The following is a 57,671-nucleotide window of genomic DNA, read 5'->3' as shown; positions in this document are numbered from 1 at the left end:
AGAAAAGAATAATCTTAAAAAATACCCTAAACGCTGTCTTTTCTGTATAATAGATAAATAGAAAAACAGAAAAAGTATAAAAATGCTTGAAAACTACATACTCAATCATTAGTCTTCAAACATAATAAGGGGAAATAAAGCATGACCATTCTTCTAGTAGATGACAATCAAGTCAATCTATTTGTGATTGAAAAAATTTTAAAAGGCGCTGGCTACGATAACTGTGTGTCTCTTACGTCTGCCCATGCCCTTTTCGACTATCTTAACCTGGACGATGAAAACTCAAAAACGAATTCGGTCGATTTGATCTTACTTGATATTATGATGCCCGAAATTGATGGAATCGAAGCCTGCAGGCGAATTCAACAGGTAGAACGCTTGAAACATATTCCAATTATCTTTGTCACAGCTCTAGAAGACAGCAGCAAATTAGTAGAAGCTCTAGACGCCGGCGGAACAGATTATGTCACAAAGCCGATCAATAAAGTGGAACTGCTGGCTCGTATGCGGGTAGCTTTACGCCTTAAAGCAGAAATTGACTGGCACACGGAACATGAAAAGAAAATTCAAACGGAGTTAGATTTAGCTACGCACGTACAGCAAAACTTACTCAGTCCCCCTTTACGAGAGAAAGATATTCAAATGGAAGTTTCATATTATCCTTCTTTTAAATTAGCGGGTGATATGTACTATTGGCACAAAATTGACGAGCATCGGTACGGAATTATTCTTTTTGATATGATGGGGCACGGCATCTCTGCCTCGCTTGTTTGTATGTTTATTTCGTCTGTGCTCAGAGAAGCTATCAAGTCTCTCATAGACCCTGAGCAAGTTATTACAGAGTTGAATCGCTACATGGAATTATTGCACAGCGAAAAAGATGAAATTCCTTACTATTTCACTGCTATTTATTTAGTGATTGATACGGAAGCTAAGACAGTAGAATACGTGAATGCCGGGCACCCAGAAGGTTATATGTTAGTGGATGAACATACGCTCGTTCCTCTTCAACGAGGAAGCTGCCCTGTAGGGTTTTTTGAAGAAATGGACGTTCAGAAATCAGTTGTCAGCTTTGAGAACGATGTGCAAATTTTGCTATTTACAGACGGAGCTCTTGAATCAATGGGCCCTTGCGAAAATGAATCTGCTCTTCGTCTTCAAAAGCTTACTGAACAAAAATGGACAAATCCGCAGGCATTTATGAATGAAATTTTTTCAGAAGAACAAAAATTAAATCAGCCTGATGACATGTGCGTGCTTATGATTCAAGCACAAGCACAATAAAAAGAGACCTCACAAATGAGGTCTTTTTTTATTGCTTTTGATAAATGCGCTCGTTCCCTGCAAACTCGATATAAGAAGCTGCTCCTTCAGCAAAGCGAAGCGTTTCTTTATCACCAAGCCCAAGAAATCCTTTTGCACACAGGCTTTCTGAAAATAAATTATACACTTGATTTTGCAGCTGAGCTGTAAAATAAATAAGGACGTTTCGGCAAATGATGACGTGAAATTCATTAAATGACTGATCCGTGACTAAATTATGCTGAGCAAAGATAATATTTTTTAACAGCGACGGATGAAAATATGCATAGTGATGGTCCGTCTGATAATATTCCGAGAAGGCGTTCTTTCCACCGGCTTGAATATAATTTTTTGTATATGACTTCATTTTACGTAAAGAAAAGGCACCTTGTTTTGCTTTTTCTAATACATCTTCGTTCATATCGGTTGCGTAAATGACCGTTTTATCCATTAACCCTTCTTCTTCTAAAAGAATCGCCATAGAAAATACCTCTTCGCCCGTTGCACAGCCAGCGTGCCAAATGCGAATTTCCGGATAATTTTTTAATACCGGAATCACTTTTGTGCGAAATGCTTTAAAAAAGCTTGGATCGCGAAACATCTCTGTTACATTTATCGAAAAATCATTTAATAGCTGATTCATAAATTCTTCTTCGTGAATCGCTTTTTCTAACAATCGAGACACGGTTGAAATACGTTCAATTTTCATTCGATTATACACTCGGCGACAGATAGAAGATTTAGCGTACTGTCTGAAATCGAATCCTGTTAATCGATAAATAGCCGTCAGCAGTAAATCAATCTCTAAATCTGTTTTTTTATTCATAACTAAGTCTTCACTTAAATCTAGGTGCTTCATATCCATTTATGTTTCATACCCCGCTTAATTTACTAGCCATACACGCATAACGGAGAACAGCTGATTTAAATCTAAAGGTTTGCTGATATAATCTGATGCTCCAGCTTCCAAGCATTTTTCACGATCATTTTTCATCGCTTTAGCGGTTAGTGCAATAATAGGCAAATCAACAAGCTTTAGCTCTCCTCTAATTTTCTGCATCGCTTCATATCCGTCCATTTGCGGCATCATAATATCCATTAAAATGAGATCAAATGGTTCAGTTGTCTCCATCATTTCAAGACACTCTATTCCATTATGAGCTGTCATAATGGTCATACCTTGTTTAGCTAGCGCAGTTTTTAAGGCAAAGATATTGCGCTGGTCATCATCTACGATGAGCACTCGCTTACCTTGAAACACATTTTCATCATCTTGCAATGAAGGTTCAACTGGCTGTACAGGATGATCAATTTCAGTTATTTCTGCTTCAGGTTCAGCTTCTTCTACAGATACTGCTACTTCTTCATATGCAAAATTCACTTTTTCATAGTCAACAAGACCGTTAGAGAGACTAGGAAGATAGAGTGTAAACGTACTTCCTTTTCCTACTCCACTGCTTAGGGAAATCCAGCCGCCCAATAATTTTGCAAACTCACTGCAAATAGATAAGCCAAGTCCCGTTCCTCCGTACTTACGAACCGTAGCTCCATCGGCCTGCTGAAACGCTTCAAAGATAAGCTGATGTTTTTCTTTTGGTATCCCAATCCCCGTATCAGCTACAGCTATTTCTAGCCAGCAATCCGTATCGACTGTACGCATAGCTGTTGTAAGACGATGGTCAGCTACTCGTTGAATGGATACTGTGACAGATCCAGATTCCGTAAATTTAAATGCATTTGATAAAAGATTTTTCACAATTTGCTGGAATCTCTTTTCATCTGTGTGAATGATGTCCGGTACATCTTGTGCTTTATTAATTTTCAATTGTATTTTTTTCTGTTCAGCAACGTGGCTGAAATTACGTTCAATTTGATCTGGGAGCTCACTCATATTCATCTCAGCAAGCAAGACATCTAGTTTTCCAGACTCTACTTTTGATAAATCCAAGATGTCGTTGATTAATGCCAACAAGTCTTTTCCTGAAGAATGGATAATACGAGCATATTCTTCTTCATCTTCAGATAGCGTTTTAGCCGCGTTTTCCTCAAGCATTTCAGACAGAATAAGAATGCTGTTAAGCGGTGTTCGAAGCTCGTGCGACATATTAGCAAGGAATTCAGATTTGTATTGAGAATTCAATTCCAGCTGATGCGCTTTTTCTTCTAAATCTTCTTTTGCAGCCTCTAATTCAAACGATTTTTCTTCTGCATCTTTTGTTCTTTCTTCTAGCTGTTCATTAATCATACGCAGCTCTTCAGACTGCATTTGCAGTTCTTCTGATTGTGTTTGAAGTTCTTCAGACTGAGCCTGGAGCTCTTCTGTCATCGCCTGAGATTCTTTTAATAGACGGGCAATTTCCATACGTCTTATTACACCATTGATAGTGAGACCAAACGTTTCAATCACTTGACTAATAAGTTCTTGCTCTAAAACTGTAAATTCGTGCAGCGATGCCAGCTCGATAACAGCAATTACTTCATCTTCAAACAAGACGGGTACAATAAAAATACTCTTAGGTTTTACGTCTCCTAATCCTGAAGCAATGAGCTGGTACGTGTCAGGTACATCGTTTATGACAAGGGTTCTTTTTTCTAAAGCAGCTTGTCCAATAAGCCCTTCGCCTATCAAAAAGCTTTCTCTTCCCGCGTCGCCTTTTCTATCTGCAAAAGCAGCTTGTTTGACGAATAGGTTTCCTTTATCATTTTCCTCTCGAACATAAAATGCTCCGAAAGAAGCTCCTGTCATTTCTGAAACCGTAAAGAGAAATTTTTCCGCAAGCTTGTCTACAGATGCTATGCCTTGGTACATCGTTACAGCATGAGCAATGTTCGTTTGAAGCCAGTTTCGCTCTTCAATATTTTCTAACAACGCGTTCGTGGCTAGCCCTAAATCTTTAATTTCATCCTTAGATCGAACTTTAATTCTTCCTTTTAACTCGCCTTTTGAAGCCGTAATTCGTTTGATCGTTTGCGTAACTTCTTTAATCGTATTCACAATGGAATTGGACAAAACAATAGCGATAGCAAGTGAAATAAGCGTAACAAATAACAGCAAACCGTAAAGTCCAATTTTAATTTTTTGATTTTTCTCGTCTAACTCTGTTGCTCTTGTTTCAGTCGATTTTTTCTCTACATTTCTAAAAGAAGTAAACTGGCTGCGTATATCGTCCATATACTGGCGCCCAGGATCTTTCTCAAAAAATTGCTGAAGCTCTTTTGTATTATTTTCTTTTTTTAATGCAATGGTCGGTTCACCAGCAGCTTCAATCCAGTCTTGAATACTTCCTTTAATCTTCTCCAGTTTCTCCTGCTGATTTGGATTATTATTTAGAAGCTGATACAGTGCATTATAATCTTTTTCCCAACTTGATGCTGCGCTGTTATAAGGTTCTAAGTAACTCGCTTCTCCTGTAATAATATAGCCTCTTTGTCCGGTTTCCATATCGAGCAGGTGTTTTTCAATTCGATTGGTCAGATCATGCACTTCAATATCATGATCAATGATAAAATTTCGTTCTTTTTGCAAAGATGAAATTTGACTGTTTAAAACAATAAATGCAATAAATAAACAGACAATAACAATTAAATATCCACTAATAATTTTGGATTTGATGCCAAACCTCATTTTCTTTTCCATAATGTTCCTACTTTCATTCTAGATATTCTTCTAGAAGCATTCGAAAAACATGTTTATTTTTGCCGCTGGACAATTTTACTTTCAGTACACACTCTCCACTCCATCTTCCTTTACTTGATAGGGCTTCTCTCTTTTTCCTATCAATTCAACATTCCTATTATACACTCTATTTTTGTACAGAAGAATATTTATTGTACAAGAGGGAAAGATTAATTTTCCAATTTGCAAATATCTATTTTCAAGCTGTTTATAAAAATAGGCCCATGCTGTTAACAGCATGAGCCTATCTTACAATATTTTTGTACACAATAAGGTAATGAAAAGTAATTTATGCTTTGGGGAATCACATAAATCATGACAACATAGGTATAAATAAATACTTACATATGAAACGTAAAGCATTCATTAATCAAATTGTACTTGGATAGTAGAAAACGGTGCCACTTTTTTTAATTTAAATATATTTTTTAAACTTACATATCTACTTGCTGTACTTTTTATCTCGAGCTCTTTAACATTGCGAAAATCTCTGAGAGACTCGCAACATTTTTATTTTGAAGCGTTTCAGCAAAATGCGATATTTTATAAAGTGCTTCTATACTTTCGATCGGATATTTTCCAGCAGCAGTTTCAGCAGAAAGCATCACTGCATTCGTGCCATCAAGTACTGCCTGAAACACATCTGTCACCTCAGCCCTTGTAGGAATTGCGCTGCTCACCATTGATTGAAGCATTTGTGTCGCTGTGATCACATACTTGTTTTGCATCCTGCATTCATGGATTAATGTTTTTTGGAGCAAAGGAATCCATTCATAAGGCAGCTCTACTCCTAAATCTCCTCGTGCAATCATAATTCCATCGCCTTCTTCACATATTTTCTTGAAATTTTCTATAGCTTCCATTGTTTCCACTTTCGCAATCAGCTTTGGTGTATTTAGATGTTTTAAATGGATAAAATCTTTAATGTCTTTTAAATGTTCAGGGGTTCTTACGAACGAACAAGCAAGAAAATCTACTTTTTCTTTCAATAAGAATACGATGTCTTTTTTATCTTTGTCAGTAATGGCTGTTAAACGGACGCGCGCACCTGGCAAATTTACTCGTTTATGAGACGAAATAGATCCGCCCTTTTTTACCTTTGTGACAAGTGTATCTTCTTCTACTCTTTCAACAACCAGTTCTACTTGACCGTCATTCACTAAGATTTTGCTTCCTGTTTGAACATCCTTCACGATATCCTTATAGTCAACGCTGGCTCCTTTTTCATTTCCTGACATCTGCTCTGTATATAAAATAAACGATGCGCCTTCTTTTAACACTACTTCTTTTGACTTTGTCACTCCAAGTCTAATTTTAGGACCTTGTAAATCTCCTAAAATTTGAATAGAGGAATTTAAAGACCTTAACGTATCTATAATTGTTTTATGACTTTCATGCGACCCATGAGATAAATTCAGCCGAGCAATTGTCATTCCTTTTTCCAACAGTCTCTCTAGTACATCTTTTTTATTACTAGCAGGTCCAATTGTACAGATTCTATCGATTGCCACTGCCTTTCACCATCCTTTTAATGTAGGATGCCCATTTCCATAAAAGAGATAAGCTTTATACAAAAATAGGTATATCACCACAAAAAAATGTCTCTTAGTCAATAACTTGCCTAAGAGACAGCCCTTTTATTACTTTACCCAGCTTTCCGTCACTTTTTTATTTTTAGAAATCCAGTTTTTCACACCTTTTGTTTCGTCTTTTGCACTGTTAATTTCTGATTCTAAAGATGCTAGTTGATCGGCACTAATAGAAAAATCTTTCAGCCACTTTGCTGCTTCTGGATAATCTTCTTTAAATGTCTTTTTGCTAATCGACTGTATTTTTTCAGGTCCAGTTGGATTCATCGTATTTTTGGGATCTTTTAAGTATCTGAGATTATACTTTTCAAAAGCCCAGTGCGGGCGCCATAACGTAACAACAATGGGTTCTTTATTAACAATGGCTTTATCTAATTCCGATAACATGGCGGCTGTGCTGCTTTCTACTAAATTCCAGTCTGTTAACCCATAGCTTGGCATCGCATGATCTTTAGTAAGACCGTTTATTCCAGATCCTGCTTCAATACTAATAATCTTTCCGTTAAACTCATCTTTCTTATTTTTTAAATCAGCTAGTGACTGCGCGTCTACGTAGTCGGGAACGGCCAGTCCGCTATCTGCTTGATCATACCAAGTACCGAGCACGTCAACTTGTTTTCCAAATCTTTTCATGTAAGAACTATGGGTGGTCGGCATCCATACATCCAAAAATAAATCAATGTTTCCTTGAGCAACTCCTGAGAAAAGCGGAGCTACGTCGCTTTGAACTGCTTTAACTTTATAACCTTTTTCCTCTAATAATTCCTTCCATAGAAACGTAACAGCTACGGCTTCGTCCCATGGTATGTATCCAATTGTAATTTCTTTTTTAGTCGTCGTGCTGCTTGCCGTATTGCTATTGCCACATGCGGAGACAAGCAGCATAATGACGATTGTTAGCATAATAAAAGAAATTTTTTTTGATTGTTTCATATACTCCCACCTTTATTCATTTTATTTACTTGATTGAATACCTTCTCTTTTTTGAGTAGAAAGGTGCGTCAGACGATCTAAAATAACGGCAATAATGACAACTGCAATCCCACCGATAAATCCTAAGCCTACATCCAACATACTGATGCTTCTTAATACCTCAGCACCCAAGCCCCCTGCACCGACCATTGAAGAAATAACAACCATCGAAAGAGATAGCATAATAACCTGGTTTACACCCGACATAATCATAGGCAAAGCGAGCGGCAGCTGGACTTTAATTAATTTTTGCCATTCCGTCGCTCCAAAAGCTTCTGCCGCTTCTAAAGTGGTTTGGGGAACTTGCTGAAGTCCAAGCAGCGTCAGACGAACGGCAGGCGGCATTGCGAAAATAAAAGTAGCAATAAGAGCTGTAACATTCCCTAATCCAAATAAAAGTACGGACGGAATTAAGTAAACAAAAGCAGGCATTGTTTGCATAATATCAAGAATGGGCTTTATCACTGCTCCAACTTTGTTAAAACGGTGTGATAATATGCCTAAAGGAACGCCAAATAGAAGTGAGATAATAGTAGAAGCTAAAACGAGAGATAAGGTCAGCATCGATGCTTCCCATAAATTCAAGCTAATAATAAGAAGTAAACCAAAACACGTAAATACAGCTATCTTCCAATCTGTTAACCATAGCGCTAATAGAGCAAAAACAACGACCGTTACTAGCGGAGGAGAAGCGGTCAATACCCATTCGAGACTGCTTATTAAGCTGGTCATTATCTGGTTGATTCCAGTAAATACACCTGAAAAACTATCAATCATGTAATCAACAAATGAGTTTGCCCATTTATCTAAAGGGATACGAGGAATCGTGGCGGAATTTACCATCATATTTATCGAACCTCCATTTGATATGACTTAACTTCTTGTTGCTCGGTCACTGCAGTACGTTCAGTGAGATTTGCAATAAGAGTGTTTGGAGAAATCATACCTTGTAGGCGATGATGATTATCAACAATGACTACAGGCGAATGACTGTCTGTAAATAAAGGAATCATTTCTTGTAAAGACATATTCGGATTAACACAATGCGGCTGTATCATTTTTTCTCCTTTTAAATCATGCTTATAAGCTTCTATCAGCTCCATCACCGTATAAATGCTCATTAAGCCCAATAAGCGGTCAGCACTATCAAGAACAAAAATAGTAGATAAATGATTGGTTCTCATTCTTCTTAATACGACTTGCGGTGATTCATACTCATAGGCAGCCGTTTCTACTGGAACCACCGCGTCTTTAGCAAGGCGAATTTTGCCGTAATTAACGTCTTGAACAAGCAGCTTTACATAATCAGTTGCCGGCTGTCTTAAAATATCTTCAGCGGTTCCAAGCTGTACAATTTCCCCGTCTTTCATCACGGCAGCCCGGTGGCCTAAAGTTAATGCTTCATCCAAATCATGCGTCACAAAAATAACTGTTTTTTGTACTTCTCCCTGAATATCAAGAAATAGCTTTTGCATATCTCTTCGAATAAGAGGATCTAAAGCTGAAAAAGGCTCATCCATCAGCAAAATCTCCTGTTCAGAAGCAAGAGCTCTCGCTAGTCCAACCCGCTGCTGCATACCTCCTGATAATTCATAAATTCTTTTATATGCTTGTCCATTTAAGCCCACCATTTCGAGCGCCTTTTTCCCTCGCTTTTCTCTTTCGTTTGCTGATACACCTTGTATCTCTAGACCGAATGTAATGTTGTCAATCACAGTGCGGTTTGGAAGGAGGCCCACATTTTGAAAGACCATCCCAATTTTATTTCTTCGGACTTCCTGAAGCTGTCTTTTTGGCATATGAGAAATATCTGTGTTTTCTAGATATACCGTCCCTTCTGTCGGTTCTATAAGCCCGTTCAAGCATCGAAGTAAAGTAGATTTCCCGCTTCCTGATAATCCAATTAACACAAAGGTTTCTCCCTTTTTCACTTCGAAATGAGCATTGTAAATAGCAACGGTTGTCTTAGTAGCTTGTTCGACTTCATATTTACTTTCTCCAGCTTCTCGTAGCTTAAGAGCCTGTTCTTTTTGGCGACCAAATACTTTTGAAACATCGGTAACGCGGATAATGGGTTCTGTTAGTTTAGAGCTTGTACTCAATTTATTTCCCCCTTATTTTAAAGTAGATTGTTAGAGGTGGTCTGACACCTCAAGGTAACGTGTCAGACCACTTCTACTTACTATTCGACCTTCATACCGATTGCTTCCAATACATAATTGTAAAAATGAGAAACGTGCTGTTCGATAGGTACTAAAATACCTCCTTCTTTATAAGATTTTGAGCTCATATTTTCTTGACACCACTCACACGCTTCAAAGTCTTGTAAATTTACGCGGTGAAACAGTTCCACCGCATCTTTTGGGTCAAAATCAGGCTTAGCCATTTCTTCTGGGTCGAATAACCATTCACAAATCACTTTAGACTTTTTCGCACTAATTGGAATAATACGATGAATAATAACGTGATCCGGTGTTAAATTGATAAATACAAGCGGCAGAACGGTAATGCCAAAATACGTGCGGTCATCTTCAGGAAGCAGCCCTTTTAACATAGGACGGCTTCCTTTCCCGCTGATTGAAAAAGCTTCTAATTCCTTGCCAAACTTAGCTCCGCCTCCCACTGAACTTTGAGTGCCGACTCCCGAACGAAACTCAGGCAGCGTTGCCGTAAGTTCAGGGTGAATAGAGGAACAGTGATAGCATTCTTGAAAATTTTCTACAATAAGCTTCCAGTTTGCCTCGACTTCATATTCTTCACGATGAGCGGATTTCAAGTTTTGAATTTCATATCTAGCAAACGTATAAAGTTCTCCAAAACGATCAAAAATTTGTGTGTCTAGCTGATATTCAACAGACATAGGATTGTCTGATAAATTAACCCAAACCATGCCGTGCCACACTTCAATGTGAACGGATGTTAGCCCGTAATTTTCGTTATGCACGAGTTCTTCTCGACAGTGGCTTGTGTTAGGAACACCTACCAAATCACCATCTAAGCTATAGCTCCACGAATGATATGGACAGCGAATGACACCTGCTTTACCGGATGCTTGGCTGCACAGCTTAGCTCCTCGATGCCGACATACGTTCAAGAATCCACGCAGCACGTGATCTTTTCCTCTAGTAATTAAAATATTTTCGCCTTCAACTCTCGTCGTAATATATTGTCCTGGTTCTGCTATTTCGTATTCAAAAGCAACTAAACTCCATGATTTAGAAAATATATGATCTTTTTCTAACTTAAAAATGTCCGAAGATGTATACAGCTCTCCTTTCAACGTGGGCTCAAGTCTCCCATTATCATTCTCTAAACCATGTTCCATAACCATCTACTATTCCTCCTTCGCTTCTTTAGAAACATTTAAATAGAACCATTCGTAAGAGCTGACGACGATTTATACTATTTTATTCGCCGCAAATCGCTGCGGAGTAAACAAATCAATTGGGTGGTTGGTTTTTCCCTCTATCACTAAATCTGCTAAAATCTCTCCTACTACACTTGCAAACTTAAAACCATGTCCAGAAAATCCCGCTGCAATCGCTACTTGAGGATATTCAGGATGCAGTGAAATGACAAAATGTTCGTCTGGTGTATTGGTATACATGCACGTTTTCCCTTGTAAAAATCGACCGTTAAGCTGCGGAATACCTTGAGCTAGATAGTGCCGCATCATGTTCACTTCGTCTTCATATATATTTCGATCAATCGTTTCCGGCGTACACGCTGTTCCTTTTCGGAAAAACGCCACTTTTGCTCCTTCAGCCTTTAATCCAAAAGAAGGGAAACCATACAACTGTACATAATCATCTGCTTCCCAAATATAAATCGGCTGTTTTCCCACTGAAAAAACATCTATTCCTTGTGTTGGTTCAAAAAACATTTGCACATGACGCTCTACTTGTAAACTAACACCTAAATCCCGTAATAAATCGGGTGCCCAAGCGCCTGCAGAAATAATGATTTTTCCAGCTTCATATATTCCATTAGCTGTTACAACGCGCACGCCTTCACCAGAAGGATGAGCTTCCCACGACACCACTTCCTCAAAAAAATGAAGCTCAGCTCCGTACTTTTCTGCTTGAAGAAGGTGAGTATATACGCTCGCTTCCGGCCTAACGAATCCAGCTCTTTCTTCATATAGAGCAACCGTAGCAGGTGAAGGTGTAAACGCCGGAAACCGTTTGTAAATATCCTTTGCTTCTAGAATCTCATACGCAAGATTCCACTGTTTAGAGCTTTCGATGCTTCCAGAAACCGTCAAGCTATCAGGAGGTCCCATCATAAGTCCACCGGTAACCGTAAGAATTTCTTGACCGCTTTCTCTTTCAATTTCATTCCATAATTCGTAAGCGCGAAGCAATAATGGAACGTAAGCAGGGTCTTCAAAATACGACTGTCGAATGATTCTAGAACCGCCGTGACTCGATCCTAGGTCATGAGCGGGACCGTATTGTTCTAACCCCAATACCCGCTGACCTTTTTTGGCGAGCTGATAAGCAGCCGTACTCCCCATAGCTCCTAATCCGATAATAATGACATCATAATGTGTTGACATCTGCATTCCTCCTGTCTTTCGATTGATCAATTAAACTACCGCTGGGGAGTGTGTCATCATTGTTGCTTTATAACGCTGACCAAAGTATTCAACTTCTAAAACCATTTCTTCATTTACAGCTTGAGATAATAAAGTGTGTACAATTCCTTTTCCTAAGCTGTATGAATATCCGGCACTTGTCACAAATCCGAGGACTGTTTCTCCGTAAAAGACCGGTTCATATCCCATTACTATCGCTGAAGGATCATCTAATATGAGCGTCGCTAATACTGTTTCAGAATCTTTTCGCTGACGATCAAGCAATGCTTCTTTTCCAATAAAAACTGGTTTTGTTAAATCAACCATTTCATGAAGGTTAACTTCATATGGATGATGCTCGCTCCAAAAGTCTTTCCCGCTTTTTAACGAAAAAGATTCAATTCGAAGGTTTTCAAGAGCTCGGTCTCCCGCAGCAATCAGCTGATAAGGCTGTCCTTGTTCAATTAATAAATCCCATAAATTCAGGCCTTGATCAGAAGTCGTAATCAACTCCCAGCTCTCCATCCCCCCGTAGGAATCACGCAGAGCAAGAACTGAACTATTTTCAATAAACAGGGTTTTCGCTTGCCCTTCAATCCAAGTGCTGCTAAGGTCTGAGCGTTGGACCACGGACTTCATTACTCCTGTAGCTTTAGGACCAATTAATGCTATACTGCATGTCCCTGACGTTACATCTTGAAAAACAACTTGACCGTTTTGAGGCACGTGTTTTTGAATCCAGCTTGCTTCTACAGCTCCCGTACAAACAATCAAGAAAGTGGATATATTTTTGCGAATAACCGTTATTTGATCTTTTATGCCGCCTCGCTCATGCAATATACACGTACGTATGCTTTGACCTACTGTAATGTCTATATTTCCTGTCGTTAGCTTCTGTAAAAACTCGAGAGCTCCTTTCCCTTTAATTTCCAACCTTTTCTTTGCTGCCGTTGTATCGTAAATCGCTGCGTACTGACGAGTATGCAACTGTTCAGCCTCGATAATCGGTGACCAATATTCAGCAGACCACCCCTTTCTTATTACCATTCTCTTTTCATATGTGGATATAAGCGGATAGTTAGCTTCATACCACTGCGGCTGCTCCCACCCTGCTTTTTCGTTAAAATACGCTTTTAGTTCTTGCTGACGCATATAAAATGGACTTACGCGCATGTTTCGCGATACTTTTCGCTGCATAAATGGATGGTGAATGCTATAAACCTCTTCATACTCTTCAATAGACCGCTGTTTGTAATAAACAGGGCTGCATGCATACGTATCGAAACGATTAATATCGCATAGCTCCAAATCCACAGTCGGTGCACCATTCATCATCCATTCAGCCATTTGCCTAGCGACACCTGCAGAGTGCGTTACCCATATGGCTTCGGCTACCCAAAATCCCCCTACTGCTTGTGATTCGCCAAGCAGCGGCATCCCATCAGGTGTGAAGGAAAAAATGCCGTTCATTCCTTTTTTTATTCCTGCTTGTTTTAATGCCGGAATTAATTCCAATGCATCTTCCCACGGTTTTTCAAAATCTTTTGGTGTAAAAGGTTTAACAGAAGGCATTTCTTTTGTTTCTCCGTATTTTGTAATGTCACTGAGTTCGACTGGAAACGGCTCATGCTGATATGATCCAATCCCAAGCCCTTTCTCTACCTGACGAAAATAAATTGCATTATCCTGATCTCGAATAAGAGGAGTCGCGGCTTCTTCCGTTTCTCCGTTTAATTCAAGTAAATCATTTGTAAACACATATTGATGAGCCATTGGCTGAAGAGGAATCGTTACACCGACCATTTCTCCTATGCGAGGTCCCCAAAACCCGGCACAGCACACGATTACATCTGCTTCAAATTTTCCAGCGCTCGTGTACACTGCTTTTACTTGACCATTTGTCACTTCGATATTCGTCACTTCTGTATGACCGTAAAATTCTACTCCGCACTCTTTAGAAAAACGAGTCATTTTATCAACGGCATGCAAAGGTTTGGCAATACCGTCTGACGGAACATAGAGACCTCCGCAAATACGATCAGGACAAATCAGCGAATTTTTTTCCGCGCATTCCTGCGGTGAAAGAAGAAAAGCTTCGATTCCCCATGAGCTGGCAACACCAGCCTTTCTCTTTAGGTCTTCTAATCGCTCGGATGTTCGGGCAACTTCTAAACTGCCGACCGGGTAAAAAGAGCGCTGTTCATCTGTACTCAACTCTTTAAAGATCTCAACTGTTTGAGAAGCTAGTGTTGTCAGGATTTTTGAAAAGCTAAGCTGAAATACAAGCCCCGGAGCGTGAGAAGTAGATCCTCCCGTTTCAAACAAAGGGCCTTGCTCAATCACTGTTATGTTTCTTCGCCCCATTTTACTTAAATAGTAGGCAATGCTGCACCCGACAATTCCAGCTCCTATCACTACTATCCTCTTATGTTCCATCACTTCATATCTCCCTCCTTTTTTGGTTTAAAGATGTTAAATATTGTCGATAGTTAATTATATTTTTAATATTAATAATTTTAAAAGTATTTTGTTAAAAAGTGTGACATAGATTTTTTTTGCACTTTCTTCCTCTAATGTTCGGGTAACGCTTTCTTAACTTTAAAATCCCAGAAAAACCGCCGTCTTTTTCTTTCAAATAACGAATTTTAAAGAAACTATCTATCTGTCAAAATGACTCTTATCAATGAATGGTTATACTAAAAATGACGGAAAGAAGATAGCTAAAATAACTTAGCTATCTTCTTTTTAAACCATTTACCGATTAATTGATTTTGAAGGCTTAAATACTTTTGCTTATTTTTAGACCAAAGTTGCTTGTTTGACTACTTTTTTCATTTCTTCTGCAACGTTTCTTTTGTCTTTTTCACTTGTAATGCCCCCGCCTACAATCACAAGATCAGGCTGTGACTGCACAACTTCAGGAAGTGTATTCAGTTTAATGCCTCCTGCCACCGCTGTTTTGGCATTTTTCACAACTCGTTTAATCGTTTGAAGCTGCTCGAACGGGGTTTCTCCTTCAGCTTGAAGATCATACCCTGTGTGTACACAAATATAGTCAACACCGAGTGCATCGACTTCTTTTGCACGTTGTTCAAGGTTTTTTACATTAATCATATCAACAAGAATTTGTGTTCCTTGTTTTTTGGCCTCTTCTACAGCGCCTTTTATAGTCGAATCATCAGTAGCGCCAAGAATGGTAATAATACTAGCCCCCGCTTCAGAAGCTTTCATTACTTCATAAGCACCTGCATCCATAATTTTCAAATCAGCTAATACCTTTAAAGACGGAAAGGCTTCCTTGATTTCTTTGACTGCTTTTAGCCCTTCGTTAATCACAACTGGAGTTCCAATTTCTACAATATCGATATACTCTTGAACCTCCTGCACTACTTCTTTTGCCTCTGAAATATTTACAAGATCCAATGCTAATTGAAGTTCCATACCTACTTCACTCCTTCATTAAATGGGGTTGTCTAGCATGAATTCATTGTAAAACCGTTACTTTCAAAAAAAAAGTAGGCACTTTTAAAACATATAGTCACTAAAAATATACTATGGACGCTTCAATGCAGCGTATCATTCGTATTTATTTTAGAAAATTCTGAATAATAAGGGTGGTTTTATCCTTTTCAACAAAAGATTTTAACCCATATGGCTGGAATTATTCATTTCAGGCTCTATAACGGTTTCCATATAATTTTTTCCCCACTCATCCATGCTCTCAAGGATGGGCATCAAGCTTCTCCCGTGTTCAGTCAAGGAATATTCAACTTTTGGAGGGACAACCGGATAGACTTTTCGGTGAACGATTTGATCTTCTTCTAATTCTCGCAGCTGACTTACTAACATTCGCTGAGTAATTCCCGGCATCATGGACTTTAACTCCCCAAATCGTTTCGTCCCTTCTTTTCCTAGGTGCCACATAATCAACATTTTCCACTTGCCTCCAATAATCGTTAACGTTAATTCCTTTTCACAGTTAAACGTTTTGCTAAAAAGTCTGCTCAATCCTTTTTCCTCCCTTTTTATGCGTAATAGTATAGTTTTAGACACTATATGAAAATAAAGTGTCTACTTATAAAGGAAAATTGTACCTGCTATACTGTAATCTGTAAAGGTGGTAAAAGACTATATTCACTGCAATAGACCGTTAAAATAAAGGAGGAGATTAATTGGGCAGTGTAGCTCGTTCACGTGATAATTGTCTCAAGTATCATTCACCACAAGCGTTAGAAGTGGATTCCATGACCTTTATCTTATTTGGAGCAACAGGAGATTTAGCTAAAAGAAAAATTTTTCCTGCGTTATATAATTTATTTTTAGATAAAAAGCTGCCTTCTTCCTTTTCTATTGTTGGTACGGGTAGAAGCAACTGGTCTGATGATGCCTTTCAAATATATGTAGAAGAATCAGTAAAGACTTTTTCAAGGCGCTTTAGCCAAGGTGAATCCAAGATAAAAGAATTTCTTAAGACAGTTCGCTATCATAAAATGGATGTTACCAATAGTAATGGATATGACCAGTTGCTGCATGCTATTCAAGAAGGCGAAGCAGAATTAAATATTCCTGAAAATCGTCTTTTCTATTTATCAGTGGCTCCTGAATTTGTAGACGTTATTGCTTCAAATATAAATAGCGGCGGATTGGGATCTACAAAAGGCTGGAAACGTCTTATTATCGAAAAGCCTTTCGGACACGATTTACAATCTGCTCAACTGTTAAATCAAAAGCTTACTGAAACGTTCAATGAAGAAGAGATTTATCGTATCGACCACTATCTGGGAAAACCAATGATTCAAAATTTGGGGGCTCTAGCATCTGCAAACCCTATTTTACAAGCACTATGGAATCATCACTACGTTGCAAATGTCCAAATTACAGCTAGTGAAACAGTTGGTGTAGAAGAAAGAGCGCATTACTATGATCAGTCCGGTGCAATTAGGGATATGTTCCAAAACCATATGCTTCAAATGCTTATGATGACTGCCATGCAACTCCCAAAGACACTTAACATCGCAAAAACTCGCCAACAAAAGATAAAAATTATGAAAAGCCTTCGCCCTCTACAAAAAGATTTTATCCATTCCAACGTCATAAGAGGTCAATACGAAGCGGGAAAAATCCAAAATCGTTCCGTTATAGGATATAAAGATGAGCCCGGCATCAATGCTGCTTCCGTTAATGACACATTTATAGCAGTCCGGGTATGGATTGATCATGAGCTTTGGAAAGGAGTGCCCTTCTATCTTCGCACAGGAAAAAGAATGAGTAAAAAATGCACGCGTATCGTCATTGAATTTAAACATCCTTTAAAGGATGTTTATACAGATGAAGAAGTTATTCCTAACCTTTTGGTTGTCGAAATCAGCCCAAATGAAGGTATCTCACTGCAATTAAACAGCAAAAACCCTTTGAATGACAATAAAATCGAACCTATTTTTATCAATTTCTCAACAAATCAAAAAGAAGTACCCGAAGCTTATGAACTGCTGTTATTTGATGCTTTACAGGGAGACTCCACATTTTTTGCTCATTGGGAAGAAGTTGAATTATCTTGGAAATGGGTGCAACCTATTTTAGAAGTTTTTAATGATGAACGCTTTCCTCTTCATTTTTATCCTGCGGGTACAATGGGACCAGCGGCTTCAAATCAATTGTTAGAAGACGACGGGTTTAAGTGGTGGTGATTACTTTTAATCTCGTTAAAAAGAGGCTGGAGTAAAAGCATTTTATTTGAAGTAAGATCCGAACGAAGAATGGAGATTCTTGATGGAGAATCCAACTCGTTCGGATTTTTTCATTGTGGTCGTAAACGTAGGTTTACTGTATGTAGTTGCTTCTAGTTGTTCGTCTCTTCTTTATTTAATATCAGCCATTTGATTTTTCGATCTCGCTCTTTTCTTTCTTGTTCACCAACCAAATCATATTTCTTCAGCAAATGAAACATCTCGTTTAATGTTGTTTGCGAAGGATTTCGTACGAGAAACTCATGAAATAACGAGCGAATATCTTCTGGCAGCCATTGTGACTGCGAGTTAAACTTCTGTTGTACATCTTCTACCGAGTGGTCTAAATTACATTTACCCATACCTTTTCCTCCCTTTTTATGTAACTGTTTTGCATTTTTTAGTCTTCTTTTCGTTTAAACGTACTTGGCATAACAACTGCCACAACTTCTCCGGTCGCAACAATGATGTCACTCGCGTATACTTCTGTTTTAACTCTCCATTTCTTCGGGTGAATTTCTTCAACCGTTCCTATCGCTTTTAGTACTTCACCCTGTGGCGTTGGTTTTTTAAAATCTACGTGGAGAGAACCGGTAACAAACCGCGGCGGCTCTGCTGAATCTCCTATTTCGTAGCCATTTTTACGGTATAGAGCAAGAGATGCAGAGCCTGTTCCATGGCAATCAATCAGTGATGCAAGAAGTCCGCCATAAACAAATCCTGGTATAGCTGTATGTTCAGGCTTAGGTGTATAAAGGGTAATGGTTTTTTCTCCTAGCCACCCTGTCCTAAAATGATAGCCTTCTTGATTTAATCGGCCGCAGCCGTAACACCATGCAAAATCATCCAGATACTCGTCTTGAATCGCTTTAATTACTTTTCCCATGATTCTCCACTCCTTTTTTCGGAATATTTTAACACATTTCCTTCTACAATCGTTAGAACTAAACGGACTATTTTCAGTCTTAAATAATGAAAAACCATAGAATAAAAGCCTCACTTAAAAAATAAGTGAGGCTTTATAATTAAAATTCTTCATAAGCAGCGGGGTCTTGATTATTAAGTCTTCCATCCTCGCGATTTAATTCTGAAATCATATTCATCTCAGTTTCATCTAAAGAAAACGAAAAAATGGATATGTTTTCAAGCTGCGCTTGCGAGATGACGATTTTGGAATTGAAATCGCCCCTAGCTGATAATGCCATCGCAAAATTACTTGTGAAACTGTTTTATTATGACGGTCGGCAATTTGTTTAATTGTTTCATTTTCTAAAACAGCACTTGCTCGCCCTAGTGGACTCCAGGATTCAATTTGAATGTTTTTCTCTTGATACCAATTTCGATATTGATGTTGATTAAAAAAAGGATGCAGTTCTATTTGATTGATACTTGGTAAAATGCCGGTCTCTTTTTCCAAGCGCTCAATATGCTGGGGAAGAAAATTACAAACACCAATTGAACGAATCAAGCCCCAGCGCTTCGCATCAATCAATGCTTGCCAAGCTTCTACATAATGATCTTGTTTAGGATTAGGCCAATGAATAAGATACAAATCGTAATAGTCTAAATTCGCGCGATATAAAGATTCTTGGATAGTAGGAAGTGCTTTGTCATACGTATGGTATCGCCCTGGGAGTTTAGACGTAACGAATAGTTCTTGTCTAGAAACCGGTGTTCTTCGAAGAGCTTGGCCCACGGTGCCTTCATTTTCGTAATTATAAGCCGTATCAATTAGACGATACCCTACATCAATCGCACTCGTTATAGCGTTGACTCCTTCATTTCCATTAAGTTTGTATGTACCAAAACCTATAGCAGGCAAGGTTACCCCGTCATGAAGGGTTATTTCAGGAATTACTTTACTCATTATTATCCACTCCTTTCGATCATGCCCTAAGGTTAGCATATATTATCCAATACTTGAATAAATTTGCACCACTCTTTTCTTAAAAAGAGTGGTGTTTTCAAACAATCAAAAAAGTGATTACGGAGAAACCTCCGTTTTTAATTCGTTAACGTCGCACTTTTCTATTTCCTTCTTATTTTTAGTTAGCGTAAAGAAAGCTACAAAACCTAAAAGCGCCGTACTAAATAAAATGGCAGCCATCGGAATCGCTGTGGTTTCGTTAATACCTACTAAAGGAGAAACAATTGACCCTAAAGTTAATGGAAGCATCCCTAATACGGCACTCGCACTTCCCGCTCTATGTCCTTGATTTTTCATTGCCAATGTCACCGAGCCTGTGATCGTCATTCCTATAGAGATCATGTAAATAAAAATGGGAATAACAATCGTAGCCAGCGGCCCTTTAAGCATGGTCATGATAAGAAGTACGCCAGTAGCACTTACAGCCGTAATCACGGCAATGCGAAGCAGACTTCTTTCATGAAGAATTCCGCTAAAGCGCCCAATAATAAAGCTTCCAGTCACAATGGCCAAGCCATTAATGCCAAACAAAATGCTAAAAACTTGCGGAGAAACATGGTATATCCCTTGATAGACAAATGGAGTGCCTGATACATAAGCAAAGCTTCCCCCGTGGACAAGCCCGACAATCAGGGCATACCCCATAAAAGAACGATCTTGTAATAAACTGCCCATCGTACGAACGGAATGAGCAATTGAGCTTGGCGTTCTATTTTCAATTGGCAAAGTTTCTTTTAAACGCATTGAGATTGTTAAGACAATTAAAAGACCTATTAAACTTAAAAACAAGAAAATAGTATGCCAGCTTGCAAAAGGAAGAAGTAAAATAGCACCTCCGGCCATTGGTGCTATCATTGGTGCAAAGGCATTTATAACCATTAACAAAGCAAAAAACTTTGTAAGCTCTCTTCCACTAAAAACATCTCTGACAATGGCGCGAGAAAGAACAACTCCTGCTGAAGCGGTAAAACCTTGTAAAAAGCGTGCGATGACTAAAGCTGTAATAGTAGGAGCCAAAGCACAGAGCAATGACGATATCATAAATAAAAAGATAGAAATGAGTAAAGGTCGTTTTCGTCCCTTGGCATCACTGATTGGACCGATCACGATTTGACCAATGGCAAGTCCTAGTAAACATGATGTTAAGCTAAGCTGTACAAGTGAAGCTCGCGCATCTAAATGATCAGCAATAGCAGGAAAACTTGGCAAATACATATCGATATTAAGCGGACCTAATATCGCAAGCATGCTGAGAAGAAACGCCAATCCTAGACGTTTTTTTCCAGTTGGATTATGAAGCATAATAGCAGAGCACCTTCCTTACCTAAATATTGTATTTTCACAGATAACCTTTAGTCTATTGAAAGGCATCTCTTATGTCTAGGACATTTGTCTAAAGATGCAGATAAAGTTCCCCGTGTAAAAGATGGATGTATGAGCGATGACATACGGCTGATATTCAAAAAAACAGCGCTTGAAATATCTTTAAGATATTTCAAGCGCTGTTTGAACATTTTTTATATACTGTCCAATGCCTGCTGTAAATCTCTCATAATATCTTCCCAAGCTTCCAGTCCAACTGATAAACGAAGGAGTTCGTTTGAAATTCCCATTTCTTTCCGAGCTTCTTCCGGCACAACTGCATGCGTCATAGAGGCAGGATGCTGAATAAGTGTTTCAGCGTCTCCAAGACTTACTGCAATGGAAATGAGCTTAAGCTGATTGACCACTTTTACGGTTTCTTCATAACCGCCTTCCACTTCAAAAGAGAGAAGCCCTCCTCCTTTTTTCATTTGCTTTTGCATGAGAGAATAAGCAGTGCTCTTCTTATCACCTGGATAATAAACGGCTTTCACCTTGGGATGGAGACTTAGTTGTTTTGCGATATGTTCAGCATTTTTACAGTGACGATCCATTCGAACGGCCAGCGTTTTTAAGCCTCGGAGTAACAGCCAAGCATCAAACGGTGAAAGAATGCCTCCGATATCTTTTTGCGTCGTTTTGCGCAGTACGGAAATAACCTCTTCGTTCCCTACTACAATTCCCGCGACAACATCTCCGTGTCCGCCAATAAATTTTGTTGCGCTATGAATGACTAAGTCGCATCCAAGCTTCAGCGGCTGTTGCAAATAAGGAGTTGAAAAGGTATTGTCCACTACCACGGGAATTCCTTTTTGTTTGGCGATAGAAGTAACTAACTCTAAATCTACTAAAGTCATAGTCGGGTTAATCGGTGTTTCAATATAAATACATGCTGTATCTTCTCTGATAGCAACAAGAATTTCTTCCTCAGTTTCCAAGTTGGAGAAAGAATGATGGATTTGATATTTTTCCTCAAGCATTTCTAAGAGACCAAACGTGCATCCATACACTCCTTTGGAACATAAAACATGATCGCCTGCTTTTGTAAGTCCAATCAATACAGCCGATACTGCAGCCATTCCCGATCCAAATGCCAAAGCGGCTTCTCCTTCTTCAAGCTGTGCCATACGCTCTTCTAAAATGGTGATCGTTGGATTAGATAACCGGGAATATACATAACCACCTTCTGCTCCGCTAAACCGGTTTGCACCTTGTTCTAGAGATGAAAATGTAAATGTAGACGTTTGATAAATCGGCGGAGCTAAACTATCAAAATGATGTTTTGATTCATACCCTGCGTGAATGGCTTTTGTTTCAAACTGATATTTCTCTTTTTCGTTCATACGGCTTCCCCCTTATGCAAACAAGCACTGTGTCATTTTAAAAAATGTAAGCGTTTTCTTTTATTATATTTCTCTTTTCTTTTTTCGTTCCCTGCCTCTCCATTTAGAAAATTCCACCGTAGAGAAAGAAGCGACATGCACACTGCACCTCGCTTTACTTCATCATATGTTTAATTAATGCTGAATTACGCTTCTTGAATACTTCATTATGAGAAGAAACCATGGCCGCCTTAGCAGCAGAGGGCTGAACGAATTGTTTTGCTTTATTTACGGCATTAGCAGCATCTTGAAAAGCACCTGTAATCAAATGGACTTTTCCTTCGTGCATGAGAATGTCTCCCGCTGCATATACGCCTTCTACAGATGTTTCGCTTGCTGCGTTACCTGCAATATAGCAGTCCTCAATGGTTTTAATATGTAATTCACTGTTTTTTAACAGCTCTGTGTCTCTTTCATAACCGTGATTAATAATAACTTCGTCAATCGGTAAATAAGAAATTTCACCGGTTTGATGATTAGTCAGCTCAACTTTTTCAATAAATTCATGCTTCGCATCAGCCACTAATTTTGTAATAGATGTGTTAAGCAGACACCGAGCTGAACTGTTTATTAATTGTCTCACTTGTGCTTCATGACCGTTTAGTTCACTGTTTCGGTACGTAATATATACTTTTTTAGCAACGGACTCTAGCTCATTTGCCCAATCAATGGCTGAATTGCCTCCTCCGGAAACAATCACCGTTTTATTTTTAAAATGCTGCAGAGATTTAACCGTATAGTTTAAGTTTGATATTTCAAATCGTTCTGCCCCTTCAATTTTGAGCTTTTGCGGATTTAAAATACCTCCTCCGACAGCAAGGATAATGGTTTTAGAGTAATGATGTTCACCTGAAGAACTCGTCAGCTGGAAAATACCATCTTCTAAGCGAGAAATCGATTCAATCTTCTCATTTAAAACAACAGTTGGATCAAACGTCAGCCCTTGTTCAACAAGCTGTTCAATAAGCTTCGCACCAGAAATAGGCGTTTGCCCTCCTATATCCCAAATCATTTTTTCAGGATAAACGTGAAGTTTTCCGCCTAATTTTGGCTGATATTCAATCAGCTTTGTTTTCATTTCTCTTAGTCCACTATAAAAGGCAGAATAAAGGCCAGCCGGTCCCCCGCCTATAATTGTCACGTCAAACAGTTCGTTATATGTCATGAACACCCACTCCTTGCAATTAATTGTTATTGATTATCATTCTCATTTGAATATACATCTTCTTCACCGTTTTGACAATAAAAATAACTATTGACATCCGGAAACGTTCGAATTATAGTATGTAAAGTAAACGATATTGATAATCATTATCAAGTATTTGTTGTATTAAACGTAAACGGAGGGTCAGATATGGTTCGCCTATATACAGAGAAATTACATATTAGTTATGGTGAACGTCTAATAGTAAAGAATTTAAGCGTTAACATTCCGGACAAAAAGATTACCACGATTATTGGTTCAAATGGATGCGGCAAATCAACGCTTTTAAAAGCCATCACCCGCATTATTTCTCATCAATCCGGTTCCGTCATTTTAGATGGCGAAAATATTTCAACAGAACATACAAAAGCACTCGCTAAAAAAATGGCCATTCTCCCTCAAACCCCTGAAAGTGCCAGCGGCTTAACTGTTGGAGAACTTGTATCTTATGGGCGATTTCCCTATCAAAAAGGGTTTGGGCGTCTGTCGAAACAAGACTATCAAACGATTGACTGGGCGCTTGAAGTAACCGGAACAAAAGATTACAAATTTCGTCTCGTTGACTCTCTTTCAGGCGGTCAGCGTCAGCGAGTGTGGATTGCAATGGCTTTAGCTCAAGAAACAGATATTATATTCCTCGATGAGCCGACTACCTACTTAGATATGGCTCATCAGTTAGAAGTGCTTGAGCTGCTTCAAAAGCTAAACAAAGAGCAAGAACGTACCGTCGTAATGGTGCTTCACGATTTAAATCAAGCCGCTCGCTTTGCAGATTATATTATCGCTTTAAAAGATGGAGGAATTGTTAAAGCCGGAACGTGTGACGAAGTCATTACGCATGACGTTCTAAAAAAAGTGTTTCATATCGACGCTGAAATCGGACGAGACCCGAGAACCAATAAACCAATGTGCATCACGTATAACTTATTAAGAGGAGATAACTAAATGAAAAAATTACTGATTCCATTCATGCTCATATTCGTACTACTTATTAGTGCCTGCAGCAGCGGTTCAACTGAAAGCAAAAGCGAAGGAAACAGCGGATCCAAGACAATCACATATCAATCTGAAGACGGCCCTGTAAAAGTTCCAGCTAATCCGAAACGTGTTGTAGTTTTAGGCTCCTACGCAGGTAACGTCATGTCATTAGGTGTCAATATTGTCGGAGTTGATTCATGGTCTAAAATGAATCCCCGCTTTGAAAAAGAAATTAAAAGGCGTTGAAGAAGTATCAGATGAAAATTTAGAAAAGATCATTAAATTAAAGCCTGACCTAATTATTGGCTTATCTACTACAAAAAACGTTGATAAATTGAAAAAAATTGCTCCTACCGTCACGTATACATACGATAAAGTAGACTACCTTACTCAGCATGTAGAAATCGGAAAACTATTAAATAAAGAAAAAGAAGCACAGTCATGGGTAAACGATTTTAAAAAGCGTGCGGCAAAAGCTGGTTCTGACATCAAAGCTAAAATTGGCGAAGATACCACGGTTTCAGTTATTGAGAACTTTGACAAGCAGCTTTATGTATTTGGCGATAACTGGGGACGCGGAACGGAGATTCTTTATCAAGAAATGAAATTAAAAATGCCAGAGAAAGTAAAAGACATGGCTTTGAAAGATGGTTACTATGCAATTTCACCAGAAGTTCTTCCTGAATATGCCGGAGATTATTTAATCTTCAGCAAAAACCAAGATGGAGATACATCATTTGAGAAAACAGATACGTACAAAAATATTCCTGCTGTAAAGAATAATCACGTATTTGAAGCAAATGCAAAAGAATTTTATTTTAATGATCCAATCACATTAGATTATCAACTAGATTTCTTTACTCAAAAATTTCTTGGCAAGTAATTCATTCAAGAGGAATTCTTTTTAGAATTCCTCTTGCTTTGTTTTACTAAATTTATTCTTACATGAAAAGATGGGTGTTTTATGAAAATAGACAATCAGCGTTTCATTCCTTTTTTATATAAATTAATAGGTGCCCTGCTCGTATTCATCATAATGTTTGTTTCTTCAATGGTTTTTGGCGCTGCTGATATATCGATAAAAGATGTGTGGCTAGCACTTTCATCAAGCAGTGTAAACGAACAGATTTCGATTATCCGGGATATTCGTTTACCTCGTGAAATCGCCGCTGTTTTTGTTGGCGCTGCTTTATCAGTATCAGGGGCGATTATGCAAGGTATGACAAGAAATCCTCTTGCAGATCCAGGACTTTTAGGCTTAACTTCTGGCGCAAATGCAGCTTTAGCTGTAACCATTGCCTTTATCCCTTCTGTAAATTATTTAGGTATTATGATTGCTTGCTTTATCGGAGCTGCGGTTGGCGCAATTTTGGTATTTGGAATTGCTGCTATAAAAAGAGGCGGTTTTTCTCCGCTTCGAATTGTACTAGCCGGGGCTGCTGTTTCAGCGTTTCTTTATGCGATGGGAGAAGGCGTCGGTATTTATTTTAAAATTTCAAAAGATGTATCGATGTGGACTGCTGGCGGAATTGTAGGCACTTCTTGGGAACAGCTTCAAATCATTGTTCCTTTTATTGTTGGAGGTATATTCATTGCCCTTCTGCTTTCTCGGCAGCTTACTATTTTGAGCTTAAATGAACAAGTCGCTGTAGGTTTAGGGCAGCAAACAACAAAAGTCAAAACCATTTTATTTATCGTCATGATTCTTCTTGCCGGCGCTTCTGTGGCGCTAGTCGGAAACATGGTGTTTATCGGCTTGATGATTCCTCATATTGTACGAGGAATCGTAGGCACGGACTATCGTTATATTATCCCTATGTCCGCTGTCACTGGCGGAGCGTTTATGCTGCTCGCTGATACGTTGGCCCGAACCGTAAGTGCACCTTATGAAACACCGATAGCAGCAGTTGTATCGATGATTGGTTTACCTTTCTTTTTAGTCATTGTTCGTAAAGGAGGAAAAGCATTCTCATGATTCACCCAGCGCTTATTAGAAAACAACGAATAATTATGATGCTGCTCACTGTTTTGATTCTTGGAACGATTGTGATAGGAATGGGGCTCGGTGATGCTTCCCCTCCTTATAATAAAGTGTTTCCTACTCTTTTTGGCCAAGGGAATTTTGCAGATGAGTTCGTTCTTTTTTCAATTCGACTTCCGCGAATTATCATTACTCTTTTAGCAGGAATGGCTCTAGCTTTATCAGGCGCTATCTTACAAGGTGTTACGCGCAACGATTTAGCGGAACCTGGAATTATAGGAATTAATTCGGGAGCAGGCGTCGCAATTGCCGTATTCTTTTTATTTTTTCCAATTGAAGCTGGCTCTTTCGTGTATGCTCTTCCGTTAGTAGGGTTCATCGGCGCCTTGTTTACAGCTGGTCTTATCTACCTTTGTGCATATAGTAAAAGCCAAGGGCTGCAGCCTGTGAAGCTTATTTTAACAGGCGTAGGTTTTTCGATGGCTCTTTCTGGAATGATGGTGGTGATTATGTCATCAGCTGATCGTGCCAAAGTTGATTTTATTGCTAAATGGATCGCAGGAAACATTTGGGGGTCAGACTGGCCTTTTATATTGGCACTTCTACCTTGGCTTCTTGTCTTGATTCCTTTTATATTGTACAAAGCAAATTCATTAAACATTTTTAATTTAAATGAAGCTGCAGCTATTGGAGTCGGTATCGCTATGGAGAAAGAGCGTATAACATTGCTTCTAGCCGCGGTTGCATTAGCGGCAGCCGCAGTTTCAGTTACAGGCGGCGTAGCCTTTATTGGGCTTCTTGCTCCTCATATTGCCAAAGGCTTAGTGGGACCGCGAAACCAGCTTTTTATTCCTGTTGCCATTTTACTTGGCGGCTGGCTCTTGCTGATTGCAGATACAATAGGACATAACATTGCCGATCCTAACGGCATACCAGCAGGAATTATTGCCGCCGTAATCGGTGCTCCTTACTTTGTTTATTTACTTTTGAAAAAATAATAAACGAGGCTGAGAAATAACAACATCAATCCAATCTAAAGACAAATCAATTGAATACATGAGCTAAACCGCTCGTTACACCATAACAAAAATAACGAACCGCTAATCAAACATTTTGATTAGTGGTTCGTTTTTCACTTGGGCTAAAATACTTTTATCTTAGCTTCAGTTTTGCTTTTTTTGTCTTTCATCTGCAGCGTTCGCTCTAGCCTGTGCTTCTAAGTCGTCTTGATCTGCTAATTCACGAGAAAACTCTTCATCTACTCCATCTGCTTTAGATGCAGGATAATCCGCTACCTTTTTTAATTGTTTTTTCAACTCTTTTTCATTCATTATGAACACTCCTTTATTCTAGACTGTTACTAGTATGCGTTTGTCGTTTCTGCACTATGTGGAGAAAGAAGGAATTTTACCAATAAGACCGAAAGCATACGTAATAAGAAAAAGAAAGGACGTTTTATAGGATCATCATTATTACGCTCTCTATTATCATTGTATTTGTTATTTTACTGCTGTGCGTAGTTACCACTTCGAAAGCTTATGATTACAAACATACAGTAGATCCGCTTACAAAAAAACAAGACGAAAAAAAGTAGGTGCGCTCGTTTCACACCTACTTTTTGTATTACCCTTGCAGTGTTTTTAAATCATGATCGTTCAATTGAAATGCTTGCTTAATTTTGTCTTCCAAATTTTTTGTTACTCTTCGCTTACCCACTTCAACCAGTGCAATTAAAGAAAAACTGCAGTTCACTGCTTGAGCGAAGTTTCGCTGATTCATATTGTAGTTTTTCCGAATGTTCTTTACCGTTTCTTTATTCATTTACACTCACTCCGCTTAACTCAATATACTTTTTTCTACTCAAGTTCAAGTCACATGTTCATCTAGCTGTCGACAGAGCGTGAGAAATTGCTGCTGTTCTTCTTCTTTATAGCAAGCAAAAAGTTTTTCAACCCCTTGCTGCATATCTTTCTCAGCAGCTTGAATCACTTGTTTCCCTTTGTTTGTAAGCTCGACCATAACTTTACGCCGATCTCTTTTTGAATGGTAGCGCTCCACAAGATTCAGTTCATACAAACGTGTAATCGATGCTGTAATAACGCTTGGGCTCGCCTTTATCTCGTCTGCCACTTTGGTGACAGGCATTGTACGTGCACGTTCAACAATCAGTAAAATATGATATTGAAAAGGGGTAATTCCGTAATGCTGTAAAAGGCTTTTTACATTTGTCATTACTTTTTTGTTTAACGATATTGAAATTCTTTGAATTTCTTTACCAAATATCAATGAATCCATCCACCTCACTGCCCCTTTCTCTCCAACATGTTTTATGATGAACTTTAGATTTCTATAGCTCCTTATGAATTTATACTTTTGGGAGCTGGAAGCATACGAATATCTTCCTCTTGAGCTTTTGATTTCTTTTCTTCGACTACTTTATCTTTACGTACGTCACGAAGGAAGAAACTTAAAATTAAACCAATAACAGAAATTGCTGTTGCCCAGTAAAAGGCATCGTTAATACCTTGGATCGTACCTTGCTGCGTCATTTTTCCAGATAAAATCGTCAGCGCCTGCTGCTGAGCCTGATCTTGTGATAAATGCAAAGTAGCAGCTACTTTTTGTACAAATAAATGAAAGCTATTCATAAAGAATGGGTCAGACGTATTCATGGAACTGCTGATTTCATTTACATGATACGTTGTACGGTTCGTAAAAATGGTGGTCATTAAACTAATACCAATTGAACCACTTACTTGACGAAGCGTATTAGACATTGACGTTCCGTGACTGCTTAGTCGCTGCGGAAGCTGATTCAAACCGGCTGTCATAATTGGCATCATTAAAAGTGACATACCAAACGAGCGGATAATATAAATCGCTAAAATATGATTAAACGGTGTATCCATTGTCAGCTTCGTAAATTCAAACGTTGAAATAGATGTAATGAGCATACCAACGATTGCTAGCGGACGAGGTCCCACTTTATCAAACAATGTACCTGAAATCGGCGACATAACCAGCATAACAAGTGCGCCAGGAAGCAACAGCAGTCCTGAATCAAAAGCAGAATATCCGCGGATATTTTGCAAGTAAATTGGAAGCAAAAACATACCTGCGTACATACTGATTGTAATCGCAATACTAATAATATTTGATAGTGAAAAAATATTATATTTAAACACACGCATATCCAATAGCGGCTTTTCAGATTTAATTTGTTGAAGAACAAATATAATTAAAAGAACTGCCCCGCCGATGATTGTAGAAAGAACAACTGAATCCGTCCAGCCGTCATTTCCAGCTTCACTGAATCCGTAAAGCAATAATCCCATACCTGCAAGTGATGTTACAACAGAAGGCATGTGAACTTTTACATCCTTTGGAGGCTGAATGTCTTTTAATTGAAAGAAAGCAATAATTAATACAATGGCACCTAATGGCACCATGCCGTTAAAAAGGGTGTGCCAATCATAGTTTTGAATAACCCATCCAGATAACGTTGGTCCAATAGCCGGTGCGAACATCATGGCTAAACCAAAAATCCCCATCCCTTTTCCTCGCATGTGAGGAGGGAAAATAAACACAATAATGGTCATAACAAGAGGCGATAAGACACCTCCGCCAATAGCTTGAATTAAACGGCCGGTAAGCATAATCGAAAACGTAGGTGCAATTCCGCAAATCAATGACCCTACTGTAAAACAAAACATTGCAAATAAGAACAAGCGACGCACACCAAATCGTTCAATTAAAAAAGCTGAAAGCGGAATTAACGCCCCGTTAACAAGCATATATCCAGTTAACAACCACTGAGCTGTATTTGCCGTTACGCCAAACTCAGTAATCAAATGCGGGATGGCTACGTTTAGTAACGTTTGGTTTAATATCGCAAGAAACAAACCAAGCATTAAAACAATCAATAGCGGAATATGCTTTTTGATGGATTCATCACTTGTGTTTTCTATACTGGCTGTCATCATATTTCCTCCCTTCTTGAACTGTTGTAGTAAGAATTAGTCTTTCGAAATTTTCACTTCAGCGTTCATACCTGGCAGTACATGCTCTGAATAATTAGAAATAGAAATTTTCACAGAAACCGTTTGAGACACTTTTGTGTAGTTTCCATCTGAGCTTGAGTTCGATGTTAAAGATGAAAGTGAATTGGTTGCATATCCAATTTCTTCGACTTTGCCGTCGATTTTTGCACTGCTGTCTCCGTCTACCGTTACATCTACATCGTCGCCTTCTTTAATATCCTTAAGCTGATCTTCTTTAATATTTGCTACGATAAATAGGTCTTTCATATCTACTTCCGTTGCAATTTGCTGTCCAGCTTGAACCATTTGATTTTCTTTTACATTTGTTTGAATAATTTTCCCATCTGCTGGTACTGTAGCAGCTACAGACCCTTTTTCAGCTTGAATTTTAGCAATTTCAGCATCTTTTGATACATCATTTCCTTCTTCTACTGTCCAGCTTGCTACTTTACCTGCTGCAGGTGCAACTACATTGTATACATCTCCGGATACTTTAGCGTTATCCGTTGTAATATAGTTCGATTTTTGAACGTAATAATATCCTCCTCCAATTAATAAAGCTAAAATAACGATGATTCCAATAAAATTTGTTACCATTAAGCGACTTCTAGACATTCATTACTCCTCCTTAATACTTCAACAATAAAATTACTTTCCGATATAGCTTTTTCATAAAGATACTATCTCCATCTATTATGAGATATGTTTCTTTATAATCATCTATTTGGTTAACCACCTAAATAACTTTATCATAAAGATATTTTTTCGTAAAGATATTAATTTAAAAATAATAATGGGGGTTAAAGATAATCATTGCCATCCTTTACAATTGTTTCATTTTATTTTAGAGTTAGTTTATATATGTCCGTAGTGTACAAGGAGATGGAAGCTAGCATGGATAACAATTTAGAGTCAAAAATTGAACACCTTTATCAAATTAACACATCTTTTTTTCAATATATGCGACATTTAGTCGAAGAAACATTAAAAACACAGCCTTATCACTTAACACCCACTAAATTTTATATCTTAAACTACATTGCCAGCGGCACAAAGTACATGGTAGCAGATATTTCAAATAAACTTCACTTAACATCGGGCGCTACAACGAGCTTATTAAATCAATTGGAAGAAGAATTTCTCATTAAGCGCGTGCGAGACGAAAAAGACCGGAGAGTCGTGTGGGTTTCATTGACCGATGAATCAAAGAAACTTGTTTCAATGATTACAGAGAAGCGAAATGGATTTTTAAAAGATATGCTGTCAGCTCTAACTGTAGAAGAACAGGAAGAATATTTTCGCTTATTAAATAAAATGGACGCCCTTTTAAGTGATAAATATGGATTTTCATATTAGATTATCCAAAAGAGCTCCGCTTCAATTCGAAGCGGAGCTCTTCGCTATTTTAAAAAGCAGAACTCATTAACGCACCTGCTTTGTCAGGAAAGTCGATAAAAGGATTTCGGTTGCCTTGCAACTCAAAGATTGCTGCATTGCGATGTTTTTCATAAAGTGAAACAGTAAATTCTTCATGCCATTTTAGTAAAAGAGGAAGATCTACTCGCGAAGAGTCAATTTTATTATGATAGCGAATTAAAAAATAAAGAGTTGATCGAGCCACAATTCCTTTTCCATATTCGGGTTCAAACTTACCTTTTTCTGCTTTGCCACATCCTTCTTTCACATCTGATTGTTTTACTTCCGGCGTATAATCCGGGAAGTCAATATAAGAAGAATTACCTCTTCGACTGTTACAAGAAGGTTCACACGCAAATAAATGATGCAAATCGCCTCTCATAGGCTCTTGTTTCCCAAACCAAGATTGCGGGACAACGTGCTCACAGTTTAGCAGTATATCATTGCTTGAAAGAGAGGAGTTACTAAGCGACTGAAGTTGATCAATATCTTGCTGTATAGTTTCTAACGGATCCATCCCTTTCCCTGAGTATAGACTTTTCAGCTCCCCATTCTCCTGTAGATCCACCCATGGATATACATATTTATGCGGCGAATAACTTAGCAAATGCTGATGCGTTTCTGTTAACAAAGTTTGCATGGCTTCTCTTTCAAAGAGCGTATCGTTATAATAAAGATTTTTATTTTCTTCATCCGTCTTTTCATCATAATAACTTCGATTGTTTACGTATTCTTGATAAAGAGCTTTTGCCTGCTGCTTTTCCATCATTAGCATATCTAAACTGCTTCTCATCCGATCACCTCTGAAGTCATTTGACGTTGAATTTCACGCAACAGCTTTTCAACAACGGTCAAGTGCACAAATCCGTTTCCTACTTCTCTTGGTGATTCATTTAATGGAAGTGTTCTTCTGATTAACTGTGCATAAAGCTCTGGTTCTGTAAGCTCTCTTCCAAACATTTCATTTGAAAGAACTTTTATCAATGCTAAGGCCCCTGCTACGTGAGGTGTCGCCATAGAGGTTCCGCTCAGTGCGGCATACTTTCCATTCAAGTAAGTTGATACGATCTTCTCTCCCGGAGCCACTACATCTACTTCGTTGTTTGAGTTGGAAAATACCGAAGATCGTTTCTCTAAATCAGCAGCTCCTACGCTAATCACTTCATTATATGACCCTGGGTACGCAAACTCATCTGTGGAGCCTTCTCCATCTCCTTCATTTCCCGCTGCGCAGACAACTAAAATATTCTGATCAACAGCAGCTTGAATCGCTTCATGTAGCTCAGGCACGTCTGCCGGACCTCCAAGCGACATCGAAATGATATCTACTTTTTGCTTAATGGCGTAGGTAATACCTTCAATAATCCACTCATATTGACCTGAACCATTTCCATCAAGTACTTTCAGAATAAGTAAATTCACTTCGGGAGCCACTCCTACAACACCCGTTCCATTATGAGCTGCTGCAATTGTGCCTGCTACGTGAGTACCGTGACCATTATAATCTTGAAAAATATCTGGATTTTGTTGATCATCTTGTGTAAAGTTTCTTCCTCCAATAATTCGTTCCTGCAAATCTGGATGTGTAACATCACAGCCGGTATCCAAAACCGCTATGGTTATTCCCCGTCCCTTTGTTTGCTTCCATACTTGCTCTGCTCCAATTAGAGCGACTCCTTCTGGGACTTCATTAAATTGATTCAATTGTTCAACTACTTGAAATGGGATAATGTGCACTTTGCTCTTCATTCAGATTCCCCCTGCAGGATTAAATGGAAGCTAGGTCATGGTGGGATCACTTTTAATCGCTTATTTTTGGAGCTTACTCATCGAGGTTTGTTGCTTCTAAACTTATTATAACACAAAAACAGAACGCATGTTTGTGTTTTGTGAATTTTTTTGGCAAATAAACAAAAAGCAGAAGCGAAATTTCCGCCTCTGCTCTTTATTTATTGTTGGTTTTTAGAGAAATCAGGAACGGCACATTGACCATCTGCACAAAAGGCATCATCTGCGCCTTCTGGAGAAAGACTCTTCAAAGCGGGAGTCGGATTTTCTTCTTCCCATACTTGTTGGAGAGCTCCTACAAATGTTTCGACTGGCTGTGCACCTGAAATCGCATATTTTTGATTAACAACAAAATATGGAACACCGCTAATGCCATATTGCTGAGCCGTTGCTTCATCACTGCGCACTTCATTTGCGTATGCGTTTGTATCCGCGAGAATTTGACGTGCTTCTTCTCGGTCAAGACCTGCATCTTCTGCAACAGCAACCAGCGTCTCTTCTTCACCTAGATGTTTTGATTCAGTAAAGTATGCATATAAGAGTTTTTCTGTAATGGCTGCTTCTTTTCCTTGAGCTTTTGCAAATTTAGCTAAGCGGTGAGCATCAAATGTATTAGTTGGCTTCATATCGTCAAAATTAAAGGATAAGCCCACACTAGCTGCCTGCTGTCCGATTCCTTCATTTGCTTGCTTCGCTTGTTCAATGGTCATTCCATATTTAGCAGCAAGAGCTTCATTAATCGTTTTACCAGTATTAACTGGGGCATTTGGATCTAGCTCGAAGCTTTTAAATTCAACCTGCACATCATCTTTGTGTGCAAATTGCTGAAGCGCTTGCTCTAATCGACGCTTTCCAATATAACAAAAAGGACAGACAAAATCTGACCAAACTTCTATTTTCATCGTGACACCTCTTCAATTCAAGATAATTCTTATCGTAGCATACCTTTGAAGAAACTCCATCATAACTTGCTCAAACAAAGCAAAAAACACAGTGTTGATTTACATACTAAGTGTATTAAATCAACACCGTGTTTTTATCTCACTTATTTTAAATTCATTGCTTTTAGAAGAGCATCATGTAAATACGTATTTTCATATACTCCGGTAAATCTTTCTGAGCCGGCACCCATTGCATTCAAAGGAACGTCTGATGACGTATGCTCTTCAGTTGTCCAATCCGCAACGAACTGCTCTTTTGAATGAGCGATTGCAAATGGCCCATCTTCTTTTGATGCTTCATCTCCACCGTTATCTTTATTGTCTACTTTTTCAAGTGCTAAACCTCCGGTTGCATGGTCAGCTGTTACTAATACGAGAGTGTCTGGGTGTGTTTTAGCATAAGCTTTAGCCATCTTCACCGTATCATCAAGCTGCTTACCTGCTTTAATCATGAGTTCGGCATTATTATTATGAGCCATTTCATCAATGGCTTCCTCTTCTACTACAAGAAAGAACCCTTTTTTATTTTGTGATAGCGTATTGATTGCTTTTTTTGTCATGTCTTTTAGAGATACTTGAGGGTTGTACACATCACCTTGGCCTTCAGTAGCTTGTTGAAACATTTCTTCATTAGCAAACAGACCAAGCAATTTTGTTCCTTTAGCATATTTTAATTCATTTTCGTTATTAACGTACGTATACCCAAGTTTTTGTGCTTTGTTTACTAAGTTCCCTTGCGTTCCTTTGCTTCCTTCAGTTTTATCTTCTGGCGGGGCATCTGAGTGTGCACCTTCATTTCCTTTTGGGTACCAATAATCTTCTCCGCCACCTAGAATCACATCTACTTTACTGTTTTCAAGATACTGCTTCGCGATGTCACTTTGAGCACTTCGATCTTTAACATGTGCGCCAAAAGCAGCTGGAGTCGCGTCTGTTACTTGACTTGTTGTCACAAGCCCCGTCGTTTTCCCAGCTAATTTTGCTTTTTCTAAAACTGTTTGAACTGGCTTTCCTTTCATATTTACGCCAATAGCGCCATTATAGCTTTTAACTCCTGAAGCCATGGCTGTAGCAGCTGCTGCGGAATCCGTAACAAATGAATTTCCTGAAGCTGTATGGACTCTCCCTACTGCCGGCATATCATCCATTGCTAACTTTCCATTTGCACCTACGGCGGCCAATCGGATCGCATCACGATGATCGGTACCCATACCGTCTCCAACAAAAAGAATAACATTTTTAGCTTTTTGGTTATTTACGCCTTTAGCTGCTTTAGCATCTGTTGGTGAATTTGTTCCAAATGCCAGCGCTGCTACAGTTACCGCTGATAATACTGCCGCTCCAATTGCACGTTTTTTCATTTTTTACACCCTTTACTGTTTATTATTGACATAACTTAACTGTACACGCAGTCTGTTAAATCAACTTAAATAAAAGGTTAAAGGTGTGTAAAGATATATAAACTTCCATTTACAATGCATGAAAGAGACTTTTCTTTTAGCTAATTAATGCTTGGCGGAACTTCAAGCCAGCCTTTTTTGATCATAATTTCTGTTGCTTCGCTTGCATATTGAAACGCATCTTCTCCTATCAGCATCATTTTAGCCACAATATCTCTTCGAAAACTAAATGCTGCTCCAAATGCCTGACTTCCAATACTAAAATTACTTAGTAAAATATCGCATGTCAGCATCAAACGATCCGAAAAAGCAGGCGTTTCAGAAGTCGTTATGCTTCCTGTTGAGGCAACAGAAGGTGAAATATCGTCTTGTATAATTATTTCTTCTAGACGCGTAATAATCTTTTTACTGAGCTCTTTTCCTTTCAAAAAATGCTTTTTGACTTCGGTATCTTTAGCTGTTTGAGAAAAAGCCTTCATTAATTTCATCCCGACAATGTTTGTTTCGACTCCATGATAAATCTGCGCTAGCTCCATCGTATTTAATACTCTTTTATCCGCAAATACATTTAAGCCGCTTAGATATTTTCTATCCGAAACAAACTCAACGGTAGTTGGCATTGGAATATAAGGTGGACGTGATAAAATTCCTTTTTTCAGTAAATACTGCGTACAAGAATCGTAACAATGTTGCGTAATCTTTGTTAAATCTTGATAAAATTTCACCACATCTTCTCTGTAGGCCTTGCCTAAACTTAATGTATACATCCCCATGCTAATTTCTTTGATGACACGAAGAAACATAATATCAAATCCGTTAGTAAATAGTTTTGGGGCTTGTACATTTACGTCTTGAGATGAAAGCCCCGTTGGCACTACGGCCCCTTCTTTTTCAAATATTGTTTTTATTTTTCGTATGTATATAATTAGCTGCTCACGCAAGTCTGTCATAATAGTTTTAGCATCTTCATCATCCGCATGTTCAATCATATAATCCAACAAGCAAATGATTAACGTTTTCTGCTGATATGTCATCCACAGCGTCCCAATTTCGCTTGAGGTAATACTAGGTTTGTCAGGCACTGTTACTTCCCTCCGCTTCTTCAGCTTTTTTGAGTACGTCTGCTTCTTTGAAAAGAGAGCATACTCATTGTACATTTACTTATCATTATGCTATCCAACATTCTTTTTTTTATTTAACCCTCTGACAAACAGCTTTTTGAGCAACAAAAAAACAGCTCTGATTACAGAACTGTTTTTTATGTTTAATTTGTATAGTTAAAATTCTATTTAATATGAAAAGACTCGTTTTTCATTAAATTGCTGCTACAATAAAAGTTAATTGACCAAAGAGTTTGTATTTTCCGGATTAGGTAGGGGTCAGTAAAAATTTCCTTGTTAATATTGTCCATTTTCTTTTAGCTGTTCCTCTAATGAAAGAAAGCTGTGTATCCTTATCTACTTCTCTCTCCAGCTTTTTAAATATGTCTTTATTACGGCTACGGTATACAGGTTCACTGTCAACAATTAAGCTATCCATATCAAAAATGAAAGCTAACTGATTCACTTTTACCTCTTTTTCCGTTTAAAGATTGTCACGAAAAACTTTTACTTTGTCCATAAATCTTTTTACACGGTCAACATCCACATGGTTTTCAAATTTACCGTCGTATTTAAATGTTGTACCTACAACTGCCCCATCAGCAATAGATAACTGTTCTTTGAAATTAGTGAAATTAACTCCTGTATTAGCAAGTAAAATTGTATTAGGAACAGCCTCCTTTACGCGCATTAATAACTGCACATCTGTCTTGGCCCCTGCTGTTAATCCAGATACACATAGCGCATCTGGTCGATTGTTAAATACCGTAGATGCAGCAATACTTTCAATTTCCCGCTCAGCCAAATACGCAGCAGATTCAGGAACAACATTATATAATAATTTAACGTTTTTGGCCCCAATTCGATGCTGATGTCTAATTGTTTCTCCAACGTTGGTATTCCAAGTACCAAAATCACTTGCATATACGCCTGTAAAAATTTCTCTAACAAATTTAGCACCAGTAGCAGCCGCTAAATCCAAAGATTTCTTAGCATCCCACAATACATTTACTCCAAAGGGCACTTTAATTTCCGACATCAATTCACCTATAATTCGGGCCATCGCAGCTACAGTTTCCGTTTTAACATCCGTTAAATACGGCATGCTAAATTCATTCGAAAACATAATAGCATCTACTTCGCCTTCTTGAAGAGCATGCAAATCCTTTCTTGCCATTTCTACTACATAATCCATACCTTTTTCACTATTAAAATATGGATCTCCAGGCAGCGGTAACAAGTGACACATAGCAATAATAGCTTTTTCTGTTCCAAGTATTTCTTTTAACCAGGTCATATACATTGCCTCCTTATTCTACAAATACTATATATCAAGTCAACTAGTAAACCTCCTTCTAAAATAATCAGAAGGAGGAAATTTTTAAATAAAAACATCAAATAATAGAACGCCTCCAAAAGCAATAAACGAAAGCAGTGTTTCTAGTACCGTCCATGTTTTAAACGTCTCTTTTACTGTTAGACCTAGATATTCTTTTACTAGCCAAAAGCCTGCGTCATTTACATGAGAGAACATTAGTGATCCTGCTCCTGTCGCAATAACCAGCAGTTCCAGATTGACTCCAGACATATGCACAATGATTGGTGAAACAATGCCGGCAGCTGTTGTTAATGCAACGGTTGCCGATCCGGTAGCAATACGAATTAATCCTGCTACCATAAATGCTAAGACAATAGGAGAAAGCGATAATTGCTCAGACATTTGAGCAATTGATGTACCTACACCGCTATCAATTAAAATTTGTTTAAATCCCCCTCCAGCTCCAATAATTAAAATAATAGATCCAACCGGAAGCAATGATTCTTCCACTAATCTTTTAATCATATCTTTCTTCATTCCCTGACGCATGCCCAAAAGATAAAATGCGGCAAAGCAAGAAATTAAAAGTGCGATGACAGGGCTGCCGATAAATACAAAAAATTTAGTTAAAAAGCTAGAAAGCGGTATATACGGAGCTATAACAGATAACACCATTAATAACACAGGTAATAAGATAATGAAAAATGAAATACCTGTGTTAGGTAATTTTTCAGATGAAGTGCTGACACGAATTAATTCAGGTTCCCCTTCAGGAATCACACGTTTATGCACCCATTTTGCGAATACAGGACCTGCTACTATTGCTGCTGGAAGAGCGATAACCAATGAATAGAGCAAAACTCTTCCTAAGTCTGCATTATATATTCCAATAGCTGTCATCGCTCCCGGGTGGGGGGGCACCAGACCGTGTACAATCGATAGTCCTGCAATTACAGGCAGTGCAATTAGTAGAATATTCTGTCTCGTTGTTTTATGAATAGAAATTACTAACGGCAGTAAAATAACAATTCCGACTTCAAAAAAAACCGGAATGCCTATTATAAAACCAGCAAAGAGCATCGCCCACGGCAACTTTTTAATTCCAAAAAACCTAATAAAAAACTCCGCGACCTGCATACCAGCACCTGAGTCTGACATCATTTTTCCTAAAATCGTGCCAAGCGCCAAGATTCCAACAAGGTGACCTAAAACACTGCCGACTCCTGTTTCATAAGCTCCCACAATTTTGTCCATTGAAAGCCCTGACATAATAGCCAGAAATAAACTGGCAACGGTTAAGCTGATAAAAGCGTGCCACTTCCACCAAGAGACTCCTAATACAACAATAACAATTGCTAGGCATGTCACAAGCAATAGATACATATCCATACTAAATTCCTCTTTTCCCCCATTTAGTAAACGCTCTCATTTTTCAGGCGAAAAGAATATGCATTCTTCTCGCACTTCTTAAATATCGTAATTCACAATGTATTGCTGCATCTCTGTATTATAATAGCCCTCACTGTATTCAATGATATTTCCTTCTTCATCATATGAATACCTTGATCTCTTTAATAGCGCTTCTCCGGCCTGCACATTCAGTCTTTCGCCTACATAAGAATCAGCTTTTGCAACAGCAAACTGATCTCGAAATTTCTCCAATGTAATATCTTGTTCTTCAATCAAATCGTATAACGACTGTGCATTTAAGTGTGTTAATTCTATCCCTTCCATATGTTGCATGGTTAAATAATGCGTGTAATGAATATAAGGTTCATTATCTAAATAATAAAGACGCTCTATTCGAATGCATTGCTTACCAAACAGCGTATATAAAGTTGTTTCTGGTGCATTTTCAATTGTCTCCGCCCCAAGCAACTTTTTCTGAATGATATGCCCTTTTTCCACCAACACTTCGGTAAAGCGTTTTCCTTTTGAGAGCCTTGAAATGGATGTATTTCGAATAACTTTTGTTCCTTTACCGCTTTTTGTTTCTAAATATCCATCTTTCACAAGTTCTTTGATAGCATTTCGAACCGTAATTTTACTTACCTGAAATTCCTCTTCCAGCTGCGGTTCAGAAGGAATATTTGTTTGAATGGGATACACGCCATGCAAAATTCGATCTTTTAAGATATTTTTTATTTGTAAATACAGTGGTCCTTTTTTTCGAGATACGTTCACTATTACATCCTCTACCTTTCTACATCGCCTACTGATTCTGTCATCGCTTTTTGTATATCGTACTGGGATGACATAGGAGTATCGCCTACGATTGTATGAGCAAGCATTCCCGCTGTTACAGCGAATGCCACAGTCTTTTCTGCTGAAAAGCTCTCTAACTCGCCATATAAAATGCCGCTTGTATAGGCATCTCCTGCGCCTATTCTATCATAGACAGAAAAAGTAATCGTATCAGAAAATGTAAATGTATGATTTTTATATATAAAACCGCATAAAGAGTGCTTATTGTTCTTATTAATAGATCGGTGCGTACCAGCTACGACAGAAAGACCGTACTTCTTTGCTACCTTTGGAATTAGTTTCATCAGCTGCTCTCTTCTGCTTATTTCTTCTGTTTCCATCTTAAGAATGTGCATAGCATCCTGTTCATTCATCATTACGATATCTGCAAGGTACAGCATATCTTCATAATGAGGTTTTGCGCTTTCATATCCTTCATCTCCCCATAGAGACGGACGGTAGTTACAGTCAAATACGACCATACCACCGCGTTCTTTTACCGCTTTGGCAAATGATTTCATATAGGATCGGACGGAATCATTCATTGCTAGAGAGATTCCACAAAAATGCACCACATCTACTTTCTCCGCAATATTCTCAAAATCATATATGCCTTCAGGAGCTCTGTTGAAGCTGCTTTCTGAACGGTTAGTATATGTAACTCGGCTAGATCGGGATCCAAATCCATTTTCTAAAAAATACATACCGACATATTTTCCGCTGCGTTTAATAAATGACTGCGAAATACCTAACTTTTTAAGATAAGATACAGCCGCATCTCCCACAGCGTTATCCGGTAAAGCAGTGATCAAATATCCCGTATATCCGAAGTTCGCCAATCCCGCCGCTACATTTACCCCCGTACCAGAAAACGAATAGCTTAATGTATGAGCTTGAGAAAGTAATTCATATCCTGGTACTTGTAAACGCATCATTACCTCTCCAAATGCTGCAAAATTCTTAGCCATGCTGATCAACTAACTTTTTCATCTTTTCGAGGAGCTCACGTACATCATTTACTTTTGTCTTTCCTGTTTTCTGATCAATGATTGACGAATAAACATGCGGAATAATTTTTGGGACGTCCGCTTCCAAAGCAATACGCAAAATTGTTTCAAAGTTTTCTTTATCAATTCCTCCAGTTGGCTCTAAAGCGAATCCTTCTTCCCCGCAAGCGTGTGCCACAGCTCGGAATTCCTCTTCATAGCTTAACCCTTTCATAGGAAAATACTTGAGCGCGTTTCCTCCCATGTCACGTACTAGGGCAATAGCTGTTTTGACCGGTACAATAGCTTGTTCATCATGCGCTGCACTAACTGGGCCAGTCGAAATATTTACGTAGCCGACTTTGCCGGTTGGGGATACTAAACTATTAATCCAGCTATCCTTTTCACCTAGATTAGCACGCGTTGCTCCAACAGCAGGAAATACTTGATTAATATGACTGTCAGCATAACTCTTTGAAATTTCTGCTACTACAGCTGCTTGACGATTGTCTCCAGCGCCTAAACCAATTGATACTGCTTCATCAATTTCCTTTCCGTATTCTTTCATTGCTTTTACTGCTTCTTCGACAGTAGAATAATCCTTGGATAACACGCCTACTAATACATGCCCTTCTGCAGCCTCAAATACTTCTTTGGCATTTTCGACACTGTTTGCTAATACGTTTAATGCTGCACGCTCTTTATAAAAACGTTTTGTAATGTTTGACATGTCAGTTTCCTCCTACAATTTCGCGTATTCTAGACTCAATTACATGTATATCATCGCCCTTTAAAGGTCTTGGGTCGATGTCAAAATATCCTTGTCTTATCCCGTAATCACGTGTATAAATAGCAATTTCACCTTCACCCAACTCTTTTACAACTTCTTCTGCAGTTATATTAGCCTGTTCTGGAATGATTTGAATTCTAGCACGGAATATAGCTCGGCCTGCCTCATCTTGAACAATTGTTACGTTAACGCCTTCTATGTCTTTTAATGACAGTAGCGCTTGTAAACTCTCTTTTTCTTTTGCACTTTTATCTTTCTTTTCTCCATACTCATCAAGTGCTTGAAGTAACCCAAATATTGTTTCCTTTCCTACTTTCATACTTCTTCCAATACAATGTAGTTGAACTTTCAGCCATTCGATATATTTACGTTTACCTCCAACAATTCCAGAAGTTGGTCCTTCAATTGCTTTTGAGCCACTGTAGATTGCAAGGTCTGAGTACTTTACATATTTTTGAAGGTTTTCTTCTGCGGCAGCATCCACAATTAACGGAACATTGTTTTTCTGTGCAATTTCCCACGTTTCTTCCACAGAGATCATATTTTTTTGAACTGTATGATGAGATTTCACATAAAGAATGGCGGCTGTGTTTTCAGAAATCGCTTCTTCAATATGAGTTGCTCTTCCTTCATTAGCGTAGCCAACTTCAATAAGCTTTCCTCCACCTAAATAAACCATTGTTTCAACTGGTGCCCCGTATTGTACGTTATGACCTTTCAGAATAATAATTTCTCTTTTGGGAATTTCTTCTTGATGAAGACGCTCGCTCTTGCGGCGATTTCCCTGTGTAACAAGAGCAGCTACAGAGAGAGCAATTCCACTTGAAGCTGAGTTAACAACCACACCTGCTTCTGCTCCTAAGATCTCAGCAATATAATCGCCTGCTTTATCAACTAAATCAGCGATTTCAACGTAATTTTGTCCTCCTTTTTTCATTGCATCCATTACTGTATCAGTCGGTGCTGATACACCTAAAATACTCATTCGACCGCTCGCGTTAATTACTCGTTTCAAGCCATATTTAGCATTCAATGAACGTTCCATTTACAACTACTCCTTTTGCTTTAATTATTTGCTTACCTTCTCTCTTCTCTCCTTCGGAATCAACAAACAGAACAGGCTTGTCTTCTATAGTAAAAAGAGTTAAATTGGCACGGTCTCCAACTTGTATCCTTCCTAGCTCGGGTCTATTAAGCCACTTTGCCGCATTAACAGTAACGCCATTTACTACTTCTTCAAGGCTGTATCCTAAATAAAGAAATTTAGATAATACATGAGCTAAGCTGTATACAGGCCCATTTAGTCGATTCTTCCGATAAATATCTGTGCTAATTGTATTGAATTTAACATTATGTTTTTTGGCAGCTTCTGCTACTTGAAACGAAAAGCTTGCATTTCCGTGCCCTACATCTAAATGAACACCTCGTTGGATGGCCTCCATTAGGAGTGGAAGCGGCTTTCCTTCATCATCAAATAGATTATTGGCTTTTCCATTCAAATAGTGAGTAATAATGTCTCCTTTTTCTAGAATCGAAACAACTTCCTCAATAGCAGGAGGACCAGACCCGATATGAACCATTAATGGAAGTGAAATTTTACTAGACATTTTTCGAGCAAAATATAAAGGCTCAATACCGCTTTTACCTACTACACTTTTGCTTATACGGGCTTTTAAACCTACAATATTGTTTCTATATGCCTTCATGGCTTCAAAAATCTTTTCCGCTTTTAGCCATTCCATATTTGAAAGCTCATCTGTGCGTTTTAAACCAATATGTGAAATGTTTAAAAACGCTAACAAATTAGTTTTTGCTGCATATTGGCTTTGAATTAAATCTGCTATTTGATCAGCACCGCAGCTTCCTGCATCCACTAGTGTTGTTACTCCTTGCTTCACTCCTATCTCGTCTATCTCATCTCCATATGGTTCGAAATCTGGAAACGCATGAACATGTAAATCAATCCATCCGCTGGATATGTAGGTTCCTGAGTAATCATAAACAAGCGGTGCTTTTCCTTCACCAGCTTTTGCTATCTCAGAGATTTTTCCATTTTCTATAACAATATCAAACTCTTTTTCAGTGACCGATTTGACATTCCTTAATAGAAACCGATTCTTCATTTCGTTCACTCCTCTTATGGTGGCGCTTACACTAATATTAATTATTTTTCTGCTTTTACAAATGTAGAATAACATAAAGAAATAAATAAGTAAATATAACGTTATAATGTTTTGGTTTAAAAAAGATAAAAAGCGACCAATAGCCGCTGGTTTTTATCTTTTCTTGAATATATATGTCACTTTTGTTAATTCTTCCGATATGCTCCATAGCCTTTCCGCTACGTCCGCTTTAAATAAAACATCTCCCATCCTATCTTTTACAGGATATCCTTTTTTAGCATCTTTTCCGTCTGGCCCAATATATGTACCGCCTTCTATTGATTCAGTGGCTGCATAAAGAGTAGGCAGCGCGCCCATTTCTGCAGATTGACTAAATAGCTTGACTAAAAATTTCAACAAGCCGTTTGGTTCTTTACCTGAACCCCGTGATAATAGGTTTGTATTTGAAATACCTGGATGTACAGCAGCACTAATTATCGTTGATCCGGCTGCTTCTAAGCGGTTTTGCAGTTCTTTAGCAAACAATAGGTTGGCGAGTTTACTTTGCCTATAGAACTTCATTGGACTGTAGCCTTTTTCCCCGTCTAGATTATCAAAATAGATTTCTCCAGAATTAGCAGCTATACTGCTTACCGTTACGACTCTTGAATGTGGAGTTGCCATTAGTAAAGGAAGCAGCAAACCCGTAAGCGCAAAATGCCCTAAATGATTACAGCCAAACTGCAGTTCAAATCCGTCTTTCGTTTTGCTGTGAGGCGGAACCATCACGCCTGCATTATTAATGAGAAGATCCAAAGACGAGTATTGTTGAAGAAATTGATTGGCAAAATGCCGAATAGAGCTCAAGTCACTGAGATCTAATGACATAATAGTCACTTTAGCATTTCCGTTATCCGCTTTAATTCTCTTCTTAGCTTCTTTCCCTTTTTCTTCATTACGCACAGCAAGAATGATTTCTGCTCCGCGAGCTGCTAGAGCCCTTGCTGCTTCAAACCCAATCCCGCTGTTTCCTCCCGTTATAAGGGCTGTTTTTCCCGTTACATCGGGCATTCGTTCAGCTGTCCATTTTGTTATCATATAAGTTCTCCCTTTCAGCTATAGCTGTTTTTCTAGAATTTACGCGTCTCAGTCACACTAAATTAACGTTTTTTAAAAATTAAGGTATGTATAAAGTATAATGTCTTCAAAACAAAAGGGACAAGCTTCTTCAAAGCTTGTCCCTTTTGTATGTTTATGTGGTTCGCGGGGAATCGTAGCGTCCAAACCAGTCGTATCGGTTTGTGGAGATCCATTTGTATAGCGGACTAAACGCTTTTTTCATCAATGGTAAATGCAGAAGCACACCTATTGGGAATGTAAGAGGCAAAACAGCTAAAAGCCGTCTGACCGTTTCAAATCCTGCTAGAACTTCCCCTTTTTTGGTCACCATATGAATTTGATCATATAAGTCTCTTCCCTCTTCTTTTAAATAACTATACTCCGTTCGTTCAATGTATTGAACTGGAATCCACTGGATTTGCTTCGTCCAGTCCAGCGCTTTAATTATTTTTTTACGTTGTAACATAAAGGACATTCCGCATCAAAAAATACTTTGTGCTTCATTGTTTCCACCTTTCTTTCTTTGTTTCTTTTTCCTTAGTTTATAAATACCCTTTTCTCCTTTTTAATAATCACCGTTAGGAGGCACTTCTTATGCAGCCTGGCTTTAAAGCAAACATTTTTTGTGGGGTTTCTTTTGTGAAGCCGCGAAAGAAGACAGGATTTTTTTATAAAATATCACTTTTTTGGTTTAAAGCGCTAAAAACATGTTAGAATAGATTTCATATTGATTTGAAGCACTAGGTGCACACATTTAGTCACATACTAAAAAAGACTAAATAAATTTAATGATAAAAGGTAAAGGTAATGTCTTCATAAACTTATCATGGAAGTAGATTTATAAATAACGAAGAAAAAAGGAGGAACGGGTGATTACTTTTATCCAGTTCATATAAGCTTTTTTACGTAAGGATGTGTAAATGATGAAAAATAAGTACATGCTGTCAGCTTCAGGTATGTATATTAACTACTTTCTACTTGGCATGGTCAATATCATGCTTGCATCAAATATGTCATTTTTGACAAAACAATTAAATACCGACGGTGCTGGAATCAGCTATATCATTTCTGCTATCGGAATTGGAAAATTGCTTTCATATTCTGTATCAGGCATCTTGTCTGATAAATTCGGACGAAAGAGCCTTTGATTATTGTTTCATCTCTGACGATGGCTATTTTTTTAATTGGCATTCCATTATCGCCAAATTATCAAACAGCCTTTATCTTTGCTATTATCGCTGGTATTGCAAACTCTGCTATGGATGCTGGAACGTATCCTGCTTTGATTGAGGTCTTTCCTAAATCTTCAGGTTCAGCCAGTGTTCTTGTAAAAGCATTTATTTCAGCAGGAGCAGCGCTTCTGCCGTTTATGATTGCCTTTTTTGCAGATCATGATTTTTTTTATGGGTATGCTTTTTTCTTCCTGCTCTTATTTATTTACTAAATATGATCTTTATGTTCAAACTGCCTTTTCCCAATCATAAACGCGAACAGAGTACAGTTCAACAGCAAAATACAGGAGAGAATAAATTTATCTCTGCTCCTAAAATGAAACAAGAAGGAATTGCTCTTATTGTGATTGGATTTACTTCTACAGCGCTTTTTACGGTGGCTCAAATTTGGCTCCCTACTTATGGTCAACAAGTATTAGGTATGGCTGAAAGCAGCTCCGTCCGCCTTTTAAGCTACTACAGCATCGGAGCTTTAATCTCTGTTTTAGTATTAGCTGTATTATTAAGCAAAGTGCTTCGTCCTGTAACGGTTATTCTCGTTTACCCGATGATTACCCTTATAGCCGTACTTACGCTTCTTTTTGTTAAAGTACCTGCTATTGCAATTGCAGCTGCTTTTTTCATGGGATTTTCTACGGCTGGGGTCTTTCAATTAGCGATTACTGTTATGACCGAGCTTTTCTGGAACAAAAAAGGAACGGTTACTGGAATTGTAGCGACAGCTGCTGGATTAGCTGCTATTTTATTGCCTTTAGCAACAGGGCTCATGTCTAAAACGGGACATATTTCAATTATCTTTATTTTTGATGCGATGCTTTCAGTAGTAGGTATGGCAGCGGCAGCTTTTGTTAATTACCGCTACCGCAAAATTTTAAATAAAAATCGCAGCGAACAAATTCAAGAAACAGCATCATAAAAAAAGAGGCTGGACATACCGAAATGAATCTCCCCCAAAGACGAACAATCTGGATACATGATCTGGACTGCTTGCTCGACCGCTGTTGCTTTCCGTGCAAGGCTTCACTTTCCGCGGGCGGCCGATGAGCCTCCTCGTCGCTTGCGCTCCTGCGGAGTCTCATCTGTTCCGCTGTTTCCGCAGGAGTCTTCGCCTTGCCCTCCAACCAACAGCTAAAAGCACCTGCGTTCATCATGATTAAAAAAAACACGAACTATTTATCCATTTTTGATAGATAGTTCGTGTTTTAATTTAATGAAACTACTTTTTTTTCACCCTCTTCTTAACTTTTCTTTTCAACTCATTTCCTCAGCTGATTTTTGCTTCATAAACAGGAACATCACACCTGAAATAACCGCGAAAACAGCTAAAATGTAAAAAGTAGAAGGCAGCGGAATCACGCTGACTAGCGACCCCATAGCTAAGCTGCTGACAACTGCTGAAGTTTGTATAGCCGTCATATATGCCGTTGTGGCTAGTCCAATTTGACGCGGAGCCAGTGACTGAGCATACACCATTCCCACTCCCATTGTAGCGGACAGAATAAAAGCATAAAATACTTGAAGCACAATTAACCCACTCAGCGGTAAATGAAGACTCGTTAAAATAAAATAAAGAACTTGGCAAGCTATTCCAATAACAAAGAATCGTTTAACTCCAATCTTATCAGAAAAATAGCCTCCTAATGGCATAAATACTAGCTCAAAAACAGATGTTACGGTAAAGAGAATACCTACAATTGAAACGGATTGCTTTAACGTATCTGTTACATACAGCGGCAAATACATAGAACGACCGGAATCCCCCGCAAAAATGAAAAGAGCTGCTACGAATACAGCTATTAATACAGAAGGTATACCAGCTGGCGCTTTTGAAGATGCATGAGCTGAAGTTTGAGGCATACTGTCTTCTTTAAGCGCAAAAAGAACCCACCCTAAAGTTGCTAGCGATAACAACCCTGATAATAAAAATAAAAGAGTATACCCTCCGTGGTCAATAATTAAAGCGCCAAGCATCGGTCCAAAAATATAGCCTTGTGAAAAAGCCATTCGCACGGTACCAGTAATCGTACCTGCCTGCGATTTGCTTTCTTGCTTTTTAACAATAAAATCATTCAGCAGGGCAAAGAAAAAAGAAAACGCATTAAACCCTCCTATAGCAAGTAAAATGAGTGCTATTGTATAAGAATGCGTAAACGCTAACGGCACTCTTGAAATGGTTCCAATCAGTAACGCCCAAATAATAAATGGCTTTCGTTTCCCCCATTTGTCTGATAACGAAGCTAAATAAAACGATACGATTAAACCAATAATGCTCATTGGCACAAATAAAAATCCTGCTTGAAAAGAAGTGGCATGCAATGTATTTGTTGCCCAAACCGTTAAATAAGGCATAAAGCCGCCAACAGATAATCCAATAATAAATAATGAAATAAAAATCGTTCGAAAATCCCGGTCTGTAAATACAATCTTTATGCCTGATACAAACGAATTTTCTGTTTTCGACATAAACTCATTTCAACCCTTTCTATCCAGCTGTCAAACGTTCAATTTCCGCAAAAAAATGCACCTTTCTTCAAGAAAAATTAGAAGAAAGGTGTGTAAATGAAGGTTATTTTCCAATTTGTACTGCAATTTTTTCTTTTTGTTCTTCTTTGCTGATAAATTCTTTGAATTTAGTTAAAAGAGGTGCTTTTAATTCTTCATCTTTTAATGCAAAAGCAAGAGTCGTAAAAATAAAATCTAATTTTTCCCCTGCATCATAACGTTCGCCTTCGAATTCGTAAGCGTAAATAGAACGGTCTATATTCATGCGCTGAATAGCATCCGTTAGCTGAATTTCCCCGCCTTTTCCAGCTTCCTGCGTTTCCAGATAATCAAAAATGTCAGGTGTAAATACATAGCGTCCAATAATCCCCAAATTAGACGGTGCTTCTTCAGCTGATGGCTTTTCTACAAAACCATTCACTTCGTATAACCGGTTTTTATTTACTTTTGGATCTATAATCCCGTAACGGTGAACGGATTCTTCCTCTACGCGCTGCACGCCGATAACTGATGATCCCGTTTGGTTATACTGGTCAACCAGCTGTTTTAAGCAAGGCTGGTCTGGATCTGTTAAGTCATCTCCAAGTAAAACTGCAAACGGTTCGTTTCCAATAAACTGTCGAGCACAGCCAATCGCATGGCCAAGGCCCTTCATTTCTTTTTGACGAACGTAATGAATATTCGCTAGTTCAGAGATATGCTCCATTTCTTCTAATAGTTCGGTCTTTCCTTTTTGATGAAGTAAGTGTTCCAGTTGAATATTATGGTCAAAATGATTTTCAATTGCTTGTTTCCCGTTTCCTGTAACAATTAAAATATCTTCAATTCCTGATTTTAAGGCTTCTTCTACAATGAATTGAATGACGGGCTTATTTACAATTGGAAGCATTTCTTTTGGGATAGATTTTGTAACAGGTAAAAAACGAGTACCTAACCCTGCTGCTGGTATAACTGCTTTTTTTATAGTCTGCATATTATTTACTCCTCTCTGTTAGTTATCTAGCTGCCTTATATCTATTACGCTTTAACAGGCACCATCTTGAAAATTTCTTTCACTCCTTGCTTGTATCCTCCCGCTGAGCGAAGTGATTCTCCAATTTGTTGTGCATGCTGTTTATATGTGTGAGTAGTTAAAACGTCGTTAACTGTATTTTTGATTAGCTCAGCAGATACATTATTTTTATCTAATTTTACACCTGCTCCTAACTTCTGCACACGATCGCCAACCATAAATTGATCCACTGCCATTGGAATAACGACAAGCGGCGTATCGTAATATAAACCTTCACTGCTGCTGTTCATTCCGCCGTGAGTAATAAATAAATCAGCACGTTTTAAAATTTCTAGCTGCGGTACGTATTGTTTCACAACGAAGTTTTCTGGAATGTGTGCTAATTCTTCAGTTTTTGTATTTTTACCAATAGATAAAATAACTTTACCCTCAAAATCTTTTAATGCTTCTACACATAAGTTATAGATTTCTAGCTGCTGATTAAAAATAGTTCCCATAGAAACAAAAATAATTTTTTCATTTTCATTCTGTAAGTAAGAAGGATCTTCAACATCTAGTCGTTTAACAATTGAAGGGCCAATAAACTTGTACTCACTCGTAAATTCAGATACGTTTGGCTGAAAGAATTCTGACGTAAATACTAACGTAATATCCCCTGGATTCGACATAATGTCCATGGAATCTTTTAACTCAGTATTATATTGGTTGTTAAACTTATTTAATGATTTTTCGAATTGAGGATAAAAGGAAGATTGGTCAGGTTCTGTTTGACCACTTGGCATCATACAAGTTGCTAACTCCTTATTTAACGCAAATGTCGTACAAAGAGAAACCTTTGGAAGCTGAAGAAGGTCAGCCACAGCGGACCCTGCTAAAAGGTGATAATCATAAAGTACATAATCATATGTTTCATGTTTCGTTTCACTCATAATTTTAGTAATAATATTTTCAGATTCATTTAAAAACAAATTCATTATTTCATAGCGGTCATAAGACTCCTCTTTGGTCATCCGGTTGCTCATATCAAGACTTGGACGAAAATCTTCGTATTCACGAAATTCCGCGCCTGATTTTCGAATTTTTTCAGCATAGTCTTCAATGCCGTAATAGACGACCTTTTCCCCTTGAGCCATCAATTCTTTTACAATTCCTAAAGAAGGGTTCACATGCCCTTCACCTGGAAAGCTTATTACTAATACATTTCCCATAACATTCATTCCTTTCACTTAGTTAATAATTAATTTACTTAATTGTTTATTTAGTAAATTTATTGTATAGAAACTGAATTTACTATAAATTATCTTTATCGTAAAGTCATTAAGCGTTTTCAACTAAAAAAAGGTTAAATAGGCTCATTTTGGCATATAGTTATAAATTAACTCAAGAAAAACAAATACTGTAAAATTTATCTCGTTTGTAAATAGATGTATGCGCTTCATTATGATACAAATCAAAAACACACCTCGCTAAAATCAAGCAAGAGGTGTGTTTTTGATTTAAAAGTTGTATAACTCCCATATATCTGAGGTTTCTGAACCAATATACCAGGCTGCCGCCCCACCTAAATGATAGTCATTAATTAATTTAACCCGGCGCTGCATAGATGCTTTGTCTTCGAGCCATATTTGATGCTTCGTACCATTTTCCGTGTATTCTACATAGTACTGTGAGGCTTGGCTATCCCATTTTTTAGTTAACTTTTTAGAAGAGATAACCGCTTCGGCTTCTTTCATCGTTAAGTCTTTTGTGACAACTTTTTTGGTCGATAGATCCGTTTTCCATTCTCGCGTATAAAAAGGAACTCCCAGCAGGATTTTGTGTGCAGGTACATCTTTCATAAGAAGTTGTGTGCCTTCTTTCACCCAAGGCAGTGAAGCAACAGATCCTGGAACTTGACTTCCTCCCCAGTGTTCTTCATATCCCATCATAATGACATAGTCTGCCACTTGACCAATCTGTTTCCTATCAAAGCTTCCCGACCAAAACGGATCCTTATTTTCTCTTGTTACGTCTACTGAAATTGTCATACCATGAGGTTTTAACGCTGCTTTTAATTCTTTAATAAATAAAACAAAATCTTGTTTGTTTTTGATATTAATATTTTCAAAGTCAACATTGATCCCATCGCTGTTTGTTTTTACTAGCGAACTTTCTATTGACGATACAAGCTTTTGCCGCTTTGCTTTGTTACTTAGCACATCGCTTGTAAGCACATCATCAAAATTGTTACCAATAAGCGGCCAGACTTTTTTGCCGTTTTTATGAGCCGTTTGAACATATGATTCATTTATAGAAGATGAAACAACTTTGTCATTCGACGTCAGCGTAAACCAACGAGGTGAAACAACGTCTAAATTCTTTTGCTTCATCGATTCTGTGTAGCCTGCTGTTTTTTCATTAAAGCTCCAACCCATAACTACAGGCTGATGCTTCTTTTGCGCTAAATCAGATTTTTTGATCCAGCCCTTTTTCCCTTCCAAAAGCTGTACTTGTACATAGTAATCAGGAATAATAAGCATTTGTCCAGGCTTAATATTTGTTGAGGATAGCTGATTTAACTTTGTTAATTCATTCGCTTTTACACCGTACTTTACGGAGATTTTCCAAAGCGTATCTCCTGATACTACTTTATGTAACAAGCCTTTTGGTGGTATTTTCAGCGTTTGCCCTGGAATCAGCTCCGTCTTTTTTAGCTGATTTTGTTTTATTAGATCACTGACTGTTACACCGTATTGGTTAGCTAGTAGCCATAGTGTATTTCCCGGCACTACCGTATGAGTAGTAACTTGAGCTGCATCTCCAGCTTCAGATGAAATGACAGGAAATTCTTCTCCTTTTTTCACTGTCTGCATAACAGAAGAATGTAAGGAAGGAGAACGATATACGTTTACGTTATCACCTTTGACAGTGCCCACTGAAGAAGCAGCGGCTCCTTTACTCATCGGGGCCAATCCTCCACTGAAAAGACAGAGAATAATCAGGCTCATATATATTTTCTTCATTTTATAATCTCGCCTCCCCACTTTTTGACATCACCTGTCTAGTTTACTACTCCTATAAGATAGAATCCTAGAGGTACATTGTGGTAAAGAAACGTCTGGGTATACGTAAAACTCAAATAAAAAAGCTTACCGTCCGATGACGATAAGCTTTCGTTTCTTATGCATTTCCCCCTACATTTTGATCCTTAATATCCATATCAATTGTATTAGCGGTACTGGCACTGCTTGTAATATTCATAAAATTCCCTGTGTTCCCGCTACCAGAACCGACTGTGGTAAAAGCTGTACTTTTTGGCTTAATAGCCAGACAATCACCAAACTCCACTGAAGATGAAACCAATACATTCGAGATATTTACGGCTCCTACTACCGATGGCATCTGCCTCTCCTCCTGTTCATTATCTGTCTGCTATATGATATGAGCAGAAGGCCAAAAAGTAGCTTTTTCATCTTTTTAATTTTATTAAGGATCAATTCGTTTATACCTTGATTCTGCAAACATATATACTCCGTATGCCATAAACCCGATTGATACGATAGCCAGCAGTACAGACCCAAAAGGACGCTGTGCTACTTCAGCAAGGGCTCCATCTAACCCTTTCGTTTCGTCTGGATCCGCTTGAAGAGCCGTGCGAATAAGAAAGAAACCAATAATGCCAAAGACGATACTTCGAGCAATAATACCTGCTTTTCCAATATGCCCGCTCCATCGCCACTCTTCTTTTGACATTTCGTTTTTCTTTAGTTTTTTCAGGAAGCGTCCTGAAAGAGCCCAATATACTTGTCCAATCCCAAAGATAATAACACCGATACCTGTAAGCGCAATGATGGTTTGTCCAAAGGGATAAGATAACAACTTGGCTGATACCGTTTGATAATGCTTACCTGACGTATGAACGTGAGCATGAAGCAAAATTTTTACCGAGCTCACACAAAGGCTAATATAAAACGTGGCTACAACTAAATAGCCTAAACGAGTAAAAACGCCTTTTACCCCATGCCTAACGTGGTGAGGATCAAAAATAGCAGAAATGATTTGCCAAAACGCATATCCACTTAAACCTACTGCCAAAACAATTAAAATTAAAAATCCAAACGGCTGCTTTGCAATTGTGTGTAGGGCTCCTTGAGAAGTAACTAAATCGCCTTTTAATCCGAAAGCTGCCTGAATCGCTAATATACCGATGATAAAATAGACCACACCTTGAGCCACATGACCAAACCGTGAAAAACGCACGACAAATGGCTTAGTACGTTCTTTTAAGCGATGTAACTTTCGACCAAACGTATCTTTTTTAACAAATGGAGATTCACCCATACGTTTCCTCCTGCTTTTTGAAAACAAACTTTATTTTATAAAACACCTGAAAATAAGCGTGCAAATGACTCTTTCGAACGTTCTACTAAGCTTCGCTTGTAAAATGCTACTGGTTTGATCAAATGACTGTCTTCAATATCTTCTTCGTAATTTTTGATGAGCGTTTGAATCGTCTCTCCCTCAATTAAAAATGCATTAACTTCAAAGTTCAGATGAAAACTTCTCATATCCATATTTGCAGTACCGACCGAAGCCATATCTCCGTCTATAATCACAATTTTTTGATGCAAAAACCCTTTTCTGTACGAATATACTTCAATTCCACATCGAAGAAGTTCAGCAAAATATGATCTCGTTCCATATTGAGTCAGAAAGCCATCATTAATTTCTGGTACCATAATTCGTACCTCTACACCTTTTCTAGCCGCAATACGAAGGGCGGTTCTTATGGCTTCATTTGGAACAAAATAAGGAGTTGAAATCCAGATTGATTTCGTCGCGCTTGTAATCATAGTATAGTAATAATCACTCATATTTTCCTGCGTATCCGGCCCTGTCGCCACCACTTGCACAAACCCTTCTCCTTTGACAGGATGAGGCTTTGTATATGCTTCATCGTTAATTAAGCATTCTCCAGAAACGTATTCCCAATCGAACATAAAGATCGAATGCAAGGTTTGAACAGATTCTCCTTTTAGCATCAGATGAGTATCTCTCCAAAAACCAATTTTTTTGTTTTTCCCTAGATACTCATCCCCAACATTTAATCCCCCTACAAAACCTACTTCCCCGTCAATTACGACTATTTTACGGTGGTTTCGAAAGTTGAATTTTTGATTGAAAAATCCATACTTAATAGGTAAGAAAGGATGCACTTTAATATTCGCTTTTTTCATTCGTTTAATATCTGAACCCGATAGTGTAAAACTTCCCATTGTATCGAATGTAAAGCGCACTTCTATACCTTCGCTTGCTTTTTTTATTAAAATATCAATGATTTCTTTTCCTAGAGAATCTGAGTGAAACATATAGTATTCCATATGAATAAAATGTTTTGCTGATTGCAAATGCTTTTTGATTTCATTAAACGTTTCTTGCCCGTTCTTAAGGACATAGGTTTTTGTATGAACATTCATCTTCGTCAAAGATACACATTGAAGATACTGAGCAAAGTAACGCTGATGCGATTGAAGCGGCGATAGATCAGGCGTCGTTTCTTTATCTGCCATCTTTCTAAGCATCTCTCGGTTATGCATACGCTTTTTTTTGAACATATGCCCCTTTAAATAGAGCTGTCCTGAATACAAATAAAAGAAAAAGCCTGCAACAGGAAAGAAAAAGAGGACATACATCCAAACCAACGTACTTTCAGGCGTTCGATTTTCAAGCATAAGTGAATACATACAAATGAAAATGATGACACCATACAATCCAACTAAGGCATACTTCCAATGAACATCAATAGAGGTAAAAAAGAAAGCATAAATGGAAAGTAAAATAATAAATAAAAAAATAAAGTCCAACCGGCGTTTTTTCATAAAAGCTCTCCTAAAAACAAACTGTATTGTATCACTTGTCTATCTTTCATATGAGGTAGTATATGGAATACACAGAATTCTTATCATGCATGCTACATAAAATGTACCTATATTTGCACAAAAAGCAGTTTAGCCGCTTAAGCAACTAAACTGAACTACCTCAGACAAGCATCATTCATATACCTATACCCTGGATGGTAAAACAAAAAACCTCCTTACGGGGAGGTTTTTTCACTGGTTTTTCACGCATGACGATGCCTTTTTACGAGTTGGTATAACCCGACTCTTTTTCTTTTTTAGGCCAAACGAAATTAGAAAGAGATAATAAGAAATCAATTCCTACAATAACCGTCCAAAATTCCACTACATTTTGCAGCATGTTGGTTTTTCCATTTGGTACTATATACATCATCGCCGCTAAAAGAGTTGCCCCAATAGCGTAAGCAACAAGATGCTGTATCCATGACTTAAAATAATGCTTTGCATATTCTTTTCCATAGCGCCTACGAGGTTTTTCTCCGCTTTTCATCACATAATATTGAAAGCGTTCGTCTGCCCATTGAATCATACTTTTTCCAAAAGCGATCGAAATTCCAATATACACGGCTGCAATAGCGTGAGCATAGGTCGCTGTAGCACCTCCGTAAAGGTCTACGTTCGTCACAATCAGAAGAACAAAATCAACAACAGGTGTTAGAGCTAAAATAAAAAAACTGAGCTTTTGTTTTTTAAACATATACCTTGTTGCTAATCCTAAAATGATGACTATCCAAAAAGTGATTTCACATGCAATAATCATCCAGGCTATTAAATTCAAATAATCCCCTCTCTTCCTCTCGTCTAACGAATAGACAATAGGTTTTAAATAAAAAATTTTATGCGCAAGTTTATTTTTATGTACATACATCCTGCTTCATAACCTTACGGCTTATTCCATCCTCAGCTGAGTTCTAAGATTCATTGAACCGCATTTTCTAGGCGAATCTTTTAAATCGATATCTATAATACTCCCAGCTCATTCCTGCCCCGACTCCAATCGAATAAGCTAGTATATCGCTCCATAAGAAGCCATACCCCAGAATGAGCCCTCCTAGCGCAGTCTTTCTTATGTCATCAATCCACCGAGCGTGATACAGCTGTGTAAATTC

51 protein-coding genes and 4 pseudogenes (1 of these 55 running past the window's edge) are annotated in these 57,671 nt (G+C 38.2%); 9 read left to right on the top strand and 46 right to left on the bottom strand.

Features of this window, described 5'->3' with window-relative positions:
• The first annotated feature begins 141 nt into the window (after window positions 1–141).
• Window positions 142–1,284, top strand: a complete 1,143-nt coding sequence (locus Q5794_RS08135; protein WP_057238412.1) for a SpoIIE family protein phosphatase — start codon at window positions 142–144, stop codon at window positions 1,282–1,284.
• Between the two features lie 28 nt (window positions 1,285–1,312).
• Here Q5794_RS08135 and Q5794_RS08130 read toward each other — a convergent pair whose 3' ends face one another.
• From Q5794_RS08130 to Q5794_RS08080, 11 genes are all read right to left on the bottom strand, one after another.
• Complete coding sequence (locus Q5794_RS08130) at window positions 1,313–2,167, bottom strand: protein-glutamate O-methyltransferase CheR (protein ID WP_214985777.1); 855 nt, start codon at window positions 2,165–2,167, stop codon at window positions 1,313–1,315.
• Window positions 2,168–2,185: 18 nt separating this feature from the next.
• Window positions 2,186–4,939: a CHASE3 domain-containing protein gene (locus Q5794_RS08125; protein ID WP_374988963.1), complete on the bottom strand. Its 2,754-nt coding sequence runs from the start codon at window positions 4,937–4,939 to the stop codon at window positions 2,186–2,188.
• A gap of 497 nt (window positions 4,940–5,436) precedes the next feature.
• Window positions 5,437–6,489, bottom strand: coding sequence for a pyruvate kinase (locus Q5794_RS08120; RefSeq protein WP_374988962.1), 1,053 nt, complete (start codon window positions 6,487–6,489; stop codon window positions 5,437–5,439).
• A gap of 129 nt (window positions 6,490–6,618) precedes the next feature.
• Window positions 6,619–7,500 (bottom strand): glycine betaine ABC transporter substrate-binding protein, encoded by an 882-nt coding sequence (locus Q5794_RS08115; protein ID WP_374988961.1) that lies wholly within the window; start codon window positions 7,498–7,500, stop codon window positions 6,619–6,621.
• 21 nt (window positions 7,501–7,521) lie between these two features.
• Window positions 7,522–8,385 (bottom strand): proline/glycine betaine ABC transporter permease, encoded by an 864-nt coding sequence (locus Q5794_RS08110; protein ID WP_214985769.1) that lies wholly within the window; start codon window positions 8,383–8,385, stop codon window positions 7,522–7,524.
• Window positions 8,386–8,387: 2 nt separating this feature from the next.
• Window positions 8,388–9,641 carry a glycine betaine/L-proline ABC transporter ATP-binding protein gene (locus tag Q5794_RS08105; protein WP_214985767.1) on the bottom strand — a complete coding sequence of 418 codons (1,254 nt, stop codon included), beginning with the start codon at window positions 9,639–9,641 and terminating at the stop codon, window positions 8,388–8,390.
• Between the two features lie 80 nt (window positions 9,642–9,721).
• A complete protein-coding gene (locus tag Q5794_RS08100) occupies window positions 9,722–10,870 on the bottom strand; it encodes an SRPBCC family protein (protein ID WP_214985765.1) in 1,149 nt (382 codons plus the stop codon).
• Between the two features lie 66 nt (window positions 10,871–10,936).
• Window positions 10,937–12,097: an N-methyl-L-tryptophan oxidase gene (gene solA, locus Q5794_RS08095; RefSeq protein ID WP_075420542.1), complete on the bottom strand. Its 1,161-nt coding sequence runs from the start codon at window positions 12,095–12,097 to the stop codon at window positions 10,937–10,939.
• Window positions 12,098–12,127: 30 nt separating this feature from the next.
• Complete coding sequence (locus Q5794_RS08090) at window positions 12,128–14,551, bottom strand: FAD-dependent oxidoreductase (protein WP_374989205.1); 2,424 nt, start codon at window positions 14,549–14,551, stop codon at window positions 12,128–12,130.
• Between the two features lie 363 nt (window positions 14,552–14,914).
• On the bottom strand, window positions 14,915–15,556 hold the full coding sequence (gene hxlA / locus Q5794_RS08085; protein ID WP_013056245.1) for a 3-hexulose-6-phosphate synthase: 642 nt from the start codon (window positions 15,554–15,556) through the stop codon (window positions 14,915–14,917).
• A gap of 201 nt (window positions 15,557–15,757) precedes the next feature.
• A complete protein-coding gene (locus Q5794_RS08080; protein ID WP_013056244.1) occupies window positions 15,758–16,123 on the bottom strand; it encodes a helix-turn-helix domain-containing protein in 366 nt (121 codons plus the stop codon).
• 164 nt (window positions 16,124–16,287) lie between these two features.
• On the opposite strand from Q5794_RS08080, the gene zwf reads away from it, so the two are divergent.
• A complete protein-coding gene (zwf, locus tag Q5794_RS08075) occupies window positions 16,288–17,802 on the top strand; it encodes a glucose-6-phosphate dehydrogenase (RefSeq protein ID WP_374988960.1) in 1,515 nt (504 codons plus the stop codon).
• A 152-nt stretch (window positions 17,803–17,954) separates the two neighbouring features.
• Here zwf and Q5794_RS08070 read toward each other — a convergent pair whose 3' ends face one another.
• The 6 genes and pseudogenes from Q5794_RS08070 to Q5794_RS08045 form a co-directional block, all read right to left on the bottom strand.
• On the bottom strand, window positions 17,955–18,203 hold the full coding sequence (locus tag Q5794_RS08070) for a hypothetical protein (protein ID WP_374988959.1): 249 nt from the start codon (window positions 18,201–18,203) through the stop codon (window positions 17,955–17,957).
• A gap of 38 nt (window positions 18,204–18,241) precedes the next feature.
• Window positions 18,242–18,727: a PaaI family thioesterase gene (locus tag Q5794_RS08065; RefSeq protein WP_214985759.1), complete on the bottom strand. Its 486-nt coding sequence runs from the start codon at window positions 18,725–18,727 to the stop codon at window positions 18,242–18,244.
• A 139-nt stretch (window positions 18,728–18,866) separates the two neighbouring features.
• Window positions 18,867–19,708: pseudogene (locus Q5794_RS08060) on the bottom strand (aldo/keto reductase).
• Window positions 19,709–19,825: 117 nt separating this feature from the next.
• Window positions 19,826–21,070, bottom strand: coding sequence for a Bcr/CflA family efflux MFS transporter (locus Q5794_RS08055; RefSeq protein ID WP_374988958.1), 1,245 nt, complete (start codon window positions 21,068–21,070; stop codon window positions 19,826–19,828).
• A 215-nt stretch (window positions 21,071–21,285) separates the two neighbouring features.
• Window positions 21,286–22,473: a methionine gamma-lyase gene (gene megL, locus Q5794_RS08050; protein ID WP_374988957.1), complete on the bottom strand. Its 1,188-nt coding sequence runs from the start codon at window positions 22,471–22,473 to the stop codon at window positions 21,286–21,288.
• A 154-nt stretch (window positions 22,474–22,627) separates the two neighbouring features.
• A complete protein-coding gene (locus Q5794_RS08045; RefSeq protein ID WP_214985754.1) occupies window positions 22,628–23,677 on the bottom strand; it encodes an NAD(P)/FAD-dependent oxidoreductase in 1,050 nt (349 codons plus the stop codon).
• A 189-nt stretch (window positions 23,678–23,866) separates the two neighbouring features.
• Here Q5794_RS08045 and Q5794_RS08040 point away from each other — a divergent pair, with 189 nt between their 5' ends.
• The 4 genes and pseudogenes from Q5794_RS08040 to Q5794_RS08025 all read left to right on the top strand — a co-directional run bounded on the left by Q5794_RS08040 (window position 23,867) and on the right by Q5794_RS08025 (window position 27,673).
• Window positions 23,867–24,661: an ABC transporter ATP-binding protein gene (locus Q5794_RS08040; RefSeq protein ID WP_214985753.1), complete on the top strand. Its 795-nt coding sequence runs from the start codon at window positions 23,867–23,869 to the stop codon at window positions 24,659–24,661.
• Window positions 24,662–25,577 (top strand): annotated as a pseudogene (locus Q5794_RS08035) (iron-hydroxamate ABC transporter substrate-binding protein). It abuts the gene before it with no gap.
• 81 nt (window positions 25,578–25,658) lie between these two features.
• The gene (locus tag Q5794_RS08030; protein WP_214985748.1) at window positions 25,659–26,669 is read left to right on the top strand and encodes an iron ABC transporter permease; all 1,011 of its coding nucleotides are present in this window, start codon (window positions 25,659–25,661) and stop codon (window positions 26,667–26,669) included.
• Window positions 26,666–27,673: a FecCD family ABC transporter permease gene (locus Q5794_RS08025; RefSeq protein WP_374988956.1), complete on the top strand. Its 1,008-nt coding sequence runs from the start codon at window positions 26,666–26,668 to the stop codon at window positions 27,671–27,673. Before Q5794_RS08030 ends, Q5794_RS08025 begins: the two co-directional genes overlap by 4 nt.
• Window positions 27,674–27,838: 165 nt before the next feature.
• Here the strand turns inward: Q5794_RS08025 and Q5794_RS08020 are convergent, their stop codons facing one another.
• Window positions 27,839–28,006 (bottom strand): YfhD family protein, encoded by a 168-nt coding sequence (locus tag Q5794_RS08020; RefSeq protein WP_075420553.1) that lies wholly within the window; start codon window positions 28,004–28,006, stop codon window positions 27,839–27,841.
• A 131-nt stretch (window positions 28,007–28,137) separates the two neighbouring features.
• Between Q5794_RS08020 and ytzI the strand changes: the two genes are divergently transcribed.
• The gene (gene ytzI, locus Q5794_RS08015) at window positions 28,138–28,269 is read left to right on the top strand and encodes a YtzI protein (protein ID WP_221779538.1); all 132 of its coding nucleotides are present in this window, start codon (window positions 28,138–28,140) and stop codon (window positions 28,267–28,269) included.
• A gap of 29 nt (window positions 28,270–28,298) precedes the next feature.
• On the opposite strand, the gene Q5794_RS08010 is transcribed toward ytzI, so the two are convergent.
• The 4 genes from Q5794_RS08010 to Q5794_RS07995 form a co-directional block, all read right to left on the bottom strand.
• On the bottom strand, window positions 28,299–28,496 hold the full coding sequence (locus Q5794_RS08010) for a helix-turn-helix transcriptional regulator (RefSeq protein ID WP_013082432.1): 198 nt from the start codon (window positions 28,494–28,496) through the stop codon (window positions 28,299–28,301).
• Window positions 28,497–28,541: 45 nt separating this feature from the next.
• The gene (locus tag Q5794_RS08005) at window positions 28,542–28,970 is read right to left on the bottom strand and encodes a MarR family winged helix-turn-helix transcriptional regulator (protein WP_192997580.1); all 429 of its coding nucleotides are present in this window, start codon (window positions 28,968–28,970) and stop codon (window positions 28,542–28,544) included.
• A gap of 62 nt (window positions 28,971–29,032) precedes the next feature.
• On the bottom strand, window positions 29,033–30,658 hold the full coding sequence (locus Q5794_RS08000; protein ID WP_374988955.1) for a DHA2 family efflux MFS transporter permease subunit: 1,626 nt from the start codon (window positions 30,656–30,658) through the stop codon (window positions 29,033–29,035).
• Window positions 30,659–30,691: 33 nt separating this feature from the next.
• Window positions 30,692–31,330 carry an HlyD family efflux transporter periplasmic adaptor subunit gene (locus Q5794_RS07995; protein ID WP_214985741.1) on the bottom strand — a complete coding sequence of 213 codons (639 nt, stop codon included), beginning with the start codon at window positions 31,328–31,330 and terminating at the stop codon, window positions 30,692–30,694.
• A 279-nt stretch (window positions 31,331–31,609) separates the two neighbouring features.
• On the opposite strand from Q5794_RS07995, the gene Q5794_RS07990 reads away from it, so the two are divergent.
• Window positions 31,610–32,071 (top strand): MarR family winged helix-turn-helix transcriptional regulator, encoded by a 462-nt coding sequence (locus Q5794_RS07990; protein ID WP_214985739.1) that lies wholly within the window; start codon window positions 31,610–31,612, stop codon window positions 32,069–32,071.
• A gap of 49 nt (window positions 32,072–32,120) precedes the next feature.
• Here Q5794_RS07990 and Q5794_RS07985 read toward each other — a convergent pair whose 3' ends face one another.
• From Q5794_RS07985 to Q5794_RS07915, 15 genes and pseudogenes are all read right to left on the bottom strand, one after another.
• The gene (locus tag Q5794_RS07985) at window positions 32,121–32,924 is read right to left on the bottom strand and encodes an endonuclease I family protein (RefSeq protein ID WP_214985738.1); all 804 of its coding nucleotides are present in this window, start codon (window positions 32,922–32,924) and stop codon (window positions 32,121–32,123) included.
• Window positions 32,921–33,880: a S8 family peptidase gene (locus Q5794_RS07980; protein ID WP_374988954.1), complete on the bottom strand. Its 960-nt coding sequence runs from the start codon at window positions 33,878–33,880 to the stop codon at window positions 32,921–32,923. The genes Q5794_RS07985 and Q5794_RS07980 overlap by 4 nt, the downstream gene beginning before the upstream one ends.
• A gap of 200 nt (window positions 33,881–34,080) precedes the next feature.
• On the bottom strand, window positions 34,081–34,821 hold the full coding sequence (locus Q5794_RS07975; RefSeq protein ID WP_374988953.1) for a DsbA family oxidoreductase: 741 nt from the start codon (window positions 34,819–34,821) through the stop codon (window positions 34,081–34,083).
• A gap of 143 nt (window positions 34,822–34,964) precedes the next feature.
• A complete protein-coding gene (locus Q5794_RS07970; RefSeq protein ID WP_214985732.1) occupies window positions 34,965–36,221 on the bottom strand; it encodes an alkaline phosphatase in 1,257 nt (418 codons plus the stop codon).
• Window positions 36,222–36,361: 140 nt separating this feature from the next.
• A complete protein-coding gene (locus Q5794_RS07965) occupies window positions 36,362–37,342 on the bottom strand; it encodes a DUF3231 family protein (protein WP_374988952.1) in 981 nt (326 codons plus the stop codon).
• A 286-nt stretch (window positions 37,343–37,628) separates the two neighbouring features.
• Window positions 37,629–37,826, bottom strand: coding sequence for an HAD family phosphatase (locus Q5794_RS07960; protein WP_251033973.1), 198 nt, complete (start codon window positions 37,824–37,826; stop codon window positions 37,629–37,631).
• Between the two features lie 18 nt (window positions 37,827–37,844).
• The gene (locus Q5794_RS07955; RefSeq protein WP_268576131.1) at window positions 37,845–38,657 is read right to left on the bottom strand and encodes a BtpA/SgcQ family protein; all 813 of its coding nucleotides are present in this window, start codon (window positions 38,655–38,657) and stop codon (window positions 37,845–37,847) included.
• A gap of 84 nt (window positions 38,658–38,741) precedes the next feature.
• A complete protein-coding gene (locus Q5794_RS07950; RefSeq protein ID WP_192997586.1) occupies window positions 38,742–40,067 on the bottom strand; it encodes a GntP family permease in 1,326 nt (441 codons plus the stop codon).
• 78 nt (window positions 40,068–40,145) lie between these two features.
• Window positions 40,146–40,862 (bottom strand): GntR family transcriptional regulator, encoded by a 717-nt coding sequence (locus tag Q5794_RS07945; RefSeq protein ID WP_192997587.1) that lies wholly within the window; start codon window positions 40,860–40,862, stop codon window positions 40,146–40,148.
• An 11-nt stretch (window positions 40,863–40,873) separates the two neighbouring features.
• Window positions 40,874–41,890: a sugar kinase gene (locus Q5794_RS07940; protein ID WP_374988951.1), complete on the bottom strand. Its 1,017-nt coding sequence runs from the start codon at window positions 41,888–41,890 to the stop codon at window positions 40,874–40,876.
• Window positions 41,883–42,638 carry a KDGP aldolase family protein gene (locus Q5794_RS07935; RefSeq protein WP_374988950.1) on the bottom strand — a complete coding sequence of 252 codons (756 nt, stop codon included), beginning with the start codon at window positions 42,636–42,638 and terminating at the stop codon, window positions 41,883–41,885. Before Q5794_RS07935 ends, Q5794_RS07940 begins: the two co-directional genes overlap by 8 nt.
• Window position 42,639: 1 nt before the next feature.
• Window positions 42,640–43,743, bottom strand: coding sequence for a DgaE family pyridoxal phosphate-dependent ammonia lyase (locus tag Q5794_RS07930; RefSeq protein WP_214985724.1), 1,104 nt, complete (start codon window positions 43,741–43,743; stop codon window positions 42,640–42,642).
• Window positions 43,721–44,821: an amidohydrolase/deacetylase family metallohydrolase gene (locus Q5794_RS07925; RefSeq protein WP_328244659.1), complete on the bottom strand. Its 1,101-nt coding sequence runs from the start codon at window positions 44,819–44,821 to the stop codon at window positions 43,721–43,723. Before Q5794_RS07925 ends, Q5794_RS07930 begins: the two co-directional genes overlap by 23 nt.
• Before the next feature lie 153 nt (window positions 44,822–44,974).
• Window positions 44,975–45,898 (bottom strand): oxidoreductase, encoded by a 924-nt coding sequence (locus Q5794_RS07920; RefSeq protein ID WP_192997592.1) that lies wholly within the window; start codon window positions 45,896–45,898, stop codon window positions 44,975–44,977.
• Window positions 45,899–46,052: 154 nt separating this feature from the next.
• A pseudogene (locus tag Q5794_RS07915) lies at window positions 46,053–46,423 on the bottom strand (thiol-disulfide oxidoreductase DCC family protein).
• Between the two features lie 419 nt (window positions 46,424–46,842).
• Between Q5794_RS07915 and Q5794_RS07910 the strand changes: the two are divergent.
• A pseudogene (locus Q5794_RS07910) lies at window positions 46,843–48,067 on the top strand (MFS transporter).
• A gap of 335 nt (window positions 48,068–48,402) precedes the next feature.
• Here Q5794_RS07910 and Q5794_RS07905 read toward each other — a convergent pair.
• The 9 genes from Q5794_RS07905 to Q5794_RS07865 all read right to left on the bottom strand — a co-directional run.
• Entirely contained in the window at window positions 48,403–49,614 is a 1,212-nt protein-coding gene (locus Q5794_RS07905; protein ID WP_374988949.1) for a sugar efflux transporter, read from the bottom strand.
• A gap of 103 nt (window positions 49,615–49,717) precedes the next feature.
• On the bottom strand, window positions 49,718–50,626 hold the full coding sequence (gene galU / locus Q5794_RS07900) for a UTP--glucose-1-phosphate uridylyltransferase GalU (RefSeq protein ID WP_374988948.1): 909 nt from the start codon (window positions 50,624–50,626) through the stop codon (window positions 49,718–49,720).
• A gap of 44 nt (window positions 50,627–50,670) precedes the next feature.
• On the bottom strand, window positions 50,671–51,873 hold the full coding sequence (locus tag Q5794_RS07895; protein ID WP_214985712.1) for a macrolide family glycosyltransferase: 1,203 nt from the start codon (window positions 51,871–51,873) through the stop codon (window positions 50,671–50,673).
• 288 nt (window positions 51,874–52,161) lie between these two features.
• Window positions 52,162–53,607 carry a glycosyl hydrolase family 18 protein gene (locus Q5794_RS07890; RefSeq protein WP_374988947.1) on the bottom strand — a complete coding sequence of 482 codons (1,446 nt, stop codon included), beginning with the start codon at window positions 53,605–53,607 and terminating at the stop codon, window positions 52,162–52,164.
• A 217-nt stretch (window positions 53,608–53,824) separates the two neighbouring features.
• On the bottom strand, window positions 53,825–54,046 hold the full coding sequence (locus tag Q5794_RS07885) for a spore germination protein (RefSeq protein WP_214985708.1): 222 nt from the start codon (window positions 54,044–54,046) through the stop codon (window positions 53,825–53,827).
• 84 nt (window positions 54,047–54,130) lie between these two features.
• Complete coding sequence (locus Q5794_RS07880) at window positions 54,131–54,985, bottom strand: DUF1206 domain-containing protein (RefSeq protein WP_214985707.1); 855 nt, start codon at window positions 54,983–54,985, stop codon at window positions 54,131–54,133.
• Between the two features lie 35 nt (window positions 54,986–55,020).
• Window positions 55,021–56,523, bottom strand: coding sequence for a cardiolipin synthase (gene cls, locus Q5794_RS07875; protein WP_192997597.1), 1,503 nt, complete (start codon window positions 56,521–56,523; stop codon window positions 55,021–55,023).
• A gap of 262 nt (window positions 56,524–56,785) precedes the next feature.
• The gene (locus Q5794_RS07870) at window positions 56,786–57,340 is read right to left on the bottom strand and encodes a hypothetical protein (RefSeq protein ID WP_192997598.1); all 555 of its coding nucleotides are present in this window, start codon (window positions 57,338–57,340) and stop codon (window positions 56,786–56,788) included.
• Window positions 57,341–57,497: 157 nt separating this feature from the next.
• Window positions 57,498–57,671, bottom strand: partial view of a DUF2809 domain-containing protein gene (locus Q5794_RS07865; protein WP_214985705.1) — the final stretch only. 222 nt of this gene lie beyond the right edge of the window; only the last 174 of its 396 coding nucleotides appear in the window; its start codon lies beyond the right edge, outside the window — the gene reads right to left on this strand; its stop codon occupies window positions 57,498–57,500.

This window comes from Priestia megaterium (genome assembly GCF_041941685.1).
Lineage (GTDB): Bacteria > Bacillota > Bacilli > Bacillales > Bacillaceae_H > Priestia > Priestia megaterium_C.
This window is presented reverse-complemented; position numbering and strand designations above follow the sequence as displayed.

Bases quoted from the DNA above. Each gene is read 5' to 3' on its own strand.
- Q5794_RS08135 (WP_057238412.1), top strand. From the start codon at position 142: ATGACCATTCTTCTAGTAGATGACAATCAAGTCAATCTATTTGTGATT.
- Q5794_RS08130 (WP_214985777.1), bottom strand. From the start codon at position 2,167: ATGGATATGAAGCACCTAGATTTAAGTGAAGACTTAGTTATGAATAAA.
- Q5794_RS08125 (WP_374988963.1), bottom strand. From the start codon at position 4,939: ATGGAAAAGAAAATGAGGTTTGGCATCAAATCCAAAATTATTAGTGGA.
- Q5794_RS08115 (WP_374988961.1), bottom strand. From the start codon at position 7,500: ATGAAACAATCAAAAAAAATTTCTTTTATTATGCTAACAATCGTCATT.
- Q5794_RS08110 (WP_214985769.1), bottom strand. From the start codon at position 8,385: ATGATGGTAAATTCCGCCACGATTCCTCGTATCCCTTTAGATAAATGG.
- Q5794_RS08100 (WP_214985765.1), bottom strand. From the start codon at position 10,870: ATGGTTATGGAACATGGTTTAGAGAATGATAATGGGAGACTTGAGCCC.
- solA (WP_075420542.1), bottom strand. From the start codon at position 12,097: ATGTCAACACATTATGATGTCATTATTATCGGATTAGGAGCTATGGGG.
- Q5794_RS08090 (WP_374989205.1), bottom strand. From the start codon at position 14,551: ATGGAACATAAGAGGATAGTAGTGATAGGAGCTGGAATTGTCGGGTGC.
- hxlA (WP_013056245.1), bottom strand. From the start codon at position 15,556: ATGGAACTTCAATTAGCATTGGATCTTGTAAATATTTCAGAGGCAAAA.
- Q5794_RS08070 (WP_374988959.1), bottom strand. From the start codon at position 18,203: ATGGGTAAATGTAATTTAGACCACTCGGTAGAAGATGTACAACAGAAG.
- Q5794_RS08065 (WP_214985759.1), bottom strand. From the start codon at position 18,727: ATGGGAAAAGTAATTAAAGCGATTCAAGACGAGTATCTGGATGATTTT.
- Q5794_RS08055 (WP_374988958.1), bottom strand. From the start codon at position 21,070: ATGCTTCATAATCCAACTGGAAAAAAACGTCTAGGATTGGCGTTTCTT.
- megL (WP_374988957.1), bottom strand. From the start codon at position 22,473: ATGAACGAAAAAGAGAAATATCAGTTTGAAACAAAAGCCATTCACGCA.
- Q5794_RS08045 (WP_214985754.1), bottom strand. From the start codon at position 23,677: ATGACATATAACGAACTGTTTGACGTGACAATTATAGGCGGGGGACCG.
- Q5794_RS08040 (WP_214985753.1), top strand. From the start codon at position 23,867: ATGGTTCGCCTATATACAGAGAAATTACATATTAGTTATGGTGAACGT.
- Q5794_RS08030 (WP_214985748.1), top strand. From the start codon at position 25,659: ATGAAAATAGACAATCAGCGTTTCATTCCTTTTTTATATAAATTAATA.
- Q5794_RS08025 (WP_374988956.1), top strand. From the start codon at position 26,666: ATGATTCACCCAGCGCTTATTAGAAAACAACGAATAATTATGATGCTG.
- Q5794_RS08020 (WP_075420553.1), bottom strand. From the start codon at position 28,006: ATGAATGAAAAAGAGTTGAAAAAACAATTAAAAAAGGTAGCGGATTAT.
- Q5794_RS08010 (WP_013082432.1), bottom strand. From the start codon at position 28,496: ATGAATAAAGAAACGGTAAAGAACATTCGGAAAAACTACAATATGAAT.
- Q5794_RS08005 (WP_192997580.1), bottom strand. From the start codon at position 28,970: ATGGATTCATTGATATTTGGTAAAGAAATTCAAAGAATTTCAATATCG.
- Q5794_RS08000 (WP_374988955.1), bottom strand. From the start codon at position 30,658: ATGATGACAGCCAGTATAGAAAACACAAGTGATGAATCCATCAAAAAG.
- Q5794_RS07995 (WP_214985741.1), bottom strand. From the start codon at position 31,330: ATGTCTAGAAGTCGCTTAATGGTAACAAATTTTATTGGAATCATCGTT.
- Q5794_RS07990 (WP_214985739.1), top strand. From the start codon at position 31,610: ATGGATAACAATTTAGAGTCAAAAATTGAACACCTTTATCAAATTAAC.
- Q5794_RS07985 (WP_214985738.1), bottom strand. From the start codon at position 32,924: ATGAGAAGCAGTTTAGATATGCTAATGATGGAAAAGCAGCAGGCAAAA.
- Q5794_RS07980 (WP_374988954.1), bottom strand. From the start codon at position 33,880: ATGAAGAGCAAAGTGCACATTATCCCATTTCAAGTAGTTGAACAATTG.
- Q5794_RS07975 (WP_374988953.1), bottom strand. From the start codon at position 34,821: ATGAAAATAGAAGTTTGGTCAGATTTTGTCTGTCCTTTTTGTTATATT.
- Q5794_RS07970 (WP_214985732.1), bottom strand. From the start codon at position 36,221: ATGAAAAAACGTGCAATTGGAGCGGCAGTATTATCAGCGGTAACTGTA.
- Q5794_RS07955 (WP_268576131.1), bottom strand. From the start codon at position 38,657: ATGACCTGGTTAAAAGAAATACTTGGAACAGAAAAAGCTATTATTGCT.
- Q5794_RS07950 (WP_192997586.1), bottom strand. From the start codon at position 40,067: ATGGATATGTATCTATTGCTTGTGACATGCCTAGCAATTGTTATTGTT.
- Q5794_RS07940 (WP_374988951.1), bottom strand. From the start codon at position 41,890: ATGGCTAAGAATTTTGCAGCATTTGGAGAGGTAATGATGCGTTTACAA.
- Q5794_RS07935 (WP_374988950.1), bottom strand. From the start codon at position 42,638: ATGTCAAACATTACAAAACGTTTTTATAAAGAGCGTGCAGCATTAAAC.
- Q5794_RS07930 (WP_214985724.1), bottom strand. From the start codon at position 43,743: ATGGAACGTTCATTGAATGCTAAATATGGCTTGAAACGAGTAATTAAC.
- Q5794_RS07925 (WP_328244659.1), bottom strand. From the start codon at position 44,821: ATGAAGAATCGGTTTCTATTAAGGAATGTCAAATCGGTCACTGAAAAA.
- Q5794_RS07920 (WP_192997592.1), bottom strand. From the start codon at position 45,898: ATGATAACAAAATGGACAGCTGAACGAATGCCCGATGTAACGGGAAAA.
- Q5794_RS07905 (WP_374988949.1), bottom strand. From the start codon at position 49,614: ATGTCGAAAACAGAAAATTCGTTTGTATCAGGCATAAAGATTGTATTT.
- galU (WP_374988948.1), bottom strand. From the start codon at position 50,626: ATGCAGACTATAAAAAAAGCAGTTATACCAGCAGCAGGGTTAGGTACT.
- Q5794_RS07895 (WP_214985712.1), bottom strand. From the start codon at position 51,873: ATGGGAAATGTATTAGTAATAAGCTTTCCAGGTGAAGGGCATGTGAAC.
- Q5794_RS07890 (WP_374988947.1), bottom strand. From the start codon at position 53,607: ATGAGTAAAGGAGCCGCTGCTTCTTCAGTGGGCACTGTCAAAGGTGAT.
- Q5794_RS07885 (WP_214985708.1), bottom strand. From the start codon at position 54,046: ATGCCATCGGTAGTAGGAGCCGTAAATATCTCGAATGTATTGGTTTCA.
- Q5794_RS07880 (WP_214985707.1), bottom strand. From the start codon at position 54,985: ATGGGTGAATCTCCATTTGTTAAAAAAGATACGTTTGGTCGAAAGTTA.
- cls (WP_192997597.1), bottom strand. From the start codon at position 56,523: ATGAAAAAACGCCGGTTGGACTTTATTTTTTTATTTATTATTTTACTT.